At 54.1% G+C, this 53,338-nt stretch carries 74 protein-coding genes and 1 tRNA gene (2 of these 75 cut by a window edge); 21 read left to right on the plus strand and 54 right to left on the minus strand.

Annotated features, from left to right (window positions below; genetic code table 11):
• The 18 genes from fliP to csrA form a co-directional block, all read left to right on the plus strand.
• Positions 1 to 445, plus strand: the 3' portion of a protein-coding gene (fliP, locus tag QYE77_RS05200) for a flagellar type III secretion system pore protein FliP (RefSeq protein WP_315624318.1). 311 nt of this gene lie to the left of the window's left edge; 445 of the gene's 756 nt are visible here — the last part of the coding sequence; its start codon lies beyond the left edge, outside the window; its stop codon occupies positions 443 to 445.
• A 20-nt stretch (positions 446 to 465) separates the two neighbouring features.
• A complete protein-coding gene (gene fliQ, locus QYE77_RS05205) occupies positions 466 to 735 on the plus strand; it encodes a flagellar biosynthesis protein FliQ (protein WP_315624319.1) in 270 nt (89 codons plus the stop codon).
• 12 nt (positions 736 to 747) lie between these two features.
• Positions 748 to 1,590 (plus strand): HDOD domain-containing protein, encoded by an 843-nt coding sequence (locus QYE77_RS05210; RefSeq protein ID WP_315624320.1) that lies wholly within the window; start codon positions 748 to 750, stop codon positions 1,588 to 1,590.
• 5 nt (positions 1,591 to 1,595) lie between these two features.
• Positions 1,596 to 2,000, plus strand: a complete 405-nt coding sequence (locus QYE77_RS05215) for a response regulator (protein WP_315624321.1) — start codon at positions 1,596 to 1,598, stop codon at positions 1,998 to 2,000.
• A gap of 139 nt (positions 2,001 to 2,139) precedes the next feature.
• Positions 2,140 to 2,904 carry a flagellar biosynthetic protein FliR gene (locus tag QYE77_RS05220; protein WP_315624322.1) on the plus strand — a complete coding sequence of 255 codons (765 nt, stop codon included), beginning with the start codon at positions 2,140 to 2,142 and terminating at the stop codon, positions 2,902 to 2,904.
• A gap of 7 nt (positions 2,905 to 2,911) precedes the next feature.
• The gene (gene flhB, locus QYE77_RS05225) at positions 2,912 to 3,982 is read left to right on the plus strand and encodes a flagellar biosynthesis protein FlhB (protein WP_315624323.1); all 1,071 of its coding nucleotides are present in this window, start codon (positions 2,912 to 2,914) and stop codon (positions 3,980 to 3,982) included.
• 22 nt (positions 3,983 to 4,004) lie between these two features.
• Positions 4,005 to 6,077, plus strand: a complete 2,073-nt coding sequence (gene flhA / locus QYE77_RS05230) for a flagellar biosynthesis protein FlhA (RefSeq protein WP_315624324.1) — start codon at positions 4,005 to 4,007, stop codon at positions 6,075 to 6,077.
• Positions 6,078 to 6,095: 18 nt separating this feature from the next.
• The gene (locus tag QYE77_RS05235) at positions 6,096 to 7,259 is read left to right on the plus strand and encodes a flagellar biosynthesis protein FlhF (protein WP_315624325.1); all 1,164 of its coding nucleotides are present in this window, start codon (positions 6,096 to 6,098) and stop codon (positions 7,257 to 7,259) included.
• The gene (locus QYE77_RS05240) at positions 7,256 to 7,609 is read left to right on the plus strand and encodes a hypothetical protein (protein WP_315624326.1); all 354 of its coding nucleotides are present in this window, start codon (positions 7,256 to 7,258) and stop codon (positions 7,607 to 7,609) included. Before QYE77_RS05235 ends, QYE77_RS05240 begins: the two co-directional genes overlap by 4 nt.
• A gap of 10 nt (positions 7,610 to 7,619) precedes the next feature.
• Positions 7,620 to 8,438, plus strand: coding sequence for a sigma-70 family RNA polymerase sigma factor (locus tag QYE77_RS05245; RefSeq protein ID WP_315624327.1), 819 nt, complete (start codon positions 7,620 to 7,622; stop codon positions 8,436 to 8,438).
• Between the two features lie 21 nt (positions 8,439 to 8,459).
• Positions 8,460 to 8,858, plus strand: coding sequence for a hypothetical protein (locus QYE77_RS05250; protein ID WP_315624328.1), 399 nt, complete (start codon positions 8,460 to 8,462; stop codon positions 8,856 to 8,858).
• A 5-nt stretch (positions 8,859 to 8,863) separates the two neighbouring features.
• Positions 8,864 to 9,634 (plus strand): flagellar hook-basal body protein, encoded by a 771-nt coding sequence (locus QYE77_RS05255; RefSeq protein WP_315624329.1) that lies wholly within the window; start codon positions 8,864 to 8,866, stop codon positions 9,632 to 9,634.
• A gap of 16 nt (positions 9,635 to 9,650) precedes the next feature.
• The gene (locus QYE77_RS05260; RefSeq protein WP_315624330.1) at positions 9,651 to 10,388 is read left to right on the plus strand and encodes a flagellar hook-basal body protein; all 738 of its coding nucleotides are present in this window, start codon (positions 9,651 to 9,653) and stop codon (positions 10,386 to 10,388) included.
• Positions 10,389 to 10,457: 69 nt separating this feature from the next.
• The gene (gene flgM, locus QYE77_RS05265; protein WP_315624331.1) at positions 10,458 to 10,748 is read left to right on the plus strand and encodes a flagellar biosynthesis anti-sigma factor FlgM; all 291 of its coding nucleotides are present in this window, start codon (positions 10,458 to 10,460) and stop codon (positions 10,746 to 10,748) included.
• A gap of 42 nt (positions 10,749 to 10,790) precedes the next feature.
• A complete protein-coding gene (locus tag QYE77_RS05270; protein WP_315624332.1) occupies positions 10,791 to 11,315 on the plus strand; it encodes a flagellar protein FlgN in 525 nt (174 codons plus the stop codon).
• 9 nt (positions 11,316 to 11,324) lie between these two features.
• A complete protein-coding gene (gene flgK, locus QYE77_RS05275) occupies positions 11,325 to 12,713 on the plus strand; it encodes a flagellar hook-associated protein FlgK (RefSeq protein ID WP_315624333.1) in 1,389 nt (462 codons plus the stop codon).
• A gap of 21 nt (positions 12,714 to 12,734) precedes the next feature.
• Positions 12,735 to 13,619 carry a flagellin N-terminal helical domain-containing protein gene (locus tag QYE77_RS05280; protein ID WP_315624334.1) on the plus strand — a complete coding sequence of 295 codons (885 nt, stop codon included), beginning with the start codon at positions 12,735 to 12,737 and terminating at the stop codon, positions 13,617 to 13,619.
• 27 nt (positions 13,620 to 13,646) lie between these two features.
• Complete coding sequence (gene csrA, locus QYE77_RS05285) at positions 13,647 to 13,943, plus strand: carbon storage regulator CsrA (RefSeq protein WP_315624335.1); 297 nt, start codon at positions 13,647 to 13,649, stop codon at positions 13,941 to 13,943.
• Between the two features lie 27 nt (positions 13,944 to 13,970).
• Here the strand turns inward: csrA and QYE77_RS05290 are convergent, their stop codons facing one another.
• The 19 genes from QYE77_RS05290 to QYE77_RS05380 form a co-directional block, all read right to left on the minus strand.
• Positions 13,971 to 14,303 carry an EscU/YscU/HrcU family type III secretion system export apparatus switch protein gene (locus QYE77_RS05290; protein WP_315624336.1) on the minus strand — a complete coding sequence of 111 codons (333 nt, stop codon included), beginning with the start codon at positions 14,301 to 14,303 and terminating at the stop codon, positions 13,971 to 13,973.
• 4 nt (positions 14,304 to 14,307) lie between these two features.
• Positions 14,308 to 15,669, minus strand: coding sequence for a hypothetical protein (locus tag QYE77_RS05295; RefSeq protein WP_315624337.1), 1,362 nt, complete (start codon positions 15,667 to 15,669; stop codon positions 14,308 to 14,310).
• Between the two features lie 59 nt (positions 15,670 to 15,728).
• Positions 15,729 to 16,955, minus strand: coding sequence for a flagellar hook protein FlgE (locus QYE77_RS05300; RefSeq protein WP_315624338.1), 1,227 nt, complete (start codon positions 16,953 to 16,955; stop codon positions 15,729 to 15,731).
• A 76-nt stretch (positions 16,956 to 17,031) separates the two neighbouring features.
• Complete coding sequence (locus QYE77_RS05305) at positions 17,032 to 17,454, minus strand: TIGR02530 family flagellar biosynthesis protein (RefSeq protein ID WP_315624339.1); 423 nt, start codon at positions 17,452 to 17,454, stop codon at positions 17,032 to 17,034.
• On the minus strand, positions 17,426 to 17,872 hold the full coding sequence (locus QYE77_RS05310; protein WP_315624340.1) for a flagellar hook capping FlgD N-terminal domain-containing protein: 447 nt from the start codon (positions 17,870 to 17,872) through the stop codon (positions 17,426 to 17,428). The genes QYE77_RS05305 and QYE77_RS05310 overlap by 29 nt, the downstream gene beginning before the upstream one ends.
• A 10-nt stretch (positions 17,873 to 17,882) precedes the next feature.
• Complete coding sequence (locus QYE77_RS05315; protein ID WP_315624341.1) at positions 17,883 to 19,055, minus strand: flagellar hook-length control protein FliK; 1,173 nt, start codon at positions 19,053 to 19,055, stop codon at positions 17,883 to 17,885.
• Between the two features lie 3 nt (positions 19,056 to 19,058).
• Positions 19,059 to 19,466, minus strand: a complete 408-nt coding sequence (flgB, locus tag QYE77_RS05320) for a flagellar basal body rod protein FlgB (RefSeq protein WP_315624342.1) — start codon at positions 19,464 to 19,466, stop codon at positions 19,059 to 19,061.
• Position 19,467: 1 nt separating this feature from the next.
• On the minus strand, positions 19,468 to 20,004 hold the full coding sequence (locus QYE77_RS05325; protein ID WP_315624343.1) for a lytic transglycosylase domain-containing protein: 537 nt from the start codon (positions 20,002 to 20,004) through the stop codon (positions 19,468 to 19,470).
• 9 nt (positions 20,005 to 20,013) lie between these two features.
• Complete coding sequence (gene fliJ, locus QYE77_RS05330; RefSeq protein ID WP_315624344.1) at positions 20,014 to 20,463, minus strand: flagellar export protein FliJ; 450 nt, start codon at positions 20,461 to 20,463, stop codon at positions 20,014 to 20,016.
• Positions 20,453 to 21,793, minus strand: a complete 1,341-nt coding sequence (locus QYE77_RS05335) for a FliI/YscN family ATPase (protein ID WP_315624345.1) — start codon at positions 21,791 to 21,793, stop codon at positions 20,453 to 20,455. Before QYE77_RS05335 ends, fliJ begins: the two co-directional genes overlap by 11 nt.
• The gene (locus tag QYE77_RS05340; RefSeq protein ID WP_315624346.1) at positions 21,790 to 22,692 is read right to left on the minus strand and encodes a FliH/SctL family protein; all 903 of its coding nucleotides are present in this window, start codon (positions 22,690 to 22,692) and stop codon (positions 21,790 to 21,792) included. Before QYE77_RS05340 ends, QYE77_RS05335 begins: the two co-directional genes overlap by 4 nt.
• Entirely contained in the window at positions 22,676 to 23,698 is a 1,023-nt protein-coding gene (gene fliG / locus QYE77_RS05345) for a flagellar motor switch protein FliG (protein WP_315624347.1), read from the minus strand. The genes QYE77_RS05340 and fliG overlap by 17 nt, the downstream gene beginning before the upstream one ends.
• A 2-nt stretch (positions 23,699 to 23,700) precedes the next feature.
• Positions 23,701 to 25,368: a flagellar basal-body MS-ring/collar protein FliF gene (fliF, locus tag QYE77_RS05350; RefSeq protein WP_315624348.1), complete on the minus strand. Its 1,668-nt coding sequence runs from the start codon at positions 25,366 to 25,368 to the stop codon at positions 23,701 to 23,703.
• Between the two features lie 25 nt (positions 25,369 to 25,393).
• Positions 25,394 to 25,699 (minus strand): flagellar hook-basal body complex protein FliE, encoded by a 306-nt coding sequence (gene fliE, locus QYE77_RS05355; protein WP_315624349.1) that lies wholly within the window; start codon positions 25,697 to 25,699, stop codon positions 25,394 to 25,396.
• 16 nt (positions 25,700 to 25,715) lie between these two features.
• Entirely contained in the window at positions 25,716 to 26,168 is a 453-nt protein-coding gene (gene flgC, locus QYE77_RS05360; RefSeq protein WP_315624350.1) for a flagellar basal body rod protein FlgC, read from the minus strand.
• Positions 26,169 to 26,358: 190 nt separating this feature from the next.
• On the minus strand, positions 26,359 to 26,733 hold the full coding sequence (locus tag QYE77_RS05365; protein WP_315624351.1) for a flagellar export chaperone FliS: 375 nt from the start codon (positions 26,731 to 26,733) through the stop codon (positions 26,359 to 26,361).
• Between the two features lie 216 nt (positions 26,734 to 26,949).
• Positions 26,950 to 27,282, minus strand: a complete 333-nt coding sequence (locus tag QYE77_RS05370; protein ID WP_315624352.1) for a flagellar protein FlaG — start codon at positions 27,280 to 27,282, stop codon at positions 26,950 to 26,952.
• Between the two features lie 58 nt (positions 27,283 to 27,340).
• Complete coding sequence (fliD, locus tag QYE77_RS05375; protein WP_315624353.1) at positions 27,341 to 29,050, minus strand: flagellar filament capping protein FliD; 1,710 nt, start codon at positions 29,048 to 29,050, stop codon at positions 27,341 to 27,343.
• A gap of 89 nt (positions 29,051 to 29,139) precedes the next feature.
• Complete coding sequence (locus QYE77_RS05380) at positions 29,140 to 30,021, minus strand: flagellin (RefSeq protein ID WP_315624354.1); 882 nt, start codon at positions 30,019 to 30,021, stop codon at positions 29,140 to 29,142.
• 52 nt (positions 30,022 to 30,073) lie between these two features.
• Between QYE77_RS05380 and QYE77_RS05385 the strand changes: the two genes are divergently transcribed.
• Entirely contained in the window at positions 30,074 to 30,253 is a 180-nt protein-coding gene (locus QYE77_RS05385) for a hypothetical protein (protein ID WP_315624355.1), read from the plus strand.
• Positions 30,254 to 30,339: 86 nt separating this feature from the next.
• On the opposite strand, the gene QYE77_RS05390 is transcribed toward QYE77_RS05385, so the two are convergent.
• Genes QYE77_RS05390 through QYE77_RS05400 form a run of 3 tightly spaced genes read right to left on the minus strand, consistent with a single transcriptional unit; the run spans position 30,340 to position 35,404 of the window.
• Positions 30,340 to 32,775: a methyl-accepting chemotaxis protein gene (locus tag QYE77_RS05390; RefSeq protein ID WP_315624356.1), complete on the minus strand. Its 2,436-nt coding sequence runs from the start codon at positions 32,773 to 32,775 to the stop codon at positions 30,340 to 30,342.
• 43 nt (positions 32,776 to 32,818) lie between these two features.
• The gene (locus QYE77_RS05395; RefSeq protein ID WP_315624357.1) at positions 32,819 to 33,283 is read right to left on the minus strand and encodes a chemotaxis protein CheW; all 465 of its coding nucleotides are present in this window, start codon (positions 33,281 to 33,283) and stop codon (positions 32,819 to 32,821) included.
• 24 nt (positions 33,284 to 33,307) lie between these two features.
• Positions 33,308 to 35,404, minus strand: a complete 2,097-nt coding sequence (locus tag QYE77_RS05400; RefSeq protein WP_315624358.1) for a methyl-accepting chemotaxis protein — start codon at positions 35,402 to 35,404, stop codon at positions 33,308 to 33,310.
• Between the two features lie 277 nt (positions 35,405 to 35,681).
• On the opposite strand from QYE77_RS05400, the gene QYE77_RS05405 reads away from it, so the two are divergent.
• A tRNA-Phe gene (locus QYE77_RS05405) sits at positions 35,682 to 35,754 on the plus strand.
• An 81-nt stretch (positions 35,755 to 35,835) separates the two neighbouring features.
• On the plus strand, positions 35,836 to 36,282 hold the full coding sequence (locus tag QYE77_RS05410; protein WP_315624359.1) for a DUF3887 domain-containing protein: 447 nt from the start codon (positions 35,836 to 35,838) through the stop codon (positions 36,280 to 36,282).
• Between the two features lie 3 nt (positions 36,283 to 36,285).
• Here the strand turns inward: QYE77_RS05410 and yabN are convergent, their stop codons facing one another.
• The 32 genes from yabN to rplD form a co-directional block, all read right to left on the minus strand.
• Complete coding sequence (gene yabN, locus QYE77_RS05415) at positions 36,286 to 37,767, minus strand: bifunctional methyltransferase/pyrophosphohydrolase YabN (protein ID WP_315624360.1); 1,482 nt, start codon at positions 37,765 to 37,767, stop codon at positions 36,286 to 36,288.
• 119 nt (positions 37,768 to 37,886) lie between these two features.
• Positions 37,887 to 38,285 (minus strand): 30S ribosomal protein S9, encoded by a 399-nt coding sequence (gene rpsI / locus QYE77_RS05420; RefSeq protein ID WP_315624361.1) that lies wholly within the window; start codon positions 38,283 to 38,285, stop codon positions 37,887 to 37,889.
• 13 nt (positions 38,286 to 38,298) lie between these two features.
• Positions 38,299 to 38,724, minus strand: a complete 426-nt coding sequence (gene rplM, locus QYE77_RS05425; protein WP_315624362.1) for a 50S ribosomal protein L13 — start codon at positions 38,722 to 38,724, stop codon at positions 38,299 to 38,301.
• Positions 38,717 to 39,523, minus strand: a complete 807-nt coding sequence (gene truA / locus QYE77_RS05430; protein ID WP_315624363.1) for a tRNA pseudouridine(38-40) synthase TruA — start codon at positions 39,521 to 39,523, stop codon at positions 38,717 to 38,719. Before truA ends, rplM begins: the two co-directional genes overlap by 8 nt.
• Positions 39,524 to 39,549: 26 nt before the next feature.
• A complete protein-coding gene (rplQ, locus tag QYE77_RS05435; protein ID WP_315624364.1) occupies positions 39,550 to 39,927 on the minus strand; it encodes a 50S ribosomal protein L17 in 378 nt (125 codons plus the stop codon).
• 6 nt (positions 39,928 to 39,933) lie between these two features.
• Complete coding sequence (locus QYE77_RS05440) at positions 39,934 to 40,902, minus strand: DNA-directed RNA polymerase subunit alpha (RefSeq protein WP_315624365.1); 969 nt, start codon at positions 40,900 to 40,902, stop codon at positions 39,934 to 39,936.
• 40 nt (positions 40,903 to 40,942) lie between these two features.
• Complete coding sequence (gene rpsD, locus QYE77_RS05445; protein ID WP_315624366.1) at positions 40,943 to 41,587, minus strand: 30S ribosomal protein S4; 645 nt, start codon at positions 41,585 to 41,587, stop codon at positions 40,943 to 40,945.
• A 21-nt stretch (positions 41,588 to 41,608) separates the two neighbouring features.
• A complete protein-coding gene (rpsK, locus tag QYE77_RS05450) occupies positions 41,609 to 42,013 on the minus strand; it encodes a 30S ribosomal protein S11 (protein WP_315624367.1) in 405 nt (134 codons plus the stop codon).
• 117 nt (positions 42,014 to 42,130) lie between these two features.
• Positions 42,131 to 42,520: a 30S ribosomal protein S13 gene (gene rpsM, locus QYE77_RS05455; RefSeq protein WP_054520542.1), complete on the minus strand. Its 390-nt coding sequence runs from the start codon at positions 42,518 to 42,520 to the stop codon at positions 42,131 to 42,133.
• 6 nt (positions 42,521 to 42,526) lie between these two features.
• The gene (gene rpmJ, locus QYE77_RS05460) at positions 42,527 to 42,640 is read right to left on the minus strand and encodes a 50S ribosomal protein L36 (RefSeq protein WP_083461648.1); all 114 of its coding nucleotides are present in this window, start codon (positions 42,638 to 42,640) and stop codon (positions 42,527 to 42,529) included.
• Between the two features lie 52 nt (positions 42,641 to 42,692).
• Entirely contained in the window at positions 42,693 to 43,505 is an 813-nt protein-coding gene (gene map / locus QYE77_RS05465) for a type I methionyl aminopeptidase (protein WP_399389903.1), read from the minus strand.
• A complete protein-coding gene (locus QYE77_RS05470; protein WP_315624369.1) occupies positions 43,505 to 44,173 on the minus strand; it encodes an adenylate kinase in 669 nt (222 codons plus the stop codon). The genes map and QYE77_RS05470 overlap by 1 nt, the downstream gene beginning before the upstream one ends.
• Before the next feature lie 6 nt (positions 44,174 to 44,179).
• Positions 44,180 to 45,532: a preprotein translocase subunit SecY gene (gene secY, locus QYE77_RS05475; protein WP_315624370.1), complete on the minus strand. Its 1,353-nt coding sequence runs from the start codon at positions 45,530 to 45,532 to the stop codon at positions 44,180 to 44,182.
• 12 nt (positions 45,533 to 45,544) lie between these two features.
• Positions 45,545 to 46,018, minus strand: a complete 474-nt coding sequence (gene rplO, locus QYE77_RS05480; protein WP_315624371.1) for a 50S ribosomal protein L15 — start codon at positions 46,016 to 46,018, stop codon at positions 45,545 to 45,547.
• Positions 46,015 to 46,227 carry a 50S ribosomal protein L30 gene (gene rpmD / locus QYE77_RS05485; protein WP_315624372.1) on the minus strand — a complete coding sequence of 71 codons (213 nt, stop codon included), beginning with the start codon at positions 46,225 to 46,227 and terminating at the stop codon, positions 46,015 to 46,017. The genes rplO and rpmD overlap by 4 nt, the downstream gene beginning before the upstream one ends.
• A complete protein-coding gene (gene rpsE, locus QYE77_RS05490; RefSeq protein WP_399389906.1) occupies positions 46,211 to 46,741 on the minus strand; it encodes a 30S ribosomal protein S5 in 531 nt (176 codons plus the stop codon). Before rpsE ends, rpmD begins: the two co-directional genes overlap by 17 nt.
• A gap of 37 nt (positions 46,742 to 46,778) precedes the next feature.
• Complete coding sequence (gene rplR / locus QYE77_RS05495; protein WP_315624373.1) at positions 46,779 to 47,144, minus strand: 50S ribosomal protein L18; 366 nt, start codon at positions 47,142 to 47,144, stop codon at positions 46,779 to 46,781.
• Between the two features lie 11 nt (positions 47,145 to 47,155).
• Positions 47,156 to 47,716: a 50S ribosomal protein L6 gene (gene rplF, locus QYE77_RS05500; protein ID WP_315624374.1), complete on the minus strand. Its 561-nt coding sequence runs from the start codon at positions 47,714 to 47,716 to the stop codon at positions 47,156 to 47,158.
• 28 nt (positions 47,717 to 47,744) lie between these two features.
• Positions 47,745 to 48,158: a 30S ribosomal protein S8 gene (rpsH, locus tag QYE77_RS05505; protein WP_315624375.1), complete on the minus strand. Its 414-nt coding sequence runs from the start codon at positions 48,156 to 48,158 to the stop codon at positions 47,745 to 47,747.
• Positions 48,159 to 48,177: 19 nt separating this feature from the next.
• Positions 48,178 to 48,360 (minus strand): type Z 30S ribosomal protein S14, encoded by a 183-nt coding sequence (locus QYE77_RS05510; protein WP_315624376.1) that lies wholly within the window; start codon positions 48,358 to 48,360, stop codon positions 48,178 to 48,180.
• 1 nt (position 48,361) lies between these two features.
• On the minus strand, positions 48,362 to 48,904 hold the full coding sequence (gene rplE / locus QYE77_RS05515) for a 50S ribosomal protein L5 (protein WP_299026560.1): 543 nt from the start codon (positions 48,902 to 48,904) through the stop codon (positions 48,362 to 48,364).
• A 19-nt stretch (positions 48,905 to 48,923) separates the two neighbouring features.
• The gene (rplX, locus tag QYE77_RS05520; RefSeq protein WP_315624377.1) at positions 48,924 to 49,259 is read right to left on the minus strand and encodes a 50S ribosomal protein L24; all 336 of its coding nucleotides are present in this window, start codon (positions 49,257 to 49,259) and stop codon (positions 48,924 to 48,926) included.
• A gap of 23 nt (positions 49,260 to 49,282) precedes the next feature.
• On the minus strand, positions 49,283 to 49,654 hold the full coding sequence (rplN, locus tag QYE77_RS05525) for a 50S ribosomal protein L14 (protein ID WP_299026554.1): 372 nt from the start codon (positions 49,652 to 49,654) through the stop codon (positions 49,283 to 49,285).
• Positions 49,655 to 49,657: 3 nt separating this feature from the next.
• Positions 49,658 to 49,945, minus strand: a complete 288-nt coding sequence (gene rpsQ / locus QYE77_RS05530) for a 30S ribosomal protein S17 (protein WP_315624378.1) — start codon at positions 49,943 to 49,945, stop codon at positions 49,658 to 49,660.
• Positions 49,942 to 50,169 carry a 50S ribosomal protein L29 gene (rpmC, locus tag QYE77_RS05535; RefSeq protein WP_315624379.1) on the minus strand — a complete coding sequence of 76 codons (228 nt, stop codon included), beginning with the start codon at positions 50,167 to 50,169 and terminating at the stop codon, positions 49,942 to 49,944. Before rpmC ends, rpsQ begins: the two co-directional genes overlap by 4 nt.
• The gene (gene rplP, locus QYE77_RS05540) at positions 50,166 to 50,597 is read right to left on the minus strand and encodes a 50S ribosomal protein L16 (RefSeq protein ID WP_315624380.1); all 432 of its coding nucleotides are present in this window, start codon (positions 50,595 to 50,597) and stop codon (positions 50,166 to 50,168) included. Before rplP ends, rpmC begins: the two co-directional genes overlap by 4 nt.
• Before the next feature lie 47 nt (positions 50,598 to 50,644).
• Positions 50,645 to 51,322: a 30S ribosomal protein S3 gene (rpsC, locus tag QYE77_RS05545; protein WP_315624381.1), complete on the minus strand. Its 678-nt coding sequence runs from the start codon at positions 51,320 to 51,322 to the stop codon at positions 50,645 to 50,647.
• Between the two features lie 60 nt (positions 51,323 to 51,382).
• Positions 51,383 to 51,724, minus strand: a complete 342-nt coding sequence (gene rplV / locus QYE77_RS05550; protein WP_315624382.1) for a 50S ribosomal protein L22 — start codon at positions 51,722 to 51,724, stop codon at positions 51,383 to 51,385.
• Between the two features lie 5 nt (positions 51,725 to 51,729).
• Positions 51,730 to 52,008: a 30S ribosomal protein S19 gene (gene rpsS / locus QYE77_RS05555; protein WP_054520526.1), complete on the minus strand. Its 279-nt coding sequence runs from the start codon at positions 52,006 to 52,008 to the stop codon at positions 51,730 to 51,732.
• 41 nt (positions 52,009 to 52,049) lie between these two features.
• Complete coding sequence (gene rplB / locus QYE77_RS05560) at positions 52,050 to 52,874, minus strand: 50S ribosomal protein L2 (protein WP_054520525.1); 825 nt, start codon at positions 52,872 to 52,874, stop codon at positions 52,050 to 52,052.
• Complete coding sequence (gene rplW / locus QYE77_RS05565; protein ID WP_315624383.1) at positions 52,874 to 53,179, minus strand: 50S ribosomal protein L23; 306 nt, start codon at positions 53,177 to 53,179, stop codon at positions 52,874 to 52,876. The genes rplB and rplW overlap by 1 nt, the downstream gene beginning before the upstream one ends.
• A gap of 7 nt (positions 53,180 to 53,186) precedes the next feature.
• Positions 53,187 to 53,338 carry the final stretch of a 50S ribosomal protein L4 gene (gene rplD, locus QYE77_RS05570; protein WP_315624384.1) on the minus strand. It continues 478 nt past the right edge of the window, so only the last 152 of its 630 coding nucleotides appear in the window; its start codon lies off the right edge, out of view; it ends in the stop codon at positions 53,187 to 53,189.

A 53,338-nucleotide genomic window follows, 5' to 3' on the forward strand; every position in this document is an offset into this window, starting at 1 on the left:
CTTTTTCATTATGAACCCGGTCTATAACCAAATTGATCAACAGGCCATTCAACCCTATCTCAAACAAGAAATTGACCAAAAAACGGCCTTCCAACGCGGCATGGAGCCGCTTCGGGAGTTTATGTTCAAGCAAACTCGCGAAAAGGATCTCCAACTCTTCCTGGAAATCAACGGAAGCCCGCAACCCAATTCATTGGAAGAAATTCCTACCGCAGTACTTCTGCCCGCATTCGTCATTAGTGAATTGCGCACTGCGTTCACCATGGGGTTTGTGCTTTATATTCCCTTCTTGGTGATAGACATGGTGGTTTCCAGCATTCTGCTTTCCATGGGAATGATGATGCTTCCGCCTTCACTGGTTTCGCTGCCATTCAAACTGTTGCTTTTCGTGATGGTGGATGGATGGTATCTTATCACCCGTTCCCTAACCTTGAGTTTTATGTAAATCTGGGGAGGATGCCTTTCATGAGCGAAACTTACGTGCTCTCTTTGGCTCAAAATGCCCTGATGGTCGCGTTGATGGTAGCTGGACCAGTACTGATTATTAGTTTAGTTATCGGCAGTCTGGTGAGTTTAGTCCAGGCGGCCACACAGATCAACGAGGTGACCTTAACGTTTATCCCCAAAATAATTGGCATTGCCCTGGTATTCCTCCTCCTAGGCGCCTGGATGCTCCAGCAGTTAGTTCAATTTACCGTCAATCTCTTTCAAACCCTGCCTAATCTTGTCCATTAAGCGCCTTCGACTATGCGCGCAACTCGGCTCACCCAATTGCTTCAAGCCATTGACCGCCTTCGCCCTCTGCCGGGCAATGTGACTCGAATTCTGCGCGCATTGGAAGAACCCGACACCACAGCCTCCCTGTTAGCCGAATTGATCGGATTAGATCAAGCCCTGGCCTCGCAGGTACTGCATATGGCCAACGCCGCCTCGCTCGGTTATGCACCGGAGTGCACCACCCTGCACCAAGCTATTATGCGCCTGGGCTTTAAGCGCATTAAAACCCTGGTCATGGGCGCGGCGGTATCCAACCAACTTAACCGCGGCCTGCCGGGGTACCGCCTTGGACCGGGTCAGTTATGGAATCATGCAGTAGCCTCCGCCACAATCGCGCAATGGCTGGCCCAACGGTTCAATTATCCCAATCCCGAGGAAGCCTATATCGGGGGGTTGCTCCATGACATTGGCAAGTTGCTTTTAGATCAGTACTTGCTTTTGGATTACCAAGCCTTTCTCGAATTGATGCACACCAAGAAGACGTTACTCTGGCAGGCCGAGGAAACCGTGATTGGCCTCAATCACGCTCAGGTCGGTGGTATGATGGCCGAAAAGTGGTCGTTTCCCACGGTGCTGGTCGAGGCAATTCGTTATCATCACGCCCCCTCGCTCTCGTTCGAACATCCACACCTTGCTGCCATCGTCAACCTGGCCAGCGCAATTGCCACCCGTGACACCATCGGCATCACCGATCCGTATGGCGATATCCCACATCCCGAGGCTCTGGCAATTCTTCATGTGAATAGCGCTGATTATGAACGCCTGCGCGATCAAGCCTATCGTTATCTGGTCAACCAGCCTCAATCCTCATAGGTAAGATGAACGGTACAGGACTATCTTCTTCTTTGCCTGTGATTATCTTGGCTGAACGGGATGCCCTCGCCCGCGACATGTTGAGCACTGCGCTCCAGCGGCTTAACGTAACGGTGATCACTGTAGCCGACGGAGAGGATGCATATACGACATGCCTTCAGCATCCACCTCGCCTGTTGATTACCGATATCTGGCTTCCCCGTCTTAACGGTCTTGACCTGATTCGTCGCTTGAAAGAAAATCGGGTTTTACATCCCCGCCAAGTGATCATTATCTCAGCCCTGGGTTTTCCCGAGGTTGTGGCTGAAGCCGCCGCGCTGGGGGTGCAGGATTTTCTCGTCAAACCGGTGAATACTGACCAGTTTTTGGAACGCATCCGGCGGCATTTGGGGGAAGATAACATTCTATAGTTGCTTATTAACGCCCACCCACATCCGATTCTTTAGCCCCCTGCACCGATTTTACGGAAACTTTATCCCTGCTTCATCCTACCTTTACTGCATCTCAATTATGACCGGGGTATTCTCAACCTTAGAGGCAGACCTGGTTATGGTATTGATTTCAATCGCCCAAGCTCAGTTCTTCTTCCTGGCACTCACCCGCGTTTTAGCAGTGCTCTCGCGCCTACCTGTGCTGGGTGGACAGGTCATTCCAACCTCGGTGCGCATCAGCCTGGGTATCTTGCTCACCCTCTTACTCTCGCCTTGGCAGTCAATAACGCCGGAAACCCCTGCACTAACACTCTTACCCTTTGCCTTTGCCGTCTTGCGCGAACTGATTATCGGCCTCACCGCAGGGCTGGCACTGGATTTGACCTTCGGCGCGTTACAAACCGCAGGCGAATTGATCGGTTTAGGCAGCGGTTTCGCCGCGGGCCGTTATTTGAACCCCCTCATGGGTGACTCGGGGTCGGTTTTAGATCAATTCTTCGTAATGCTGACTATGCTCATTTTCCTGGTGATTAATGGACACCACAGGGTGTTAACTGCCCTTGCTCAGATGTTTGAGGTACTGCCTCTAAACGCCAGCCTGAACGCTTTACCGTTGGACGAAATCCTACACACCACGTCCTTGCTTATTCTGAACGGCATCCAAATCGCCTTGCCTGTCTTCGGCGCCCTTCTCCTGGCTGATCTTGGCCTAGGATTGCTGGCTCGCACCGCCCCTCAGATACAGGTCTTCTTCTTGGGGCTTCCGCTCAAAGTTGGTGCCGGCCTGCTGGTGCTGGCAATGAGCCTGGCTTACACTCTACCCGGCCTGATTGCTCTTCTGGAACAAATAGGGCCGCGCATGCTAAGCCTGCTTGGAGGGTAACCCAGGAATGAGTGAACGCACCGAGCAACCCACTCCCAAAAGAATCCGCGAAGCCCGTCTGGAGGGTAATGTTGCCCGCAGTCCTGAATTAAGTGCAGCCATCGTCTTGCTGGCCGGGCTTGTCCTCCTTCACGGACCGGCCCGTCAGTTAGCAAATGGCCTCGGGGAGTGGATCAAGGCCTTACTCGTTGAATTTCCTCAAAATACCCCCAACATGAACTCATTGGTCACTCTCTCTCTGGTCAGTCATGCGGGATTGTGGCTTCCCTGGTTGGGATTAACCTTGGGCGGCATCCTTGCGGCTGCGGTCACAGTGAACTTAGCCCAAACCGGTTTTCTGTGGTCCAGTAAACGCTTGGGTTTTCACCTGGATCGCCTGGATCCCATCAAAGGGTTTAAACGTCTTTTCTCGCTCCATAGCCTGCTCGAATTGGCCAAGGCTCTCATTAAGTTGCTCCTGATCGGGGGTGTAGGCTTTGCGTACATACGTCCGCGGCTTCCCATTCTCTTGGGTTTAAATCAAAACGATGCTGTCGGTGGTTTGTCGCTCTGGCTGGAAATTGCCTTCGGTCTTGCCTTTCAAATCGCTATTCTTTACCTCGTCTTGGCTGTCCTTGATTACAGTTACCAGCGCTGGAATTACCTACGGTCGCTGCGCATGACCCGTGAAGAACTAAAAGAGGAATTAAAACAAACCGAGGGTGATCCCCTGTTACGCAGTCGTATTCGCTCCTATCAGCAACGCTTGGCCCGCACGCGCATGATGGCCAATGTCCCTAAAGCCACCGTTGTGATTACCAACCCCACCCACGTCGCAGTTGCATTGGCTTATGAACCGGCGACCATGCGCGCCCCCAAAGTTATCGCCAAGGGGGTTAACCTCCTGGCTCAACGCATCAAAGAAATAGCACGTGCTAATCAAGTTGCAATCGTAGAGAATCCCCCCCTGGCACGGCTGATTTATCAGTCGGTGGATTTAGATCAAGAAATCCCCCCCGAACTCTATACCGCGGTTGCCGAGGTACTGGCGTATGTCTATCGCCTAAATGGAAGTTTCTCCCGAGCCGTAACGACCTGAATCTCATTTGGGGAACGACGATATGACGACCGACACCCGTCCACTTCCTGCCCTAAAAATCTCTAATCTCCTCGGTTCAAGCGACTATGCCTTAGCCGTGGGAGTCGTCATTATTGTCTTATTGCTGCTTCTCCCTTTGCCACCCGTAGTCGTAGATATCCTGTTGGCAGCAAATCTTGCCCTTTCGGTGGGAATCTTGCTTCTTACACTCTATATCGGTCAACCGATGGACTTTTCGGTGTTTCCAACCCTGTTATTGCTGGTTACGCTGTTTCGGTTAGGGATTAACATCGCCATCAGCCGCCTTATCCTTGTCCAGGGCAACGCCGGAAAGATGGTCGAAACCTTCGGTAATTTGATTTTGGGCAATAACTACGTTGTCGGGGTTGTCATATTCCTGATGCTCATGATCATCCAATTTGTGGTGATCAACAATGGCGCCGGGCGCGTTGCCGAGGTGGCGGCCCGCTTTACCCTGGACGCGATGCCGGGCAAACAACTCGCCATAGATGCCGATCTCAATGCTGGTTTGATTGACGAAGAGGAAGCCCGCCGTCGTCGCCACCTGATCGAACTCGAAGCCGATTTCTACGGTTCAATGGATGGCGCTAGCAAGTTTGTCAAGGGCGATTCCATCGCCGCATTGATCATTATGGTAGTCAACATCCTGGGCGGCTTTGCCATCGGTGTCCTCCAGCGCGGTCTTCCCCTCATGGATGCTCTTCAATCCTACACCTTGCTTACGATCGGGGCTGGCCTGGCGATTCAAGTGCCTGCGCTGCTCATTTCTGCTGCATCAGGTTTGGTGGTTACCCGCAATGCCTCAGAACGCTCCCTCGGGCATGAGATATTAGGGCAGTTTTCCAACCAAAATGCCCTGGTCGCTGGTGCGGCCATGATGGGGTTGATGGCACTCATTCCTGGATTTCCTAAGTTACCGTTCTTGTTCCTGGCTGCCGGGTTAGGGGCGGCAGCCTATTGGGTTCACCAAAGACAACAAAAGGCCGCAGTCACGGTTCTTGAAGAAACCACTGCAACGAAAACCGAAGCCGAAAGCCCTACGGATATGCTTGAAGTGGTTGTTGTAGATCCGGTGGAACTAGAAATCGGTTATGGGTTGATTCCTCTGATTGATGAAGCCGCTCCCGATAACCTGTTGCGCCGCATCACCACGCTACGTCGTCAATTGGCTACTGAACTTGGGCTTATCCTTCCTATCGTGCGCATTCGCGATAACCTGCGTCTCCCACCCCAAGCCTACCGCGTTAAAATCCGCGGGCAAGAGGTGGCGCGTGGCGAATTACTGCTAGATCACATGCTGGCCATTCCTACCTCTGCCAGTAGCGAGAATCTGAAAGGCATTCCAACAACCGAACCGGCTTTTGGGTTGCCCGCGGTTTGGATCAAAGAGGCTGAAAGCGGCCGAGCGGAATTATTGGGCTATACCGTAGTGACACCTCTCTCGGTGCTGAGTACTCACCTCGCCGAACTGTTCCGGCAGCACGCCCCAGAATTACTGGATCGCCAAATGGTACAAGAGATGATCAACCATCTCAAGGCCCGCTCACCGGCAGCGGTAGAGGGTGTCGTGCCAGAACTGATCAGTCTGGGTGAGTTACAGGCAGTGTTGCGCAACTTGCTCAGCGAGCGTGTGCCCATCCGCAATCTTGCCGGCATCCTGGAAGTGATTGCGACCCACATCAACACCACCCGCGATCCCGACATCCTGGCTGAGGCTATCCGCCAATCTATGGCTGGGGCCATCTCCAGTCCCTATCGTGATGAAAACAATTGCCTCCACGTGTTCACACTTTCACCTCAATTAGAGACAACACTACGAGAGGCTTTAGCCAATTCCGGTAATGGACTAAATCTTCAAATTGATGCCGCCCTTGCCCAGCGCATTTTGAAGGGTACTGCCGAGCAAATGGAAAAACTGGCTCAAGCCGGTCATTATCCCATCTTGCTCTGCCCGCGTGAGTTGCGGTTAGCCTTTCGCCGCTTGGTTCACCCGGTTTTACCGAATCTGATCGTTCTGGCTTTCTCTGAAGTCAGTCCCGGCACTCGTGTGCAATCTCATGGCATGGTGGAGTAAGGAACAATGAGCACACCGATGACCAAGACATTTCGGGGACACGATATGCTGAGCGCCTTGCGCCAGGTGCAACAAGAATTTGGCGCCGACGCCATCGTGGTCTCCTTACGGGAGGTCCCTGGTGGAGCACCCTGGAAGATTTGGCGCAAACCGATGTACGAGGTTATTGCCATGAGAAATCCCTCCGCCTCGAATGAAGCGGAAAGAACACATACCGCAAGCTTCCCCTCTCAAGAACGAAGCAGAAATCCCCTATCCGATATAAATAACACCCATCCCAATTCCTCCTCCCCTAAAAGCGAGCCCGCCAACCCTCTTGATATTTTGCTCCGCATCAGCCGGGAGTCCTCCGTTCAATCATCTGCGGGCACGCTTATAGAAGATGAAATATTACCTGGCGCTCTTTCCAAGATGCACCACCACTTGAAACAGCAAGGGGTTGACGAGACAATCATTCAGTGGACACTAAACGCAGCGCGCTTAGGTCTTCCTCCCGAGGCTCTGGAAGACGAAGCCAAAGTACGCTTTTTCATTCAGCGCCACCTCGAAGGTGGAATACGGACTTCACCTCCGCCCATAGAACAACTCCAGGGCGTGTTAATTATCACTGGGCTCAGCGGAAGTGGGAAGACCAGCCTGTGCGCGCGCCTGGGGGCTTATGCCGTGCGTGTCTTGCAGCGCCGTGTCGTCTGGCTCACACTGGATACTGTGCGCACCGCCGCTTTGAATGAAGCACGCACCTTTGCGGACTTACTCGGCATTCCACTTCTGGTTGCCTATACCCCAGATGAATTCCGCTATCATCTCCAAACGGTCTCAAGTGATTATGATCTGATTTTGGTGGATACACCGGCGCTTAACCCCCATAGCGAAGAAGCCTTACTTGGACTGGCCTCATTTTTGAGCGAGGCTCCAAAACGCAAACTCTATCTGACGCTACCGGCTACGGTGAAAGAGGACGACCTATCGCACTTGATCAATGCGCTAAGTCCGTTTCGCATTCAGGGGTTGGTGTTCACCAAGTTGGATGAAACACTCACGCTCGGCAGTCTCTATAACCTCGCCTGGAAAACTCAGATTCCTATCGCATTTTTCATGCAGGGGCGGCGGGTGCTGGATGATTTGCATCCCGCCGTTGCCAGCCGGCTCGTCAAGTCCATGCTCGGTGAGGTGCATCTATGAGCCCTAAGAAGACTGTACGCGAGGTCACACCTCCGAAGGCGCCCTTATCTCATGCTTCACAGCGTCCTACATCCCAGACGATTCCGCCGGTTTTAGAACTTTCGCTCAGTTTAGGGTGGCTCTGGGCCAGTCTTAGTGGGGTCGGTGTCTTGCTTATTTCACTGCTAAACCATGCTCCCTGGTGGCTGAGTCTGCTCCGGGCCATAGGGGTCATGCTCATTCTAGGTTTCCTGGTTTGGTATCTATCGGACACCCTCATTCGAGGCTTGTTGGAGAGCCGGGTAGCCGCTCACAATGGGGCTCTTGCTTCTCCCGAACCTCCCCAAAGCACGCACGATCTTAGCGCCTGAGTGATAGGCTATGGACACGTCAGAGAGCCAACACCTGCTCAATGAATTTTTGAGAACCCGTGATCCGTCTTTGCGTGAAACGTTGATCTTGCATCATGTTTCACTGGTCCATTTCACGCTGGGACGAATGGGTATCTTCGCCGATATGGGAGCGGACTATGAGGATCTGGTCAGTCAAGGACTACTGGGATTAATTGATGCAGTAGATCGTTACTCTCCCCAACACGGCGCACAATTTAGCACGTATGCCATTTTCCGTATTCGGGGGAAGATTTTGGATTACCTGCGTAGCCAAGATTGGCTGAGCCGCGTTGGACGACAGCGCGCACGGATGGTTCAGCAAGCCATTTCCGAATTATGGGGTAAACTACAGCGTCCTCCTACCGAAGAGGAATTGGCGGAACATCTCAACTTGACTATACCCCAAGTGCAGCAGGCTTTGGTAGACTCCAGCCGTCTCGTCCTCTCCCTGGATAGCCCGATCGAAGATGAGGGCGAAAACGATCTGCATTCCCTTTATGAGATTCTGACCGACGAAGAGCAACCCTCACCCATTGAAAAATTAGATGAAGAAGAACTGCACACATGCCTTGTCGAGGCTCTGAAGCAACTACCAACCCGGGAACAACAGATCCTCGCCTTGTACTACTACGAGGGTCTCACGTTAAAAGAAATTGGCCACATCCTCGGCATTTCCGAGTCACGTGTGTGTCAAATTCATGCCCGGGCTATTTTTAGCCTGCGCGCTGCCCTCTCTACAGCGGGATATCTTGCCACCTCTACCCTTCCTCAAGAGGCCAGAGTTTCCCCACCGCCCTCTCAAGCGTGAACCAAATGTGAGGGAAAAACCATGAAGGTTAGCGAGAACCTCCTGTTAGATACCTACCATCTCCTTCAACTCGCCCGTGAAACGGCTTTAGCCCAGGGCAATGCCGAGCGGGCAGAGCGACTCTCCCCGGTTGTCAACGAACTACGTAACCTGGTCATCCAGAACCGGGAGCCGCCTTCCGCACAACCAACCGGCATCATGAGCGGGCAGGATTTTCAGACCTTGCTTTCTATTACTTCCCGCTCGTCGTCGCTCCCCGTTCAGGGTAGCCCTAACCAGGAACGATATCAGGCCGTGCTAGCCATGGCAGCCGCAAACATGAATGAAACCGATATCGCGCGTCATTTAGGCATGACACTCGAAGAAGTGCGCACACTACTGCAAATCGCCCAACCGCGTTCCACTCATTCGATGGAGTAGACCCTATGATCAAAGGTTTTTACGCTGCAGTTTCCGCAATGGTCGTGGGTGCAACCCGCCAAGAGACACTCGCTCACAACCTTGCTAACCTGGATACCCCAGGGTTCAAGCAGATTCTCAACACCATGGATGAGTTTACCCACACCTCCGTCCTCTTTTCGCCCGGTAATGTCACCCACTCACCCGTTCTGCGCCCCGTGGGCAACCTGGGGTTAGGTGTAGAACTCAATCCCGAGGCGACCAACTTTTCTGCCGGTGCCCTCAAAATAACAGGCAACAAACTTGACTTCGCTATTCAGGGAGAAGGATTCTTTCGTCTGCTAACCCCGGATGGGGAACGTTATACCCGGGACGGTCGCTTTCTTGTAGATGCTCAAGGCAACTTGGTCAATATCAACGGCTTTAAGGTTCTTGATCAGAATGGACAGGCGATCATCCTACCTGAAGGCGCAACACCTGAGGTCAGCACCGATGGCACCCTCCGGGTAGAGGGGCAAGTCGTGGCCCAAATTGGGCTGGCGCTTTTCGATGATCCTGAGAACCAATTGGGACGGGATCAATTCAACACCTTTCGCGCCTTGGGGGCACCTTCCAATAACCCCGAAATCCCTCGCGGGCTCATCCATCAGGGCGCCTTAGAGATGTCAAATGTCAATCCCTCACAACTGATGGCCCAAATGGTCATGATTGCGCGGTCTTATGAGGCTGCACAGCAAATGGCACAACTACAGGATGAATTATTGGGTCAAGCCATTCGAACCTTGGGACGGATCTAATTGAAGGAGGAAAGACATGGCTTCACTATATCACGTGTTACATATTTCGCGTCAGGATATGCTGGCTCGTTTAGACGATTTGGATCTCACCAGCAATAACCTGGCCAACGTAAACACCATCGGTTACAAGCGGTCTCGGGCGAACTTCCAGGAACTATTTGAGGATGCCACCAAAAGTGGTACCTGGATTGCAGCAACGCAACTCTTTGTCACCCAGGGGGCCCTCAAGCAAACTGGGCGAGCCCTCGATCTAGCCATTCAGGGCGAAGGTTTCTTTGCCGTGCGCCTGCCCGATGGTCGGACCGGTTACACACGGGATGGGCAATTCAATTTGGACGCACAGGGACAATTGGTTACTGCTGCGGGCTATCCCTTGATATGGGAAGGACAAATCCCAACCGATGCCACAGACATCGAAATTGATCGCGACGGCATCGTGAGGGTTCAGCAAGGACAAACCTGGCGTGCGGTGGGTCGAATTGGATTAAGTCGTTTCTCAAACCCGAGCGCCTTACAGGAATTCGGCAACAATATCTGGTTGGAAACGCCCGCCTCTGGGCCAGCTCAAAACGGATCAGCCGGTAACGGGCGCTGGGGCCAAATCGTCGCACGTGCATTAGAACAATCTAATGTCAATCTTGCTGAAGAAATTGCCCATCTCATCTCGTTGCAACGCAATTTTCAAATGTCGGTGCGGGCATTCCAGCAGACTGACCAGATGATCAACCAGGCGATTCACTTACGCCGTGCCTAAAGATTTATCCCTTTCATCCGATACTAGTTGTAAGGTCAGAGTTTCCTAAGCGCATTAAGGAGAGGGCACATGAAAATCGAGAACGGTTCAATTCACTCGTTGGCATCCTCAAGACCCCAAGGCGCTTCTCCTGTTGATCGCACCTCACACAGCGGAGAAAACGCCCCCACTTCAAACACTAAGGATCGGGCTGAGCTCTCGGAACAAGCGCGCATACTGGCAAAAGCGCGCCATGCCTTGAACGAAAGCCCGGAGGTTCGGAACGAACGCATAGAGCAGTTACGCCAGCAGATTGAAGGAGGAACATACAATATCCCTCTTGAAGCCCTGGCTAACCATCTATTGAAACTGCTTAAATAAGCGCCAAAAACCACCTCGACTCTGGATGCTGCGAGTGAATTCATGGACACAAATCCCCAATTCCAGGCCACACTTGAATCGCTTGAGCAGGTCATGGTGCGTCAGTTTAACCTGCTTCAGGAATTGCTAAGCCTGACCCGTGCTGAACGCGATGCCCTCTATCGTAATGATACAACCCTCTTAATGCCCCTGGTTGAACGCAAAGAAGCCTTGCTGGATCAAATCGTGTTACTTGAAGACCAACGACGCATGGAAACCGAACGCTTAAGTCGGCATCTTCAGGCCGGGATTGGCGAAGCGCTTTCGTTACATCAACTCTTACCACATATCCCCTCACCGCGCTCCGAACGCATTCAGCGATTGAGCGAAGGAATCCTGTCACTTGCTAACCAGGTGCGTCAGACCAATGAACATAACGCCTTGCTGGTTACTAATGCCATCGAATGGGTAAGCGCCACCCAAGCCTTTATCCTGGGTCTGTACACCCAACCGGATGGTTATTCACCAACAGGCCAACGTTCAACTTCTGTCCCTCTTGTTAATAGTGATGTTGAACGAACTGTATAGAGGCTTCCCATGTCGACCCTTTTCTCGAATTTGAGCATTGCTCTCAGTGCCCTGCTCAGCCACCAGCGGGCCATTGAGGTTATTGAGCATAACGTAGCCAACGCCAACACCCCTGGCTACCGCCGCCAGGAAGCCGTGCTCAGCGCCGCCACGCCCACCAGCCCCAACCTCTTCAAATTCGGTGGCGGGAGTGGTCAGGTGGGTAGCGGTGTGCAAGTGGATATGATCCGTCGTTACAGTTTGGATTTTTTTGATCGGCGCTACCGTAGCGAAGTCGCACGATCCAAAACCTGGGAAACACGCAGTGAAATTCTCAAACAAGCCGAAATCGCCCTGGGAGAAACTTCAGAGAACAGCCTTTTGACCCAATTAGATGCTTTTTGGAGCGGATGGTTACGCCTAAGCAGTGATCCTACCAATACTGCCTTGCGCGCCGATTTGCTGGAATCCACCCGCAACCTGGCCGAAGCCTTCCAACGTCGCATTAACCGTTTAGAGACTCTTCGGGCTGACCAGGAAACCGCGCTCCAGCAAAAGGTGGATGAAATTAACACTTTAGCATCGCGCTTAGCCAAACTTAATCAAGAAATTACCCGCATCTATTCGGTGGGCGACCAACCCAACGACTTATTAGATGAGCGCGACCGCGTCTTAGATCGCTTGGCTGAATTAAGTGGTGCCATTTCCTATCGCCGTGAGAATGGCGAGGTGACCGTATCCATCGGTGGGCATGTACTCGTCTTTGGACCCACCCCTTACCGTCTCACCCTGGATCCAACGACAAAGACGCCCGTCTGGGAAGACGGTCAACCCTACAACGCCACAGATGGAGAAATCCAGGGCATCCTCTCAGCGCGCGATGGCGATATTCAGGCTTTGATCTCAGGTTTAAACGCCTTAGCCACAGATTTAATTGACTTTGTTAATACCATTCACGCCAATGCCTACGGCCTGGATAATCAAACCGGACGTCCTCTCTTTATCGGCCAGGACGCACGTACGATTGCGCTCAACCCTGCCATAAGCAGCCCGATCATGATTGCAGCTGCCAGTCGCCCAGATGCCCCGGGGGATAACTCCGCCGCCCTGGAAATTGCGCAAGGCTACGCCTTATTACGCATGAGTAACAACAGCGCCACTTACACCCAGTTCTACACCACACAAATCGCCAGTCTAGGCGCTGCGGTTCAAGCCGCGCAGTCACGTTCCAAGGATTATGCCACCGTAGCCAACGCACTAAATACCCAACGCGAATCCATTTCAGGGGTTTCGCTCGATGAGGAAGCAGCCAATTTAGTACGTTTCCAGCGCGCTTTTCAAGCCGCGGCCCGATTGATGAACGTTGCCGATGAGATGCTGGATCGGATCATTAACGGATTAGGACATGCAGGGCGCTGATTTGAATAAGGGAGGAGGTCTATGCGGATCACTCAAAACATGATGACCCAAAACGCTATTCGCCACCTTGAAATTAACCGTGAGCGCATAGCGGATTTTCAGATGCAAATCGCTTCTGGAAAACAATATCAGGTCGTTTCTGATAACCCCGGCCTAGCAACTCAAGCCATGTTGCTGCGCTCACAAACCGGTATGGTTCAGACCTACCTGGATATTGCGCAAGCCGCTGATGATTGGTTTTCGGCCAATGAACTCGCTCTATCTCAACTGGTCAACCTGGGTAGCCGCGCCCTAACCCTCGGCTACAATGGCGTTTCAGATACTCAAGGTGAACAAGAACGCCGCACATTTGCCGATGAGGTTGACTCACTGATTCGGCAAGCCATAGATTTGGGCAATTCCAGCCATAAAGACAACTATTTATTTAGTGGTCATCGCATTCTTACACGTCCCTTCACCTTGCTTGATCCCAATACGGTCATCTATAACGGTGATCAAGAACAAATTCAGGTCAAGACCTCCCCCGACACGAGCACCACGCTGAATATCAACGGCGACGTTTTAAAGCCGTTCTTCGAGGCTTTGATCGAACTCCGGAATGCTCTACAGAGCGAACCGTTTGATCGAGCTCGACTGATCAACGCTATTGGTGACCTTACAACCCAACTCGAAACCTTAAAAACGGCCCGCTCTGCCAACGGCGCCCGCCAGCGCCAGATTCGGGCGCAAATTGATTTCCTAGGCCAAGCCCAAGCTGAACTCAAAGCATTGCTTTCTCAGAAAGAAGATGTTAATATTGCAGAAGCGATCAGCATGCTGCGCAGTCAGGAAACCACCTACCAGGCTACTCTTGAGGTCACTCGGCGCGCCATCTCGGTAACCAGCCTGTTTGATCTGCTACGCTGATCGGAATTTCACTTTTCGAGAAAGCCAATGCTTGTCCTGACCCGTAAAACAGATGAGAGCGTGGTGATCGGCGAAAACATCGTGATCACCATTCTAAGTATTGAAGGGGACAAGGTCAAAATCGGCATTGAAGCCCCGCGCGAAATACCCATCCTGCGTAAGGAATTACACGACGCTATTCGCGAACAGGAGCAACTGGCCAGCGAATTGGCCAAATCGCCCTCACCCCAAACCATTGAGGCTTTGCGTCGTCTGTTGGTAGAGTTAGACGCTATTGAGGATACCTCTTCTTCCGATTCCGCCACGACTTCGGAAAAGACTTAAACGGCTTTCCCTTTTGAACCAAAACCACTAATCACCCGATTCAAGGCGTGGGGGCAAATAGCCTCGCAGCCGATAGACGTAAGCCAAAACCTCCGCCACAACGGCATATAGTTCCACCGGGATCATGGCGCCAATATCCACCGAAGCCAGGGCTTCTACTAAGGCTTGATCTTCAACCACTGGTATTTGATTTTCTTGGGCTACGGCGATAATTTTCTCCGCCACCACCCCCCTGCCGGCAGCCAGCACCCGCGGCGCCGCTTCTTGCTCAGGATCATAGCCCAGCGCAACAGCCGCAGTTTGGCCTGATGCTTTCCTCACCTGGCCTTTTTCATCTAGCCAAATCCGATAAACAGACATTCTGTTAAGCCTCCACTTCGAATGGTGCCCCTGAGTGAAACGGGAAAGCCATCAGAAAAGATGAAGAATCCATGGTATGGGGTAGAGAGAACAAACGCACTTCAGCCCGCTGCAGGGAATACCCCAAGGCTTCTAATTGCTTGTGCAAAGTCGGCAATTCCGCCTCCGCCCCTGCCACCAGATCCGATGATGAGACCTCAACCATTGCACCCACGGCTTGCCGCGCAATTGAAAGATCTACCCGTACCCCAACTGACGGGGTTAGCATAACCTCTAGAATCAAGCGGGTATAAGCCGGATCAACAACCCGCCCCTGATCCGTCTCGCGCATCGCCACCCGCAAATGCGCCATTTGCCATTCGGTTTGCCTTTCTCCCGATGGTAAGAAAACAAGCGGAAATGAAAACGCCACCCATCCACTTCCATCATGGGCGAGATGCGAGGAAGCATTAAGCAAATGTTCATAGCGTACCTGGGTGATCAGACGATCTAAAACGTCACGCAGATCGGAGGGTAATGCCTCACCGGCCACCCTTTGAAAGCGCATTAACCATCCAACCAGACTATCGTCTAAGGCTTGGTTTAACTCTGACAATGATCTTTGCACAACCTGACCGAGCACATGTTCTAACGAGCGACCAAACCAGCGCGCCCAGTCTGCCAGAAATTGCACCCGATTAAGCCTATCCTCTCCCCAACTCGTCACCTGGAAGCCATCCAATCGGCTCAGCAAATGGAGAGCCATGGAACGAGTTGCCTCATCCAGATCTCCTCGGCTCAGCCATTGCTGCAACCCTTGACGCAGGGCAGCCCATAAACCCATCGCTGGCGGCACCTCATCGCTCACAAAAGGCAAGACAGAAGCAGATAACGGGGCGCCCCAAACCAACAAATCCAAAATGCGCTCCAAGCGTTGTCCCGAGACCCCTTGAGAACGCAAATGGATCAAGAATTGAAGTACCTCCGGTGTTACCGAAATTCCGCGTGCCAGTAACAGACGCACAACCTCTTGGTTTATGGGCGTAGCCGGCAATCCGGCCCCCTCTAATAATGCAAAAACGGCATTAGGCTGCTGAGTTATTACCTCGGGCAGCCCATCCCCGCTCCCTAAATGCTGAATGAACACTGTATTCGGCGTAACATCACGCACGATAAACTGCGCCTGACGCTGATTCATCAGAGCCAGGCTCTGTTCCGGAGAGACCAAGCGTGCCACCACCCGCACCCCTTGCACCGCAAGCACAACCGTTTGCCCCGATACTTGGAGCACCTCAGCATTGAAACGCTGGTTCAAGCGCAACATTAAACCGGTATTTTCATCCGGACGGGGCAAAGGGGAAGTGGGAAAGGGACCGCTAACGTTCATCTGCAACTAACCGAAAAGGGGTAGCCTACGGGTTAAGGTAGGCTACCCCAATCAAAGGATTAGCGTTTCAGATTGACCAACTCCGCCAGAATTTCATCCGAAGCCGTAATGAGGCGGGAAGAGGCCTGAAAGCCGCGTTGGGCAATAATCAGGTTTGTGAACTCAGTCGCCATATCCACGTTCGAGGCCTCAAGGTAACCTGAAGCAATAACCCCACGTCCTCCGGAACCCGCTGTCCCGATATTGGGCTCGCCAGAATTCAAACCCGCGCGGTACAGGTTTTGGCCATCACGAATCAAACCGGAAGGGTTGGTAAACTTGGCAATGGCTAATTGGCCAATCAACTGCTTGAGGCCGTTCGAGAACAACACATGGATGCGCCCCGAATTGGGTTCAATGCTGACATCGGTGACATTTCCCGCGGCCAGACCATCCTGGCTGGTCACAGCAATGCTGCTATCAGTGGCTAGCATCGTCACCTGGGACATATCCAGATTGGTGATCACCACATCGGCAGCACCATTGGTACCCGGAATACGAATATTGGTCAGCACCTGGGAATTGATGACATTCCCATTGGTATCGAAGGTTAACGTCCCGTTGCCCTGGGCTGTGGCCGGACTGCTCACCTGCCAGGACCAGGTATTATCCCCCGTACGGGTGAATGTTAAAGTAAGGCTGTGCGACTGCCCTAACGAGTCATAGACTCCAAGCGTCACCGGATAACTATCGCCAATCGCCAAATCCGAACTTAGGTTACCGCCGATGATCATGCTCGAGGTCGCCTTGGCCAACGTCAAATCCAGCGGCACAGAGAGGTCACCAATCGGATTATTCGTGTTAATGGGGCCCTGGCTACCAATGGGATTCTGCCAACCCTGGATGCGTTGCCCGGTAGAACTGTTCACCAAATAGCCCTGGGCGTCAATATGCAAAGAGGCCTCGCGCGAGTAAAACAGTTCGCCGCCCTTGCGGTAAATAAAGAAACCATCTCCTTGCAAGGCTAAATCCGAGTTACGCCCGGTCGCCTGGAGCATTCCCTGTGAGAAAATCGGTGTAATGTAGCCGATCTTAATTCCCAGGCCGATTTGCGTCGGGTTAATCCCACCCAACTCATTCGTTGGCGCTGAGCCCGGCGACAGCAACTGCGAAAACTGGTCTTGGAAGAGCACCTTGCTTGCCTTGAAGCCAGGGGTATTGGCATTGGCCAAATTATCCGCAACCACATCCAGAAACGCCTGATTGGCGTTAAGGGCACTGATGGCTGTGAACATTGAGCGTAACATGATTAGGTTCTCCTTTCGGGTTGTAATAGGTTCAAAATCATGTTCACAGGCCTCCTCCGAGAGGGCCAGCCTGTTTCTAAACCTTTCTTTCCACTGTACTACTTACTTGTGAGGCATACGGAGCAGCAAAGACAACGCTATCCACCTGGGTAAAGACTCCCTCCCCACGGTGTTCAGGATCAATCGCGGTAATCACAACGCGGTCACGCACATTGACCAGGAAGGCCAGATCATCCACCAATACTAGCGATTCTCGCCCACCCCGTTGTGCGGCTTTTTCTACCGCTTGTGAGAGACGCGCCAGATCCTCCACACTTAGATCAATCTGACGGCTTTGCAACCGCTTTTGGGCATGATTCGAGAACCGCAGATTCTGGGTTTGGGCAAGCGCCAGATGGGCTGCAAAATCCTCCTGCGGCTTCAATACCCCGGTTGAAGTAGAAGATACGGATGTCGGCTGAGGGGACGATTCAGAGATTGGCCTGGTGGAGAGAGCCATCGCCACCTCCCTCAGATACCTGAGTGATCTCCCGCAGCGGTAACCATGCCTCGCCGACTTGGACGTAATACACACCACCGCGGATCTCATATCCCAGAACGGTGCCCCGGATGACCTGCCCATCAGTGTTGGTCGTGGTCACCTGCTTTCCAATCAGCGAAGAAGCAAAGTTGGACAAATTGACCTGAAGCAACGCTTCCATTTCCTCTTTGATTTGTTTGAGCGCCTCCAGTGAGTTCAATTGAGCAAACTGGGCCATCAAATCTTTATCTTGAAGAGGCTCTAGAGGATTCTGGTTCCGCAACTGAGCCATGAGCAGGGTGACAAAATCATCGGCTGAAAGACCACTCAGGGAGTTTATGGGGGCATTGCTGGGGTTAATCTGAGATAGGCTCATCACTGGACTGATGGTTGACATCTCCACCTCCTCAAATGCGGTAGTCCACATAGGAATCAGATGCGCCGATTCTGGAATACGCTTGTCCTTCGGCACTCGCCTCAGGAGAGATGGGATCCAACGGCACCTGTAACCGCACCGGACTGCCTTGCGGCTGACGGAAAAGGTTGGCGTGGGCATTTTGCCCTCCCACAGCGACATCGGCCAATTGGATTCCGGCGTGGGTCAGGGATTGGCGCAATTCATTCAAACCTGTTTGTAAGAGACGTTCGGTTTGTGGTTGATCAGCCATCAGCAACACATGGGTGCCTTCTGCTCCATGGGCAATCCGGATCTCAATCCGCCCTAACGATTCGGGATATAGTTGGAGGTGCAGATTCGATTGATCCAATCGCACCATCATATCCACTGCCCGAACGGTCTGGTGCAGTAGTTGATCTGCGGTAACAATGGGTCTGGTCTTTGCCGAACCCATCACATACTGTGCAATGGTGGCCGTGTCTCCAAGGCCCACCGCCCTACCATGGGTTGAAATCAGCACACTCTCCGGAATCTCAATCCCCTGTTGCAGTCGGTTGTTTCCCTCCGGGGCGCCCTCGATTCCGGGTTGAGGGTAAAACTGCACCTTAGAAGGGACTAATGTGAATTCCTTCAAGGCTTTGGGGGCGCTCCTTTCGTCCTGGGTCCCGGCTTGCACCACCGCGGTAGCGAAGTTATTGGCGGTTTCAGCAGAATCTGGCTGGGGCGTAGACGTGCCTTGAGGAACATTGAGTGCTTTTCCCCCACCGTCCTGCCCCAGGTCAACCATGGGCAGACTCTGAAGCCAACTCTCACCTTTGTCCTCAAGCAAAGGCGAGGCCGCCCCTTGGGAGAACACATTCAGCACCCCCCAGTCAATGAGCACAGGCAAAACCGGCATCTGCAAGGCAATGGCACTCCCCTCACTCCTACCCATCTCAGGTGGCACCGAGGAATCAGCCAATGCCGGAAGAGACGCGTCCTCTTCAGTCACTTGATCTGAGAGTGATTCATCCGAAGACGCATCGGCATGATGGCATCGCTCGGTAAGAAGGGATCGAAAGGAAGGCTTCGATTCTTTGGCTCCTTCTGCAAGCCTCCTTTCTGTGCCACTGGTAGTGAGAGTTTTTGGCGTCTCGTTGGGCGGGGCATTCATTTGGATTCCCAACAACACATCAGGATTCATAGATTACCTCCCGGAAGCAAGATTTTTTAGCAGCAGCAATTTTTTGCTGGCTGCCTGACTAAGCGCCTGAAAGCGCAAAGCCGTCTCGGTCATGTCCATCAATTCAACGTCAATGTCCACATTATTCTGATCCGCCCGCACACTCCCCCCAGGACGCTGAGCAATCGTAAAGGTAGCGTTTTGAGTCGGGGCCGCCAGGTGTCCCGGTTGGGTGCGTTGCAACCCAATTGCTTTATTTTGGGTTAGCGCCTTCTTTACCGCCGTTTCAAAATCTACCGTTTGCGCGTGAAAACCCGGCGTATCCACATTGGCGATGTTACGACCGATCATCTGCTGCCGCAGGGACAGCCCATCCAAAGCCATCCGCAGGATACTTAGGGTCGAATCGTTCAGCATCCCATTATCGGCCATCTTAAGCCCTCCACCCACTTTCTTGGCGATAGTAATCGAGAACGCGATCCACATAAATTTGGGTTTCGCGGTAAGGTGGAATACCTTGAAAACGATCCACCGCCCCCGGCCCGGCATTATAGGCCGCGAGGGCTAGAGCCACATTTCCATCATACCGATCCAATAAACGGCGCAAGAGGCGCACTCCACCATCAATGTTTTGCGTTGGATCAAAGGGATCTACCACGCCCAGACTTCGCGCGGTGCCTGGCATCAATTGCATCAATCCCATCGCACCTGCCCGCGAGACCGCCTGAGGATTAAAATTCGACTCGGCCCGAATCACCGAACGCACCAGAGCGGGATCCACGCTATACCGCTCAGCAGCCTGTTGAATCAAAGCCTCAAACGGGGATGAAGAACCCAATTGCCTCCCGTTAGCAGTGTTGGTAATGTCCTCTGTTTCGGTATCCGTGGATAATGTGCCCCCTTGCCGATTCAGGAGTTGAAAAAGTAAACGATAAAGCATGCTCTCAAAAGTCGCGTTTAAAAAACTCATGTCCATGGCTTACCACTCCCTCTGATGGCGAAACGCCCGACTGACATAGAGATCATCCAGTAAACGATTCTCCATGTGCGCTATTTCTTCTTGATACCGTGCTAATTCCTTCTCACGCAGCGTTTCCAACACCTCAACGTCCTGCCGGGCTTGGACAAGTTCCTGGCGTTTAGCATCCACACGTCGCCGCCACGTGTCCAAAGCTTGACGGGCTTGTTCAATTCGTTCCTGCACCAGGGTTAACTCATGATGAAGTTGTTCCAGTGCGAATAGATCTAACTCACCAATTTTTTGGCGCTCCAAACGCGCAAAAAGTGAGGCTTCCAACGCTTGCAAACGCACAAGGTACTCCTCGCCTTTGCGCTGTTCTTGGAGCAAATGCCCCAATTCGATTTCCAATGCTTCAACCCGTCTCTGACGCACGTCTAAAACCGTTTGTAACGAGAATTTAGGCGGCATGGTTCACCCCCTGAATCATGGCAGCCATTTGGTTGAGCGTGGATTCAAATGGCGTAAATTCTTCCACGTCTTGTTGTAAGAACCGTTCCAATGCCGGCATGACTGCAATGGCAGCGTCAATCTCCGGATCAGAACCGGCCACGTATGCCCCGATGTTAATCAAATCCCGTGCTTTCTCATAAACCGCAAGGTGCTTGCGCAGTTGAGCCGCAAAAGAACGGTGATCAGGGGTGGTGATCGAAGGCATCAAACGACTGATCGAGTTCAAGACATCAATCGCCGGATAATGATTGCGGGCGGCTAACACACGACTGAGGATAATATGACCATCCAGAATACCGCGTACTGCGTCGCAGATCGGTTCGTTGAAGTCATCCCCCTCCACCAAAACAGTAAAGAAACCGGTAATTGTTCCCCGCTCACCACAGCCAGCCCGTTCCAACAGCCGTGGCAAAAGCGCGAAGACCGAAGGAGTATATCCCTTACTGGCCGGTGGTTCACCAATCGCCAAACCTACCTCGCGCTGGGCCATAGCGAAGCGTGTGACCGAATCCATGAGGAAAATGACGTCCAAACCAAGATCGCGAAAATACTCTGCAATCGTCATGGCCACAAATGCCGCCTTGAGGCGCACCAGCGCGGGCTGATCCGAGGTTGAAACGACCACCACAGCACGCTGTAAACCTTCCGACCCCAAATCACGATCCAGAAACTCGCGCACTTCGCGCCCACGTTCACCCACCAACGCAATCACACTAACATCCGCCCGAGCGCGGCGCGCCAGTGTACCCAACAAGGTGCTCTTTCCCACTCCACTACCGGCAAAAATGCCCATACGTTGTCCTTTTCCCATGGTAAGCAGGCCATCAATGGCACGCACCCCAGTCACCAGAGGTTCGGTGATGGGCTTACGCTGCATTGGATTAGGTGCCAGGCGATTGGTTGCCACAGTCTCTGAGAGGGTTAATGCCGGGCCGCCATCCATCGGACGCCCTAATCCATCCAGGACACGCCCTAAAAGCGCCATTCCAACCGGCACGCGGAAGGATTTGGAAATCGGATAGACCTCACTCCCCGGCTGAATCCCATCCATGGCGCCCAGTGGCATGAGCAGAATGCGCTCATCCCGAAACCCAACCACTTCCGCCAGCACCGGCTCAGCTCCTTGTGCTCGCATCTCGCAGATTTCACCAATCTGGCAATCAATGCCCACGGCCTCAATCGTCAGTCCCACGACTTGAACGATACGCCCCGAAACCTGAAAGGGATTGGCGCGCTGCAACGCCGACAAATAACGTTCAGGATTGAGGGCCTTCAACGTGGAATTCATGCCCCCGTCCCCTCCGGCTGAGTTTCCTGGATCAGACTGGTCAACAAACGTTCCAGTCGCACCTCGATGCGCCCGTCTACTGCGCCATATTGCCCTTCAACAAAACATCCTCCTCGTCGAATGGACTCGCTGGGAATCAGTTTAATCCGTTGATCGCGCAGGGCTGCTTGCGCCTCTTTCCAATAGGGATCCAACAAGCGCGCATCTTCGGGATTAACATAAATGCGCAAATCCCCCAAGGCACGCGCGTGTTCGAGCACGCGGGTATACGTCTGCTGTAAGGTTTCAGCATCCAATGCGAACCCTTCGCTGAAAAGCGCGCGGGCAATTGCCGCCACCATCTCCAACACCAGGGGTTCACTCTGGGCCAGAAAGGTCTCATGCCAGGATCGCGTCTCTTGCACCATTGTGCTCACCGTACGAAGCAAGTCACGTAACTCAGCCTCGGCTTCTGCACGGCCTTGAGCATAAGCCTGTTGACGAAGTTGCTCGGCTTGGGCTTGGGCCTCCCGAAGCAGCGCTTCAGCCTGTGCCTGCGCTTCAGCCAATAACGCATTCGCTTCGGCTTGAGCAACCGTTAAATCAACTTGAGAGGAAACCAACGTATCAGGATCCGATTGTTCGTTATTGACTGTGGACTCAAAATTGGTATCCTCGTCAGTCATCGCCATCAAGTCAACCGGCGTCCAGATCTGCACCTTAGTCTGAGCACGCCGACCGTTAGCGCGCGAAAAACCAGCCGACGACACATCCAACGCATGGGGTGAGAAGATGGTCAGAATCTGCTCTACCAATGCCTCGGGGGGCTCCAGGGATGCCTCAGTCGTTAAGGCTGGTGGTTGCCAGGGACGGGCTTCGCTACGAACTCTGGGTTGGTATGGATCACTGAATAATTTCATACTCCGCTCCGCCACCTGCAATGACAATCTCTCCGGCCTCTTCTAGCGCCCGCACCGCTTCGACAATGCGCCGCTGAGCCGCATACACATTTTTGGCCAGTTGAGGGCCTAAAATTTCGATCTCTTCTTTCAGGTTCTCGCGCGCCCGCTCCGAAAGATTGCGGAAGACCGCTTCTTTGAGCCGTTCCGGAGCCGCCTTGAGCGCCAGCGCCAGATCCGACTTATTCACATCACGCAGAACGCGCTGCATCGTGCGGTCATCCAGTTTGATCAGGTCATCAAAGGTGAACATATTGGCGCGGATCTCTTCCACTAACTTCGGGTTAGTGGCTTCCAGGGCTTCCAAGATGGTCTTCTGTACCCCTCGATCCACCTGGTTCAACATTTTGACCAGGAAGGAGACTCCACCGGTAGCACGAAAATCCGCTTCACTCAGCACACCCGAGAGCTTGTTCTTTAAGTCGCGTTCAACAACCTGTACCACTTGAGGCGAAACACGATCCATCGTCGCCAAACGCAAAGTCACCTCAATTTGCAAATCCTTAGGGAAGTTCGTTAGAATATCTGCCGCCACTTTGGCTTCCAGGTAGGAGAGCACCAAAGCAATCGTCTGAGGCAGTTCATCCTGAAGCAGGTTAGCCACCTGCGCCGGGTCGGCATTTTTTAACATCTCAAACGAAGAAAGTTGCTGATGCGCTGAGATGCGTTCCAGAATCTCTGCACCCCGCCGTGGCCCTACCGCCCGCGAGAGCAGTTGACGGCTGTAATCAATCCCGTTTGCCACCACACCTACCCCCTCGCTGGTCAACTCATGGGCTTCTTCCAATACCACATGACGGACTTCAGGGGGCACAACCGTGGTACGGCTCAATGCCAGCAAAACGCGCTCAATTTCGCTCTCACTCAAATACTGCAAGACCTTGGACGAAACATCCACGCCCAAACACATCAAGAGCACCGATGCTTTTTCCAGTCCGCTGATCTTGGAGGCGAAATCATCCGACATGGCTACTTTCCACTCTCATTGAGCCAGATTTGGATTACTTCAGCCACCGTAGCCGGTGATTCTTCGGCCAAGCGTGCCAGAGCCTTTTGCAGTTGTTCATCCTCTTGTGAGGTGCGTGGCTTTGAACGTCCTGCCCCGCCTTCCGATTGGCTACCAGCCTGAAGAGCGGCCTGCTGACTCTGTTCCAGCATACCCATCACGCTGGCTAAGTTTTCGCTCAAGGTGGGCCGCGCATTAGGCACCGCGGCAGCGTTCCCTGCCGGCAAAGCCGCTTCAGAGACCGGCTTCATGATCGTGATCCACGCCTCACTCGAGGCCATGCGCAAATTCTTGAAAACCCGTTGCAGGTAGAACGCTAATCCAATCACCACCAAGACCGCCAGCGCAATCTCCCCAATCCGGAAATAGAGATCCATTTGCTGACTTTGCTGCATCTCCTTGGCCTGTTCTTCATAATAGGTACGGTCGAATGCCATGGATTCAACAGCCAGCATATCCCCGCGCGCTTCATCTATGCCGGCGGCGGCTGCTATGGCATTGCGCAACACATTAAGTTGCTCAGGAGAATCCAAGCCATCAACCAATACCGAAAGTGATATTCGTTTAATTTGCCCCGGAGCCTGGATTTCATGCGTCTGTACCTGAGTAATCTCATAATTGATAGTCTCTTCGGTGCGTTGATAGGTCACCGGCTGGCTTCCACCCTGGGCTACTGGTACCGGTGTAGGTAGATTGCTGGCCGCACCCGGCACGCCTCCCATGGCTTCGGCGCCACCGCTATAACTTTCGGTAATTTTCTGAGAGGATCGAATGGCCGCTGGGGTAGGATTGAAGGTTTGGGAAGTCAGCTCGCGTTGCGTCCAATCCATGACCACTTGGGCCTGGACCACCGAGCGATTTGGCCCCAGTACAGAATTCAACAGATTTTGTACATTGCGCTGTATCTCCGCCGCCGCAGCCTGCTCCGCATTGCGGAAGGTATCTACCTGTACTGCCGCCGTGGTCTCATCTTCACTCCCCGAGGCCAGCAAATTACCTTCAGAGTCCACAATAACCACGTTTTCCGGTGTCAGCCCTTCCACACTGCTTGCCACCAGATGGGTTATAGCACGCACCTGGGCTTTATCCAGGTATTTTCCTGGCTTTTCTTTGATCACCACCGATGCCGTTGGTGGAACCTGATCCCGCGCTAACAAGGATTTCTCAGGCAGCACCAGGTGAACGCGCACCATTTCAACCGCGTCTAAATTGCTGATGGTGCGCTCTAATTCGCCCTCTAAAGCGCGCTGATAATTTACGCGTTGGGTAAACTCAGTCATCCCCAGAGTATTGGTATTAAACAGTTCAAATCCCACCTGGCTGGTTTTCGGCAAGCCCTCCCGCGCCATCTTCAGCCGTACTTCATACACCTTATCACTGGGCACTAAAATGGTGCCGGTATCTTTGAGTTGATACGGGATTTTGGCCTCTTCCAGTTTCTGAACAATCTCCCCGGCATCGCTTTCGCTCAGCCCACGGTAAGCCACTGCATAAGTCGGCGTGCTCGCCCAAACCACAAAGACCACGGCGACCCCAATCAAAGCCAAAGTGATCACAACCAGGGAGATGCGACGTGACCGTGATTGTTGTTGCCAAAATTCGCTAAGTTGTTGTTGCAGGTTCGCTAGCATAATGTTCGCCCTAACAAATTTTTATTTACACCGACATACGCATAACTTCACGGTAAGCCTCAACCAGGCGATCACGGATTGCCATAGCAATTCGAAAGTTGATATCTGTCTCTTCAACCGCCATCATGACCTGATGGATTTCCACGTCTTCCCCCGCTGCCAGTTGCTGAATCAAAGCATTGCTCTGATTTTCAGATTGACTTAAAGCACCTAACACCTCAGTAAAAGTCTTACCAACGGCCTCTGCCCCTCCCTGACGCCCGACAGGGGAATTCGAAAGGGAAGGTTGATTGCCCAGGACACGATTAATCGAGGACGGTGTCACTTCCATTGCTGATTACCTCCCATTACTTCCCGATATCCAGAGCGCGCAAGGCCATTTGTTTGGCTGTATCAATCACGGCCAGGTTTGCCTCATAAGAACGGCTGGCCGAAAGCATGTTGGTCATCTCAATTACCGGATTGACATTTGGGTATTCAACATAGCCCTGTTCATCCGCATCGGGATGAGTGGGGTCATAGACCCGTGTGCCAGGTGTGGGGTCCGTAACAATCTGAGTGACCTGTACTCCTTTAAGTTGTCCCTGGAAACGATTCAGGTTCTGGCGCGCTGCCAAGAAAGGGGGCAAAAACGGCGCTTGTCCTTCGGGCATAAAAACAACGTCTTTGCGCTTGTAGGCGCCCCCTTCGGGGGTACGCGTAGTTTCGGCATTGGCAATGTTGTGGGCAATAACATCCAACCGCAATCGCTGGGCGGCCAGCCCCGAAGCACCAATTCGCAAGACGTTCCAAAATCCCATATCCAAGTCCCTCCGGCTGAGAATACGCGTGTACGTTTCATTTGCATCTTACTCGTCTCTATTTGACACGGCTATAAAGCCCAAATGAAGGAGGGATAAAAATCGCGTGAATTAACCCCAACCGGCGAGAGATTAATCCCTCGCCGGTGCGCCAGAGGAACAGGATATTGGCTTGAATATGGGTTCGAGACTAAGCGCTGGCGTACTGAGGCAACGTCGTGCGCACGGTAAAGACTTCACTTGCTGGTGTAGGCGTCACTTTCTTCTCGGCCTCAACCCAGGCTTCGCGCAGTTCAACCAGGACATTGAGCGCTGACTGAAAATCCCCGGCCCGCAAGCATTCCAGACACCACTGATAAAGACGGAATAGTCCCACCGCAACTTCAGCATAGTCGAAATTCAACGCATCTCGTAAAAGGGTAATCGCCCGTGTTGCTCGTTCAAAATCCTGCTGGTGGCAGGCACGAATCGCCACATCATACGCCATGACTACTAGGCGAATCGGGCTTGCACTCATCACGTCTTGCGTACGATATTCCTGGGAGAAATAATGGCTCTGGTACACAGTGTCCTCCTTCGGATCACGTTCCAATCTACGTTCAAGGTTCTGTTTTTATCTTCGGATAAAGCCGATAAAACTTTAGCCTTGAGGGGTAAAAAACCCATAAAACCACCTTTTGTCCTTGTTACGGTCATGACCTTTGCGGGATCTTTACTTAAAAAACAAAATGCCACCCTGTGGTGGATACCCAGGTTGAATGTACGCCTTATCAGAAAACGGCTATACGAAGAGATCTATAATCTCTCCCGCCCGTAACCGCGCCATTTCTTCCGGTGGGATGGTACGAATGACATGGCGGTGGGTTTTATCCAGTACGAACACCGTCACCTCGTGGGTTTGGGGATCAACTTGAAACCGTAACGCAATTTCAGCACCGCTTCGGGCGAGCATGGGTTTTGTGCTTTTCGAGGTAAGAGAATCTGGCGCATGCATCTCCTCTTGCCCCTCGCCGAGGAGTGCTTTAGGCGCAATCGTCCCGCCCTCAATTGGTATGTGACCGCTTAGTTCAACCCCAATCGGTATCACCCCTGGAAGTTTCGCGTCCTCTTGCATGGGTTCCATCCTTTCCGTTCCGCCAACATCCTTGTCGCGGAAAATCCCTCGCCCACAATTAGAACAAGCGATTTACGCTGCCATAAATGCTGGCCCAAGTTTGCTGAGCATAGGATAGGCTAATCAATTGGGCCTGAATTTGGGCGTATTGTTGGGTCAGCATGGCTTCGCGGTCGGACAAGTAAGATTGAAAACGGGCAATATCGCTACCCAAATCGGTCATTTGCCGATCCAACAATCCTACGCTTTGGGTCAAATAGCCACTTCCACCGATAAATCGCTCCAGTTCGTTGTCCACAACATTCATAACAGCATCGAAAATCGCCTCAACAGCCTGCGGATTTTCTCTTAGGGCCGACTCAAAGCGTGCCACATCCGTTAAAGATAAGCGCAGGCTCTCGTTTAAGGTTAACCCCACCTCGCTTAGGCTGTTATAAAGACCCGTACCCTCGTAACGTTGCATCACCGCAGAAAGCAAGCGGAAACGTAACTCGCTGAACACCGTGTCGTTGGCTAACGCCCCGCGCGTATATGTATCTCCCTGCTTGGTGATCGCCATTTTATCTTCCAGGTAGGCCATAACGGCATTAAATTTGCTGGCAAACGCCTCCACAGCACTGCGCGCTTGACCGAAATCTGCGGTTACCCTTAATGTAGCCGATTTGCCCTCGGCATCGGCAGCTAGTTGCAGCGAAACCCCATAAATGACATCCGTCAGATTTGTATTTCGGGCACGGGTGAAGGGTATTCCATTGACGGTGAATTGAGCATCTCGTGCCTGCCAAGCCTCGGGTTCCGGCGGAACAGTCTCGCCCCAGTCGCCTCCCACCTCAGCCACATACTGATAAAGCATGCGATGAACCACTCCGGTTTGACGCGCAGTGAGAACCAAGTGGGTTCCCACCATGGATGCCACCACATCTCGCCCCTCGGGTTGGATCACAGCATTGATTTTATTGACCACATCCTCAAGGGTATCACTTTCGACCACGTTCACCGTTACGCCGGCGGCCTGGTAATCAATGGCCGCCGTTCCGGCTTCTGGGGATTCACCAAATGTGATCACCAGTCCACGGTGGGTATCGTAAACCTCCCCCGGTGATAATACTTGCCAGTCGCTGGTCAGACTACCATCGGCTTTAGCCTTGTCGTAGATCGCAACCACGCCACCGTCTGCAGCCCGTAGACGGAACTCGAAACCCGAGTCGCCTTGACGCACTTCCAGTACATAAGCCGTCCCCTCGGCCTGGCTACCGCTTCCCAATTCACGCAGGCCACTGCCCACCCCCCCCACATTCACGCTTGCCACGATCGGGCTACTGCTCGGTAAGGATGCTGCCGCCACACCGGTCCCGCCCAGATAAAACACTCCACGCTTACCCAGCGGACGATCCGTGGCAGCCTGTTCCGCAGAAACCCATTGCTCGGCGCGTGCCAGTTGGCTCACCTGAATACGATAATCCCCTACCACGGCTGAAGCGCTGGCAGAGGCACTCAACACCGTTGCACCATTCACCGAAGGCTCGGTTACAGTTACCGACCGCCCACTCTTTAGCGTGAAAAACGGACTGCTGCTCCGCAACGCCTGCACTTGTTGCTTGAGATCGCTCAATTGCGAGCGGAGATCCAGGTAAACACCCCGTTGCACATTAAGTGCATCGCGTTGTTGGGTCATCCGTGTTAAGGGCTGCCGCTCAATGGCCATCAGGTTGCTGACCAGGTTGGTGAAATAACTGGAGAGAGTGGTCGTGCTAGAAACGTCAACCATAACAGCCTCACAAAACCTCCGTTGGGATGGCTGGGCGGGGAGCGCTCATGGCGCCCCCCGCTATCCCGATACCGATGAGGAGTTGACGATTAGCGGAAGAGGGTGAGCAGGAATTGCGGCGCCGTGTTCGCCTGAGCCAGCATCGCGGTCGCGGTCTGCTGCAGGATCAGGAGTTTGCTGGCATTCACCTGCTCTTCAGCCATGTTGGCGTTCATGATTCGGTTGTAGGCTGCCTCAGTGTTGGTGTATTGCACGGTGATGGCTTCTTCTTTGAAGGACAAGCGGGCACTGAACGCACCGACTTCGCTGATCCCCTTCTTGACCTTTTCAATTGCAGCATCAATGTCGGAAAGCGCGCTGCTCAGGTTGGAAGTGGTGTAGTTCGTATTCAAGCCCAAGCCGGCTGTCCCTGTGCCATATGCGCCAAAGCCCTGGTTGTCCGAGAATTTGAACTCTGAGGTCACGGCGGTCGGATCAGCTAGAGTCCCCAACGAGGTTAAGAAATTCTGAGTTGCCGAGGTACCACCTGCAGAACCACTTTGGCCGATCAGGAAGTTGCCGTTCCACTGGGTTTGTTCAACAATGGCATCAATTTCCGCCGCATAGGCATTCAACTGGGCGGCAATAGCCTCTTTCTCCTTATCGCCAATGGTACCGCTTTGGGCTTCCAACGCCTTGTTCTTCATCTTGACCAGGATGTCCTGGATCTTGCGCAAGCCACCTTCCGCCGTGGAGAGCAGGTTCTTGGCATCGCCGATACCGTTGAGCACCGTCTGTAACCCTTGGCGGCGGATATCAAAGGTGGTCGCCAGGCTCAATCCCGCCGGATCATCCGCGGCTTCATTAATGCGTTTACCGGTCGCCAGGCGGGTTTGATGAATAGCCAGTTGGTTGTTAATCAGTTGCAACGAGTTGAGCGCGTTGAGCGCACCGATGTTACCAGCAATACGAGTGTAATCTACTGTAGGCATCTCACACCTCCTTGTGAATTTTGGCGGGGATCCTTCCCCTTAGAATTTAGAAATGAACGACGAGAAATCGGTGGGGCTCCTTACCAGTGACCTCTCGGGTTTAAGCCCCTTTACCCAAGAGGCGGGACATCGAGTTACAGCAGTCTGTCGTTTCGTTACCTTGCGCTTCCAACCTCCTCATCGGTTAGTTTGGGATGCTGTTCTACCTTCCTTAACGACCATTTTGGGCTAAACCTTAGGGCTGAAGCGTAAATTCGGCATAAAAAAGGCGCCCTGACGTGTGCAGGGCGCCATCTTACAAAAAGAATGTTCCAAACCTCAGGAAACTTTCACCAGCACGCCCCGTCCGTTGCCTGAGGCGGAACCTGGCATAGATGCCCCTTTGCCAACCACGGTTGCCTCGCTCAAGCGGAACCGCGATACCGCATCTTTCAGGGCTTGCGCTGTGCCTTCCAGGAACTGTGCCGAAGCGGCTACCTCCTCCACCTGGGCCGACATCTCTTCGGCAGAAGCCGAGACCTCCTCAACGGCGGCACTGTTTTCCTCGCTCACACTGGCGATAGACTCCACCGCCTGGGCGATTTCTTGTGATCCGGCGCTCATCTCCTCAGTGGCGGCGGTGTTCTCTTCGGCAATTGCCGAAACCTCGTCTGCTGCGGCTACCAGTTGTTCAGCCAGCCCCGCCATGTGATGGGCGGCCTTGACGCTCTCCTCGGCCTTGGCTTGCATCGCTTTGATCCCGCTCAGAATGTCGGTCAGCGCTGCTCCGGCCAGATTCGCCTGCTGCACATCCTTCTCTACCTCGTTAGCGCTTTCCTGCATTGCCGACACCGCTTCTTCCACCGCTTGCCGAATTTCGCGGATCAACGCACCAATTTCACGGGTTGCCGTCGCCGAACGTTCGGCCAGTTTGCGCACTTCATCGGCGACAACTGCAAAGCCCTTACCGTGTTCACCGGCTCGGGCGGCTTCAATGGCTGCATTGAGCGCCAGCAAGTTGGTTTGCGAGGCAATGTCCTGAATCGTCTCCACGATCGCGCCAATTTGCGCCGAGCGCTGCCCCATGGCCTGTACCTTCTCGGCCGAGAGCACCACTTTTTCACGGATGGCCGCCATCCCTTTGAGGGTGGATTCAACCGTCATCGAACCCTGACCCGCAGTTTCTACTGCGGTATGGGCAACCTCAGCGGTGCTTTGCGCTCCAACCTGCACCTGCTGAATGGCTGCCGAGAGTTGGTTGATCAGCGCAGACATCTTATTGACCGCCACTGCCTGCTCTTGTGCGCCCTTGGCTACCCCTTGAATCGCCCGCGTCATCTGTTCCACGGAAGCCGCGGTACGACTGGCTGCTTCGGATTGCTGCGAGGCACCCTTGGCAACCTGTTGGATGGTCGTCGCGATTTGCCCGGTGACCTGACCAGCTTGATTGGCGGCTTCAGCCAGTTCAGTCGCTGCCGCTTCCAGGGCCTGGGCATTTTGCGCCACGCCCTGTACAATATCGCGTAAACCCCGAACCATACGGGCAAAGGCATGACCCAGGACATCCTGATCTGACCGCGGCGTCACCTCCACCGTCAAGTCACCAGCGGCGATCGCCTCGGCTGCGCTCGCCATGGTTGAGAAATATCCCACCACATTTTGGAGCGCTTCTCCCATTTGCCCAAATTCATCCCGCCGCTTGAGAATGGATTCGCGTTTTTGCACGTCTATGTCTTTCAACAAATCACCCTGCGCTAATTTGTTCATCGCCGCGGACACAATCTGGATCGGGCTAGCGATTTGCCCAGAGAAAGTATATGCCGCCAGAGCCGCCAACACTGCTATGACCAAAACACCGATGAACATAATTCGTGCTAACCCATTGGCGGTGGCGAATGCCTCGCTGGTTTCCTGTTCAACAATGAGCCCCCAATTTACCTCGGGTAAATAACGATAGGCCCCCACAACCGGCTTAAAGCGATAGCCTTGATACTCCCCCTCACCTTCCTGCCCCGAAAGCACAGCGCGTGAAGCCTCAGTATCAATGCGCAATTCCAAGGCACTGCGCTCTTTGATTCGATTTTCGGCTTTCAATTGTTCCTCAAACCGTGATGGCGTAATTAACACCCCTCGCTGATCAATCAAATAGGCATCACCGGTGGTTCCCAACTGCGCCTTGGCAAACACCTCTTCTATTGCTGTGGTTGGTACCACTCCAGCCATCACACCTACTACTTGCCCCATCGAGCGGATAGGCGCCGCAAATACCACCACAACATGCGAACTTCCTTTCGATACGACGGGATCCGAGATCACAGTCTTGCCAGCCATGGCTTGCTTGAAGTACTCTCGGTCGCTCATATTGTTGCGTTGCCCATCGGTTGAAGCCAACGCATACCCATCGGGTTGAATCACCACCAGTGTTTCGAAATAGTCCCCCCACTTTTCTTTATATAAGGTAAGCGCTCGCATGACCCGTGTTGGCTCCATAGATACAATTTCACTGGCATTTGCCATGACCTCCACTTCAGCCTGCCGAGCGGCAAGCCATTGCCTAACCTGAGCACTGGTGATATCCGCTAAATCACCCAGCGTCTCAAGGGCGCTTTGCCGTAAGGAACCCGTCGCCTGAAAATAACTCAAGGCGAACAAAACCAGTAATGGCACCAAGGCCAGCACTAACGAATAGAACAGAACTTGAACGCGGATAGACCCCCGTTTCGCCAGATGTTGTGAACCCTGATGATTTTGAAATCGTTCGAATACCTTCTGCATGGCTAGTTTTCTCCCTGAGGGAAATGGATGGTTTTTCTTCTCTTCATGCCGTAACCGCCTCTCGGAGTGCGGCCAGTTGTGTCTCTTCTTCTACCGAAAGCACCTTGGTCAGATCCAGGAGGATAATCAACCGCTCCCCCACTTTAGCAATCCCGGTAATAAAACGGGTGCGCTCATTGGTTACCATCGGTGGTGGGGGCTCAATGGTTTCCTCCGGGAGACGCAACACCTCCAAAACACTATCCACCACAATCCCAATGGGGTGAGTTTCATTCATCACCACCACAATGCGGGTTTCGCGGTCAACTTCGGCCGGTGGCAGGCCGAACCGCTTGCGGAGGGATAACACGGGTAACACCATCCCGCGCAGGTTGGTGATACCCTCAATAAAAGCCGGCGCTTGGGGCACCATGGTGATGGGCTGCATCTTGACGATGCTTTCCACCCGATCAATCGTGACCCCATACTGTTCACCAGCGACTTGAAAGACCACAAATTGTTTCTCCATATCTTTTTCTCTCCTGAAGGGAAATTAAGAACCGGGGGTAACGGGTTCCAGCACTTGAACGACCGGTGGTGCGACGGGCTCGTTTGCCATCATTGGCGTTTCGCCTTGATTCAGCCTGAAGTGTGCCACCAGGGCTTCCAGGGAGTGTGCCATTGCGGCCAATCCATCTACAGCATTTGCCACTTCGGCGACTTGAGCACTGACCTCTTCGGCTGAGGCACTGACTTCCTCAATAGCAGCGCTATTCTCCTCCGAGACACTGGCGATGGTCTCAATGGCCTGGTTGACCTCACCCACACTGGCCGTCATTTCTTCCGTTGAAGCGGTATTTTCTTCAACCACAGCGGAAACGCTATCTACCGCGCTGACGAGTTGATCCACGGCATCCCGCACCCGCACCGCCGCATTGGCCGTCAACTCGGCTTGCTGCTTTACCGCCTCGCTGACCTCGTGGATAAATGCCAGAGCCTGTCCAGCCTGATTCGCCAATTCCACCCCTCGTTGTACATCCTCATTACCTGCGCGCATCGCGTTCACTGCTTCATCTACGGTCTGCTGAATGCCGCGCACCAATTGCGCAATTTCCTTGGTGGCAGCAGCGGCACGTTCAGCCAATTTGCGCACCTCATCCGCCACCACCGCAAAGCCCTTGCCGTGTTCTCCCGCTCGTGCCGCTTCAATGGCGGCGTTGAGCGCCAGCAAGTTGGTCTGAGCGGCAATGTCCTGGATCGTCTCCAAAATGGTCCCTATCTCGCGGGAACGCACCCCCATCTCTTCCACCCGCTGGGCCGAAAAGCCAAAGCGGTTACGGATATTTTCAATACCTTCAATGGTTTGCTGCACAGCCTGAACCCCTTGCTGAGCCAGTTGGGCTGCACCGGTCGCATCGCGGAATACCGTTTCCACACTCTCTGCCATCTGTGAAACATCCCCGCTGATCAGGGCGGTCAAACTCGAGGCATTGGCAACCGCCTGAGATTGCTCCTGAGCCCCGCGCGCAATACCCTCAATGGCACGGGCAACTTCATTGACCGAGGCGGCAGTGCGATTGACACTCTCGGACTGCTCAGCAATGCCTCGCGCTACCTGCTGGAGCGTCTGCGCCATTTGTTGGCTGGCCTCGCCGCTTTGGAAGGCGGCGTTTCGAAGGTCCTGAGCAATGGCATTCAACCGTTCAACCGCCTGCATGATTTGCTGCACCTGGCGGCGCAATCCTTCTACCATCCGCACATAGGCATTTCCCAGTTCATCTTGCGGGCTGCGAGGAGTGATGGTAAGGCTGAGATCTCCCGCCGCAATCCGATCCGCCAGTTCAGCCATGGCAACGATATAATCCTCGGCCGCTTTTAAGGCCTTGCCCAACGCCCCGATTTCATCGCCCCGCTTGGCGATCGATTCTTTGACCGCAATAGGAATGTGACGGTTAAGATCCCCCTGAGATAAGTTGGAGAGCGCCCCTACCATGACCTGAATCGGCTGATTCAGATTGCGGGTGATTAGAACAGCCAACGCAATCGAAAGCCCTACCGCCAGGATTGCTATGACCATTAAAGTCCAGCGCACCCGTTCAAAAGTACGTTCGCTGTGGGCATGGGCTTCCTCGGCAGCGCGCTGTACCACCGTCAACAATCCTTCCATCGCTGCATCAGCGGTCTGGCGCGCCATTGCCAAATCACCCACCGTGGCCCGTGCTATCGCTGCGCTGCGGTTCCCGGCGTGAATTTGCTGCAGGGTATCATCCAATTTACTGATGTAATCCTGCCAGGCCGTTTCAAATGTTGCCAGTGCCGCTTCTGACCCCGGCAGATTTAGCGCGCGTAAATCTCGAATAATCGCCGTAACTCCGGCAATGTTTTGGTTAATTTGTGATTCAAGTTTGAGGGTATCGTCCGGGAGCAGAAAGATATTGAACAAATTGCCGCGAATCTGATACAACATCGTGCGTGCTCGCCCGACGTCTATAGCCGGGGTTAGATTCTGAGAATAGAGCATTGCTGACTGGGCATGTGCATCCGCGATCCCAAGGTAAGACTCCACAGCCAGAACGAGGGTCAGAAGGACAACCACCCCAAACGCCAGGCTCAACTTGACCAAGAGACGCAAACGGTTAAGCGGATTCATTGGCTCTCCTCGTGAATCGGGTTAAGATTTTGAGGGGACTCTGCCGGCCGTAGAGGTCGCGCTTTCGCGCCAAACCTTTTTCCATAGGCCAGGTCAGGAAAGCGCACCTATGCCGGTGACTTCTGTATCAATTTACGGAAGACCGGAGCAAAAGCGCATAAAATAAGGATAAAAACATAATAAAAATGGGATGAGTTCCTTATATTACCCGCTTGGCTTAGAAAATAGCGCACGTTGCTTGACAATCCCCCCGCCTGCCGTTAAAATTTGAATGGTTGCCGAGATAGCTCAGTTGGTAGAGCACGCGGCTGAAAACTGCGGTGTCGCCAGTTCGATTCTGGCTCTCGGCACACCGACGCCTCTCTTGAGTGAGAGGCGTCTTGCTTTAACCATATTTTTTATGGTATGATGCGCGCGGGAGGAATCTACCGATGAATAAATCCCAATGGCAAATTGTCCTTACTCTAGTGTTCGTGATAGGGATTATCCTGACCGCCTGCAGCGGGGGGGCACGCACACTTGAAGGGGATACTCGAGACGCTGTCTTAGCCTATGCCGAACCCATGGCCGATACCCTGTTGAATGGCCTATTCGCGGGCGATTACACCGCCTTTGCCACCGACTTTGACGAGGCTATGCGCAAAGGGCTAGACGAAAAAGCATTTACCGACTTGCGCCAGACGCTCGAATCGCGCCTGGGGGCATTTCAATCCCGTGAAGTGAGTTCCGTTCTCGAAAGCGGTAATTATTACATTGTGGTCTACCGCCTGCGTTTTGAGAAAGATGATGCTGTGACCATGCGCCTGGTGTTAACCAAAACCGAGCCACATTTGGTCAGCGGCCTGTGGTTCGACTCACCGGAATTGCGTAAACGCTAAAGGTCACTCCTCTGGTTCGACGCCTTTCTCATTGTGCTTGGCTTCCTCCCAAAGCGCGTCCATCTCGGCCAGGGTCATTTCGCCAAGCACCCGTCCCATCTCGCGCGCGCGTTGCTCGATATGCGCGAAGCGTTGGCGAAAGCGCTGATTGGTAGCCCGCAGCGCGCTTTCAGCATCTACTTTATACCAGCGAGCTAGGTTCACTACGGCAAAAAGCAAATCCCCTAATTCTTTTTCCCGGGCGCGCTCATCAGGGGCAGTAAGCACCTCCTGCAGTTCCTCGCGCACTTTTTCCCACACTGGCGCAATCTCAGGCCAGTCAAAACCCACCCGCGCGGCACGATCTTGTAATTCTTGCGCTTGCGTAAGCGCAGGGAGCGCTAAAGGTACCCCGGCCAACAAACTGCGTTCCTCCTGGCCATTTGCCTCACGTTCCGCTTGCTTTAGTCGTTCCCAGTTTCGTAGCACCCCCTCCACTCCTTCCACTTTTAATGTACCAAACACATGGGGATGACGGCGCACAATCTTATGATGAATGCCGCGCACAACATCTGTAAAATTAAACTCCCCTTCCTCGCTGGCAATCTGGGCATGCAAAGCCACTTGAAGCAACAGATCCCCTAGTTCTTCTTGCAGAGCCTGCGGATCGTCCGCGTCAATCGCCGCCAGCACTTCATAAGCCTCTTCTAAAAGATGACTGCGCAAGGACTTATGAGTCTGTTGGCGATCCCAGGGACAACCGTCCGGCGCGCGCAAATGCGCCACAATTTCCAGGAAGGCTTCCATCGAGGTAGCCTCTCCTAAGGGAGGCACGTATAATGCGCTCATTAGCCCTAAATGCGGACTACGGTCAATCTCATAAAGGCGAAGGTGCTCGATTTGCTGCTGTTTCGTGCCTGCAGCATGTACCAGGGTTACTGGATGCTCATCCGGATAGAAGGCATTCAACGTCAACTTGACCTCTGATGCGCTCATGCGGTCATAGATCTGAGCAATCAAAACCGGGGCATCCGGCGGGAAGGAAGGAACATGCCAGGTGCCCAATTCCAGAGCATCCAACAACACGAGGCGAGGGAAAGGATCTAGACCCAGCGCGGTAAAAGTGGGTTCAAGGAACGAAAGGCCCTCAATGACACGTATGGGCAATCCTTCAGCCTGGGCGCGGCGCAAAATCTCGGGGCCTGTGGCTTCCGCCACCAGGGGATGGCCCGGTACAGCATACGTCACCCCTTGCGGACGGTGGGCTAATTCGATAACTTTTTCAACAATGGCAGTGTAAACCGCGTCAAACGATTGCCCCTGACGATACAGCCAATCGAAACTATGCACTTGCACCCCAGCCGGTAGTTCTTGCACCACAGGATGCTGGTCGGTGCGCACATAAAGTTCTTGGATTGACCTCAACCATTCCCAGGCTTCATGCGTCAATAAGCGCGCCTCACCTGGACCCAGTCCTAGCAAAACCACACCGCCCGCGACTGTCATACGCTCACCTCTCAAAAATCTTCCCCTTTACTCTGATGTTAGCAAAAAGCCTGAGGGGAGGATAAAATACCCTCCCTCAGGCCCCATAACCAGGCCAGAAACCTGTCTCGTATGCTTTTTTAACGCTTGGTGTAGGTTGGCGCCTTGCGCGCACGCTTGAGACCGGGTTTCTTGCGTTCCTTCACCCGCGGGTCGCGCGTGAGCAGCCCCTCGCGACGCAGTGTCTGCACCAACTCAGGGTTCATCTTGGCTAACGCCCGAGCCAGCCCCAACCGCACCGCATCGGCCTGGCCGGTGACCCCACCGCCGACCACCTTGACGGTAATGTCAAAACTATTGCGATCATAACCGGCGGCCACAAGCGGGCGCAGGATCGAGTCCATGTCGCCCAAGCGCGGGAAGTAGGCTTCTAGAGGTTTCTCATTAACCACAAAGCGCCCTGAGCCACTCATGACACGCACCCGCGCGGTGGCTTCTTTGCGGCGTCCAACACCTTCATAATACTGTACTGCCATCATGCTCTAACTCCTCTTAGGCTACCGGTTGTGGATTCTGTGCCTGGTGCGGATGCTCTGGACCCGCATAGATCTTGAGCCGCTTAATCAGGCGCCGCCCAATCTTATTCTTGGGGAGCATCCCCCACACAGCCTGCCGGATCACCCGATCAGGATGCTTCTGCAGCATATCCCGCAAGGAAATGGCTTTCAAACCCCCGGGATACATCGAGTGACGGTAATAAATCTTGGTTTCAGGGCGGGATTCATGCACCTGAATGCGGCTGGCATTGATGACCACCACGTAATCCCCCATCGGGACACCCGGGGTGTAAGTGGGTTTGTGCTTTCCCAACAGGTAGTGCGCGATTTTGGTCGCCAGTCGTCCTAAATTTTGGTCTGTGGCATCAACCAGCAGCCATTGTGTTTCAGGTTTTCCTTTGATTACGTATGTCTTATCCACAGTCCTCATCTCCACTTGCAATTAAGGATTCTCCCAGAGGTTCAAATCCTTGCTCATCTTCCGGGTAATAAACCCGTTCAAGCACCAAGCCCCGCGCCGCCGCCAACCCCGGCGGAAGGATGCGCTCACCGCGGAGCGCCTCGCCGATGGCTTCGGGCGGCAGTTTTGCTTGCCCCACCAGCACCTGGATGTACACCAACCTGCGCACCATATGGTAGAGGAAAGCATTGGCAACAATGCGAAAGCGCAGTGAGGCATCTTCCAGGACTTCCCAGGAGGCACGATACACACGGCGCACCGTAGAGCGCCCGGGCTTCATCGGTGCACCAAAGGCAGCAAAATCATGCTGGCCTTCAATCCAACGCGCCGCCGCCTGCAGCCGAGCCAAATCCACATCTGGCCATACCCGCCAGGCATAGCGGTCACGCAACGGATCGCGATCCGGTGCTGCATAGAGGCGGTAGGAATATGCCCGTCCCACCGCGTGATAGCGAGGATGAAAATGCGGGCTGGCTTCGCGCACGACTTTGACGGCCACATCATCAGGCAGGTAAGCGTTTAACGCTCGTCTCAAGTCTTCGGAGGAGTGTGCCCAATCCAAATCGAACGCAATTACCTGACCTGCCGCGTGAACGCCTGCATCAGTGCGACCGGCATAAAGAATCGCCGGTCCCAACCACCCCAGGCGCTGTAACGCCGCCTCTATCTCCGCCTGCACCGTCCGTGCCCGACCTCCCTGCCTTTGAAACCCCTGGAAGCAGGTGCCGTCGTAGGCTATGGTAACCTGGTAACGTGCCATTCCAATCCGGCAAAAGTCCGGATGGCTTACGACTCAACCAATTCCAGCAAGACCATCTCGGCATTATCGCCTAGCCGAGGGCCCAGCTTGAAGACACGAGTATAACCGCCATTGCGGTTCGCATAACGAGGTGCGATCTCATCGAACAACTTCTTGACCAGTTTTGGATCACCCAGGCGCGCTGCCACCAACCGGCGAGCATTGACTTTTTCAATGTCACTCCCCTGTTGGCTATTGCGTGCGATGGTGATCATCCGCTCCGCCTCGCCGCGGATAGCCATGGCTTTAGCCCGGGTCGTGCGGATGCGCTCGTACGTGAAAAACTGGCGCAAGAGCGTTCGGCGCAACGCATTACGCTGGCCTGTGGATCGCCCCAATTTGTAACCTGCAACCTTGTGTCGCATCGGTCCTTACTCCGCCTCCTTTGTTTCGGGTGGCAAGAACCCTTTCTCGCGCATTTTCTGGCGCAATTCTTCCAGGCTCTTCTCGCCAAAATTCCGGATGGACATCACCGCATCATTGCCCTTTTCCAGCAGTTCCAGCACATCCCCAACCGTGGTAATCCCCGTGCGCTTGAGGGAGTTGAAAACGCGCACCGAGAGATCCAGATTTTCAATCGGGGTATCAGCAGCCTCACTGCTTAAGCGGATACCGCTCGGCTCTTTTTCAGCCGCTAGCGCCATCGCCTCCTCGCCCACGCCCGCTACCAAGCGGAAGTGGTCAATCAGGATCCGAGAAGCCTCAACCAGTGCTTTTTCTGGCGAAATGGTGCCATCCGTCCAAATTTCCAGCGTTAAACGCTCGTAATTCGTGCTTTGCCCCACGCGCGTGGCTTCCACGTTGTAATTCACCCGTTTGACCGGGCTGAAGATCGCATCCACCGGCAGGTCACCGATAGGAAGTCGTCCACTGCGGTCACTGGCCGGGGAATACCCACGACCGCGTTCCACCACCATCTCAATATCTAAACGGGTGTTGGGGTCATCTACCGTGAAAAGGTAGAGTTCGGGGTTCACAATTTCCACTTCCGCCGGGGTTTGAATATCCGCTGCGGTAACTGGCCCTTCACCCCGTACCTCCAATTGGAGGGTGGCGGTATCCACATCGTGTAAGATCAAGCGCAGTTGCTTGATCTGCAACATGACCTGGATAACATCCTCACGGACGCCGGGAATATCGCTGAATTCGTGCAGTACATCAGTGATGCGAATGGATGTAACCGCTGCACCTTCCAGCGACGAGAGCAGCACACGCCGTAGGGCATTGCCCAGGGTGACACCATAACCGCGTTCCAACGGGCTGATCACAAAGCGCCCATAGTTGCGCGCCTGGGCATCTTGCTCTATTCTGGGTTTAACCATGCTACTTACAGCACTCAAGGTCCACCTCTTTCTTTTGAACGAACCCGAATTTCACTCATTAGCGCGAGTAGTACTCGACAATCAACTGTTCGTTCAAAGCACCGTCAATCTCTGCCCGCTCAGGCAAGCGCAGCACGCGCCCCGAAAGTTGCTGCAGATCACGTTCCAGCCAAGGGCTGCACGGGCGCTTTTCAGCAATTTCGGGCAATTCACGGAAAAACGTACGCCGGCGCGAGCCTTCGCGCACCGCAACTACATCGCCGGGGCGCAACAGCATTGAAGGCACATCCGTCTTACGACCATTGACCGTGAAGTGACCATGGGTCACCAACTGACGAGCCTGAGCGCGGTTGACCGCAAACCCCAAACGATAAATCACGTTATCCAGACGCAATTCAAGGGTCTGCAATAGATTAAGGCCGGTCAAGCCACGCTTGCGTAACGCCACGTTGAAGTAGCGACGGAACTGACGTTCGAGCACGCCGTAAATGCGGCGGGCACGTTGCTTAGCACGCAACTGCTTAGCATAGTCCGAAAGGCGTTCCATGCCACCACGGGCACTGCCCATACGTCCATGCTCACCCGGCGCATAACCGCGCCGCTCAAAGGCGCATTTTGGAGAGAAGCAACGTTCCCCTTTGAGGAACAACTTCATCCCTTCGCGCCGACATAGTTTACAAACCGGTCCGGTATATCTCGCCATATCGTCCCTCACTCCATCCGATTAGACACGGCGCTTCTTGGGTGGCCGACACCCATTGTGCGGGATTGGGGTCGCGTCTGCAATGGAACGCACCGTCACGCCCATGGCCTGAATGGCCCGAATCGCCGACTCACGCCCTGGGCCAGGGCCCTTGACAATGAGATCCACTTCCTGAACACCCATAGCCTGAGCAGCCTTGATGGCCTGTTCGGCGGCCAACCGCGCGGCGAATGGTGTGCTCTTGCGCGATCCCTTAAATCCGGCCGACCCCGAACTCGCCCAGCACACCACATTGCCCTGCTGATCGGTGACCGTCACGATCGTATTGTTAAACGATGCGTTGATGTACACCTTGGCCGATGAAAGCGTGCGCTTGATTTTTCGTGTAGCGCCGGATCGGCGCGCAGATCGTACACTTTGAGCCATATTTCCTCGCTCTCACTCCATAAGAATGCAATTTCTGCTTAGATCCTGGTCTTCCGCTGCTCAGGCAGCCGCAGGGGAGGGAAGGCGCTCCCAACACTGAGCCAGCGACAACCAGGTCTATTTCTTCGCAGCACCTCGGCGGCGACCACGCCCAGCCACCGTCTTGCGCGGACCCTTGCGCGTGCGGGCATTGGTGCGTGTGCGCTGCCCTCGCACCGGAAGGCCACGGCGATGGCGTAAGCCGCGGTAGCAACCGATTTCGATCAACCGTTTAATATTCATTTGCACTTCGCGACGCAAATCACCCTCGACCTTATAGTGTTGGGCGATATAATCGCGCAGTGCGTTGACCTCGGCTTCGGTCAGGTCTTTGACTCGCGTATCCGGATTCACCTTCGTCGCGGCCAGTATTTCTTTTGCCCGACTTGGCCCGATTCCATAAATGTAAGTCAGGGCTACTTCAACCCGCTTATTGCGCGGTAGATCAACACCTTCAATTCTCGCCATGCTGTTTTACCCCTGTCGCTGTTTATGCTTCGGATTTTCACAAATCACGTACAGGCGTCCTCGCCGCCGCACGATCTTGCACTTCGCACATCGTTTACGAATAGAAGGTGATACTTTCATGATCGCGTTCTCCTGTCACAAGATAACTCCATCTTAGTAGCCGAATTCGAAATTATACTGGTTTCCGATGATTTCGTCCAGGCGTGCTGCCGTCTTCCAGTAAGGTCAAGATGAGGGGACCGTGCTCGGTCACCGCAACGGTGTGTTCGAAGTGCGCCGTAGGCAGTCCGTTTTGCGACGCGACCGTCCATTGATCTTCCAGCACCCGTGTGTAGGGTGACCCAATGAGCACCATGGGCTCCAGTGCAATCGTCATCCCTGGGCGTAGCACTATTCCACGGCCTGGAATGCCGTAATTCGGCACCTGTGGCCCTTCGTGCATTTGTCGCCCTACCCCGTGACCGGTGTATTCGCGGGTTACGTAAAAGCCGCGGCTTTCCACATAGTGCTGGATCGCAGCCGATACATCACCCACCCGATTTCCGGGCAACATCTTGGCAATCCCGGCATAGAGCGCTTGCTCGGTAACCTCAAGCAGCCGCTCCACCTCAGGCGTAACCTCGCCGATCGCAATTGTTACCGCTGAATCGGCCACAAAACCCTCATAAACGGTGCCACAATCTATGGAAACAATATCCCCTTCTTTTAGTTTTCGGTTGCCAGGGATGCCATGTACCAGTTCGTCATTCACGCTAACAGTTGTGCTAGCAGGATAAGGGTACGGGCCCGGGTAATTTTTGAACGGTGAATAAACGCCATACTTTTTGAGCACGTCCTCAGCCGCTGCATTTAAATCCGCTGTGGTCACGCCAGGCCGAGCAATATCACACGCCGCCTGAAGCGCCTCGGCGTTGATCCGCCCGGCAATGCGCATGATTTCAATTTCTTTTGGACTCTTGATCGTGATATGACGTTCCCAGGACATCATACGTGCTCTTTTCTGGCTTTCTCCACGGCTTCCATTAACTTTGCACTGACCTCTTCAATCGGCAAGGTGCCGTCAATCTCCACCAACAGCCCCTTTTGGCGATAATAATCCACCAGAGGTGCCGTTTGCTCCAAATAAACCCGAATGCGCCGGGCAACGGTTTCAGGCAAATCATCTTCACGCTGATAGAGTTCCGATCCATCCACATCACACACACCCGGCACCCGCGGTGGATTGTACTTCTCGTGATAGACATGCCCCTGAGCGCGACAGGTCCACCGCCCGCCCAAACGCTCGATCAACACCTCAGCAGGGACGTTGATCAATGGCACACAAACCACCCGACCGTTTAACTCGGCCAGCATCTCATCCAACGCCTGAGCCTGCACCGGCGTGCGGGGAAAACCGTCTAATATTGCCCCGCGCGCACAATCCGGACGGCTTACGCGTTCACGCACCATGGCAATGGTCACGTCATCCGGCACCAGTTCACCTCGGTTCATGTAAGACTGGGCTAACTGGCCCAATTCCGTCTGCGCTTTGAGGTGCTCACGGAATAGATCACCGGATGAGATGTGAGCCATGCCTAAGGCTTGGGCCAAGCGCTGGGCTTGCGTGCCCTTTCCGGCACCGGGAGGACCGAGGAGTACGATAAAGTCACCCATGTATACTTATCCCTTAATCAAGCGCTCTTCATAACCATGCAACTTGAGTTCGGTCTCGATGATAGTGAAGGTGTCCCGCACCACACCGACCACGATCAACAAGCCCGCCGAAGAGACCAGGAACAACCCCGCCTGGCGTGCTGAAGTCGGCAGGAAAACGTTCAAGATATAGGGGAGCACCGCCACCAGACCGAGGAAAAGCGCTCCCGGCAGGGTGATGCGTCGCTGTACCCTGGTCAGATATTTCTGAGTGGGTTCACCGCGCAACACACCAGGAATCTGGGCTCCTTGACGCTTCAAAGCATCCCCATAGTTTTGCTGGGTAAAGAGCACATCCGTGTAGAAGAAGGTGAATAACACCACCATCAGGAAGTAGAAAAACGCATACCAGCCGGAATTCCCGCTGAAAGTGTGATAAATCCCCGTGGCCAGGTTGCGCACCCATTCCGTCTGCACATTCAGGAACAGGCCTGCCACCAATGCCGGCAAGAGCAAGATGGACTGTGCAAAGATCAACGGGATCATCCCGGCCATGTTGACCATCAACGGTAGGTTGCTGCGCACCGGCATGGACATACGGTTGCCAACCCGCCGTCCTGGGAAGAGCACCGGTACGTTACGCCGTCCCTGCTGAACATAGACAATCGCGAAGATCACCAGCACCAGGATAACCAGGATGAGCAGCGTCATCCACCAGGCATTTTGGCGGTCACTCCATAACGAAATCAGGTTGGACGGGATGCGCGAAACGATACCCGCAAAGATAATCAGGGAAAGACCCTGATTGGGGATGCCGTATTCCGAGATTAGTTGCCCCAACCAGATGCCAAACATCGTCCCCGCCATCATGCTGAAGAGGGTGGTTAAGGTCGGTAAGAGATTCGCACCCGTAAAACCAAATTGATAGGTCAAAATAGAGGCCCCGATATTGCGGGCATACTGGTTGAAGATATTAATCTGACCAATGGCGGATAGAAAGGCCATCGGTACTGCCAGGATAATGGTCCATTTCTCCATCCAGCGCTGTCCCTCGCGCGGATTTTCCTTTAACTTTCGTTCCAGCGCTGGAATGATCGGCACCAAGAGTTGGAGCACAATCTGGGCGGTGATGTAGGGATAAACTCCCATTGCCAGGATGGAGAAATTGGTGATCGTACCACCGGAAAGCAAATCCAACAGACCAAAAAGCGTCCCGGCAGCACCTGGGGTTTGGACGATGTTGCGGATCACCTCGCGATCTACGCCCGGCACCGGTACATGCGCGGCCAGGCGGTAGATCGCCAGAATCAAAAAGGTGATCAAGAGTTTACGACGAATATCTTCCGATTTCCAAAGGTAACGCCAGGGTGACCGCTTCATACCCAGGTCTCCTTAGGATTCCGCGCTCTCGGCAGCGATCAGTTCAACCCGACCACCTGCCGCTTCAATTTTGGCTTTAGCGCCCGCGCTAACCCGATGCACCCGCACCACCAGCGGGAAATCAATCTCGCCCTTGCCCAGGATCACCACCGGGTTTTTGGGTTTATGGAGCAAATTCTTCTCCGCCAACGCCTCGGGGGTGACTTCACTATTAGGAGCGAACTTCTCAACCAGCTGGCGGATGTTTACCTCGTTATACTCCACCCGATTTGGCGGGGTAAAGCCCACACCGCGCATGAACGGCAGGCGGCGGTAGAACGGCAGGTTACCACCCTGGCGATAGAGATGTCCCTCTTCACCCGAGCGCGCACCCTGTCCTTTGGTACCGCGGCCAGCCGTCTTACCCTGACCCGCCGCAATACCGCGACCAACACGCTTGCGTTTCTTTTTTGCACCTTCATCCGGTACTAGATCATGCAACTTCATGGCTCTACCTGCACTTCCTCGATTTTGACCAGATGATTGACCTTCCGTAGCATCCCGCGAATAGCGGGTGTATCCTCATGGATCACCGTCTGGTTCAGGCGCCGCAACCCCAACGCGCGAATGGTTGCCTTCTGGCGTTCGGAATACCCAATGGCGCTCTTGACCCAGGTGATCCGTAACACCTTGGGTTTCTCAGGATTCGCGGCCATGTTTCCTCCGCTCCCAGAATGGTAAAACCTCTTGCACGGGCTTGCCGCGCCGCTTGGCTTCTTCTTCGGGGGATTTGAGTTGCTCCAATGCCTTGAAGGTGGCCTTGACCACATTCAACACATTGGAACTCCCCAGCGACTTGGTCAAAATATCGTGAATACCAGCCGCCTCTAACACCGCGCGCACACCACCCGCAGCGATTACGCCAGTTCCAGGCGAAGCGGGCTTGAGCAAAACCTCTGAGCCCCCCACCCGTGCTTTAACCTCATGGGGAATGGTCGTTCCCACCATTACAATCGGTCGCATATTCTTGTGGGCGCGATCGGAAGCCTTGCGCATGGCATCCGGGACGGCATTGGCTTTCCCTACGCCCAATCCCACATTGCCGCGGTTATCCCCAGCGACGACGGTGACGCGGAATTGGAAACGCCGACCGCCTTTGACTACTTTAGCAACGCGGCGAATCTCAATGACCCGTTCATCGTATTGCTGTTCAATCGGTTGATAATCCATCATATCCATAGGTCAGGCCCTCACTATGATGATTGGCCTAGAATTCCAGGCCGGCGGCTCGGGCACCATCGGCTAACGCTTTAACCCGGCCAATATATTTGAAGCCGCCGCGGTCGAACACGACCTGTCGAATGCCCTTTTCGATGGCCCGACGGCCCACCAATTCACCCACCAGGCGTGCCTTTTCCGTCTTGGTCAGACCCTGAAGTTTTTCCCGCAACTCCTGATCTATCGAGGACGCGGCTGCCAGGGTATGCCCAGCCTCGTCGTCAATCACCTGGGCATAAATCTCTTTCAGGCTGCGGAAAACGCACAGACGAGGCCGCTCAGGCGTGCCAAATACTTTTTTACGCACCCGACGGTGCCGACGAATTCGGGCTTCTGCTCGCGATAATCTGCTCATATGCGCTCCACCTACTTCTTGCCGCCTTTACCGGCCTTACCACCTTTACCGGCTTTGCGGCGGATTTTCTCACCCAGATAGTGTATGCCTTTGCCATGATAGGGCTCTGGCGGGCGCAGTTCGCGGATATTGGCCGCTACCTGCCCAACCAACGCCTTATCAAAGCCCATCACCTTAATCTGCCGGGTCCGGGTATCCACATCAAAGGTGATCCCCGCCGGCGGATTCACTACAATGGGGTGGGAGTAGCCCAGGAACAATTTCAAATTGCTGCCTTCCATCTCGGCGCGATAGCCTACGCCTTCGATTTCCAGCACTTTGGTAAAGCCCTGGCTCACCCCAGTGACCATATTTTGAATTAGTGCACGGGTTGTCCCATGCAGAGCGCGCACCTGAGGCTCATCCGAGGAACGAGTGACAATGATCTGCCCATTTTCGAATGAGACTGACAGGCGGGGCGAAAACTCCCAGGATAATTCGCCCTTTGGCCCCTTTACCTGCAGGCGCGTTCCCTGAATATTTACCTGCACCCCTGCCGGGACAACCACCGGTAAACGACCTATACGTGACACGCTCAACCTCCTTCAACCGATGATTCGCCTACCAGACTTTGCATAGAATCTCACCACCCACATTGAGTTGGCGAGCGCGTTGTCCGGTCATAATCCCCTTAGGGGTGGAAAGGATGGTGATCCCCATTCCAGAGAGCACCCACGGAATATCACGCTTACGCGTGTAGATACGGCGCCCCGGCCGACTGACACGCTCCAACCCGCTGATCACTGGGCGGCGCTGGCGTCGTTCTCCCACATACTTCAATTGAATGCGGAGAACGCGCTCATGGGGCTTGGCGCCCTCAACGATTTCATAGCCCTCAATGTAGCCCTCTTCCTTCAAGATGCGGGCAATCTCCGCTTTGATCTTCGAACTGGGCATACTCACACTCGCGTGCCCGGCCATGATGGCGTTGCGAATGCGGGTTAACATATCGGCAATCGGATCATTCACACTCATACTGACCTCCAACCTGGCCTTACCAGGAGGCTTTCTTAACGCCGGGGATCTTCCCTTCCAGCGCCAGTTCGCGGAAGCAGATACGGCACAGCCCAAAGCGACGGATATAACCGCGCGGGCGACCGCAAATACGGCAGCGATTGCGCACCTGGACCGGGTATTTTCGCCGGAGTTCTCGGTAAATTAAGCACTTTCTGGTCATATCAACCCTTCCTGAAAGGCATTCCCAAAAGTTCTAATAACTTTGCCGCCTTATCATCGCTCCCGGCATCGGTGACAATGGTGACTTCCATCCCACGCACCTTATCAATTTTGTCATATTCAATTTCCGGGAAGATGATCTGTTCGCGCAAACCCAAAGTGTAATTGCCACGACCATCGAAAGAATTGCGCGATACACCACGAAAATCACGCACCCGGGGCAGGGCAATATTGATTAAGCGGTCTAGGAAAGCCCACATGCGCTCGCCACGCAGCGTGACCATGACGCCGATCTGGCGACCCTCGCGCAATTTGAACGCGGCAATACTTTTGCGCGCTTTGGTAATCACCGGCTTTTGCCCAGTGATCTTGCTTAAGTCTGACGCCGCCGCTTCCAGCGCTTTGGGATTATCCAGAGCTTCACCCAGGCCGATATTGATAACCACCTTGCGAATGCGCGGCACCTGCAAGGGGTTCGTGAAATTGAACTCCTTCATCAGGGCAGGCACCACTTCTTTTTGATAGCGTTCTCTCAACACATTCATACTCTCGATCCTCCGCGGCCTATTCATCAATTAGGGCCTGGCACTTCTTGCAGACCCGGCGCGCCTTGCCGTCTTCACCGCGCGAGATACCCACCCGGGTGGCCTTGCCACATTTCGGGCAGACCAGCATAACATTCGAGATGTGGATGGGCGCCTCAAAGCGCACCCGCCCCGGGGTAATCGTGCGGCCCTGTGCTTGGACTTGCCGCTGATGTTTGGTGCGAATGTTGACACCCTGAACCACCACACGGGCTTCTTTGGGCAGGACGCGGATGACCTCACCGCGTTTACCTTTATCGTCGCGGCGACCGCTGATGACCTCAACCGTGTCCCCTTTGCGAATCTTGAACTTCATGGCATCACTCCTGCGCACCCGAATTAGATGACCTCAGGGGCCAGGGAAACGATCTTCATAAAGCCTTTTTCACGTAGCTCACGCGCCACTGGCCCAAAGATACGCGTCCCTTTCGGGTTGTGGCCATCGGTGTCCAGAATCACAGCCGCATTATCGTCAAAGCGAATAATTGAACCATCCTCGCGCCGCCATTCCTTAGCACAGCGGACGATAACGGCTTTGACGATCTCACTCTTCTTCACGGCTCCTTGCGGGCTGGCCGATTTCACCGTCGCCACCACCACATCACCCACATGGCCATACTTGCGGGTTGAGCCACCCATGACATGGATGACCAGCAACTCCTTGGCCCCTGTGTTATCGGCTACTTTTAATCGCGATTCGTGCTGGATCATGGCTTACACTCCTTCACCAGCGGATTCCTGAATCTCAACCACCGGCTTTCCTTCGCGCTTGAGGATGGCTTCCACCACCCATCGCTTTTCGCGAGAAAGCGGGCGACTTTCAACAATCACGACCTCGTCTCCTATCTGACATCCCAACGTATCATGCGCTTTAACGCGCTTGGATGAGTGCACCACCTTCTTATATAGAGGATGGCGATAGGTGCGCGAGATCTCGACCACCACGGTCTTCATCATCTTATTACTGGTGACCACACCGGTTAATCGTCGTCGCTTGTTCATCGGGCACCCTTCCCTGCATCTTTCTCTTTCGCTTCAGCTAGCTCACGCTCACGCAGGATGGTCAGATAACGCGCAATCAGACGACGGGTTTGCTTGATGCGGCTGGTATCCGTCAATTGCCCGGTGGTCATCTGAAAGCGCAAGTTCATCAGTTCCTGCCGTGCATCAGCCAGCTTGGCTTTAATTTCTTCGGTAGTCATCAGTCGAATCTGTTCTGGTTTCATGCCGATTCTCCTGCTACCACTTCTTCGTACGCCACAATCTTGGTCTTAATGGGTAGCTTGTACGCAGCCTGACGTAAGGCTTCCATTGCAACATCGGCAGGCAAACCACTTACCTCAAACATAATACGTCCCGGGCGTACAACGGCCACCCAATATTCCACATTCCCCTTTCCTTTACCCATACGGGTCTCGGGGGGTTTGCGCGTGTAGGGCTTATCCGGGAAAATACGAATCCACATTTTGCCGCGGCGGCGCATCGCCCGCACGATGGTGCGGCGCGCAGCTTCGATCTGGCGGGCAGTAATCCAGGCCGGCTCCAACGCCTGCAGCCCGAACTCGCCGTACACCAGTTCAGCGCCGCGAGTGGCTTTCCCCTTCATGCGCCCACGCTGTTGTTTGCGCCATTTAACACGTTTTGGCATCAACATAATTCACTACCTCTCTCTCTGCGGATGGTTTCAGCCCACCGCGAATATTATTCACTAACGTAAACACCCTCGGTAGCTTCCACCTTCTCTTCCGCGCCAGGCAGAACATCACCTTTATAAACCCAAACCTTGACCCCGATGACGCCATAGGTGGTTTGGGCGATAGCGCGGGCAAAATCTACATCGGCGCGGATAGTCTGCAACGGCACTCGGCCCTCGCGCAGCCAGACACTGCGGGCCATTTCAGCGCCGCTCAAACGCCCCGCAACCTCAATCTTGATGCCCTGCGCACCCTGGCGCATAGCCTGCTGGATAGCGCGTTTCATGGCCCGGCGGTAAGCCACACGGCGTTCAATCTGGCTGGCAATATTGGTCGCCACCAGATAGGCGTCCAGGTCGGGATTCTTGACCTCTTTGATCTCCAGGTCAATCTTCTTGCCGGTCAACGCTTCCAAATCCTGGCGGATCTTCTTGACCGACTCACCTTTGCGCCCGATCAAAATGCCCGGCTTGGCCGTATGGACGATCACTTTGAGTTTGCCCGGGAAGCGCTCCACTTCCACCTTGGCCACTCCCGCCTTCTCGGCTTCAGCCATGATCAAGCGGCGAATCTCAAAATCCTGGTGCAACTGCTCAGTGTATTCCTGCCCTTCGGCATACCAACGCGCCTGCCAGGGCTTGATGATACCTAAGCGAAATCCAATCGGATGAACTTTGCGACCCATATACGCTCCTGATTACCAATCTCTCGCCAGAAGGTTGGATTCAACCACCTGGATGCTCTCCTATTCTCGCTCCCGCAGGATGACCGTCACGTGCGATGAACGGCGCAGGATCGGTCGAAAACGCCCTCGTGCACCAAAGCGGCGCCACTTGCGCGTCGGCGCCTCATCGGCAGTGATGCGGTAAACGTAAAGGTTCTCGCGGCTAATACCAAAATTCTCTTCGGCATTCGCCACGGCTGAAGCCAACAGTTTGCGCACCGGCCGTGCCGCCCCTTTGGGAACGAACTTCAAGATATCCAGGGCCTCGACAGCCGGTTTACCGCGCACCAAGTCAATCACCAGGCGCACTTTCTGGGCAGAGATTGGACAATATCGTAATTGCGCGCGAACATCGGTAGCCATAGCGCTCACCTCTTCTTCGAGGATTTCTCGGCCACGTGGCCGCGGAAAGTGCGCGTTGGCGCAAACTCACCCAGACGGTGCCCCACCATGTTTTCGGTGATGTAAATCGGCACATGGCGACGGCCATCATGCACCGCAATCGTATGCCCAACCATCTGCGGGAAGATGACACTCGCGCGGCTCCAGGTTCGAATCACCTTCTTCTCGCCACGGAGATTCATCTCCTCGATGCGTTTGAGCAACTTCGGATCAACATAAGGTCCTTTTTTCAATGAACGTGACATACGCTCGTCCCTCTTCTACTCATCCATTGTGTCCACAACGCTTATTTACGTCGTTTCACAATGTATTTATCAGTCTGCTTGTTACGGCGGGTCTTATAGCCTCGTGTAGGCTTACCCCAGGGTGATTTCGGCCCAGGCATACCAATGGGCTGGCGGCCTTCACCACCACCATGCGGATGGTCGCGTGGCGACATTGCCGTACCGCGCACCGTAGGACGAATACCCAAGTAGCGCTTACGCCCGGCCTTACCCAATTTGATGTTGCTATGCTCAAGGTTGCCAACCTGCCCAATGGTGGCATAGCAGGTCTGGCGCACCAAACGCACCTCACCCGAAGGCAAACGGATTTGCGCGTAGTCGCCCTCTTTGGCCAGCAACTGCGCCGCCGCACCTGCTGAGCGCACTAATTGCCCACCCCGACCTTCGTAAAGTTCAATGTTGTGGATCATCGTACCCACAGGGATGTTGGCAATAGGAAGGGCGTTCCCGGGGCGGATATCCACGCTCGGTCCGGCCATCACCGTATCGCCAACCTTGAGACCCAATGGAGCAATGATGTAGCGCTTCTCACCATCCGCATAATGCAACAACGCCAGGCGCGCGGTGCGGTTGGGATCATATTCAATCGCCGCCACTTTGGCCGGGATGCCACGCTTATCGCGCTTGAAATCCACCAGGCGAATATAGCGGCGCACGCCACCGCCACGATGACGTACCGTAACCCGCCCGTACATGTTGCGGCCCGCATGGACTTTGCGCACCACAATGAGCGAGCGTTCTGGCTCGGTCTTCGTGATTTCCTCAAAGGTATATCCGGTCATACCGCGCAGACCGGGGGTTACCGGTTTATAGACCTTGATGCCCATCACTCAACCCCTTCCAACAGTGGTATGCGATCCTCGGGCGCCAGGGTAACAATCGCCTTTTTGTAGCCCGGATTGCGAACCACCCAACGGCGGCTGCGCGCCCGACGTGTTCGCTTGGCCGGCACGTTGACGATGTTCACGCGCAACACACGGACGTTGAACAATTCCTCAACGGCCTGCTTTACCAGATCTTTGTTCGCTTCCTCAGCGACCTCAAAGATATACTGGTGCAATTTCGCCATCTGATAGTGCGATTTCTCAGTAATAATGGGGCGGCGGAGAATATCATAAATCGTCAACATCATCGTCCTCCTACCCTCCCAGGTAACTCGTAATCACATCCAGCGCCGCCACCGGCATAATGACCTTATCAAAGGTGAGCAAATCGCGGATGTTCAAATAATTGGCCAACAATGTTTTCGTCTCCGGCAGATTGCGCGTTGAAAGGATGACGTTTTCATAAG

Source organism: Thermanaerothrix solaris, from assembly GCF_032334255.1.
Lineage (GTDB): Bacteria > Chloroflexota > Anaerolineae > Anaerolineales > Anaerolineaceae > Thermanaerothrix > Thermanaerothrix solaris.

Excerpts from the sequence above, each read along its gene's own strand:
- QYE77_RS05290 (WP_315624336.1), bottom strand. The coding sequence starts at position 14,303 with ATGTCTGTTTATCGGATTTGGCTAGATGAAAAAGGCCAGGTGAGGAAA.
- QYE77_RS05335 (WP_315624345.1), bottom strand. The coding sequence starts at position 21,793 with ATGAATTCCACGTTGAAGGCCCTCAATCCTGAACGTTATTTGTCGGCG.
- QYE77_RS05325 (WP_315624343.1), bottom strand. The coding sequence starts at position 20,004 with ATGAGTTTTTTAAACGCGACTTTTGAGAGCATGCTTTATCGTTTACTT.
- rpsD (WP_315624366.1), bottom strand. The coding sequence starts at position 41,587 with ATGGCGAGATATACCGGACCGGTTTGTAAACTATGTCGGCGCGAAGGG.
- QYE77_RS05240 (WP_315624326.1), top strand. The coding sequence starts at position 7,256 with ATGAGCCCTAAGAAGACTGTACGCGAGGTCACACCTCCGAAGGCGCCC.
- QYE77_RS05385 (WP_315624355.1), top strand. The coding sequence starts at position 30,074 with ATGAACGACGAGAAATCGGTGGGGCTCCTTACCAGTGACCTCTCGGGT.
- QYE77_RS05260 (WP_315624330.1), top strand. The coding sequence starts at position 9,651 with ATGGCTTCACTATATCACGTGTTACATATTTCGCGTCAGGATATGCTG.
- flgB (WP_315624342.1), bottom strand. The coding sequence starts at position 19,466 with ATGGCCGATAATGGGATGCTGAACGATTCGACCCTAAGTATCCTGCGG.
- QYE77_RS05255 (WP_315624329.1), top strand. The coding sequence starts at position 8,864 with ATGATCAAAGGTTTTTACGCTGCAGTTTCCGCAATGGTCGTGGGTGCA.
- QYE77_RS05395 (WP_315624357.1), bottom strand. The coding sequence starts at position 33,283 with ATGGAGAAACAATTTGTGGTCTTTCAAGTCGCTGGTGAACAGTATGGG.
- truA (WP_315624363.1), bottom strand. The coding sequence starts at position 39,523 with ATGGCACGTTACCAGGTTACCATAGCCTACGACGGCACCTGCTTCCAG.
- flhB (WP_315624323.1), top strand. The coding sequence starts at position 2,912 with ATGAGTGAACGCACCGAGCAACCCACTCCCAAAAGAATCCGCGAAGCC.
- yabN (WP_315624360.1), bottom strand. The coding sequence starts at position 37,767 with ATGACAGTCGCGGGCGGTGTGGTTTTGCTAGGACTGGGTCCAGGTGAG.
- flgM (WP_315624331.1), top strand. The coding sequence starts at position 10,458 with ATGAAAATCGAGAACGGTTCAATTCACTCGTTGGCATCCTCAAGACCC.
- rpsE (WP_399389906.1), bottom strand. The coding sequence starts at position 46,741 with ATGGATTATCAACCGATTGAACAGCAATACGATGAACGGGTCATTGAG.
- QYE77_RS05410 (WP_315624359.1), top strand. The coding sequence starts at position 35,836 with ATGAATAAATCCCAATGGCAAATTGTCCTTACTCTAGTGTTCGTGATA.
- flgC (WP_315624350.1), bottom strand. The coding sequence starts at position 26,168 with ATGGGATTTTGGAACGTCTTGCGAATTGGTGCTTCGGGGCTGGCCGCC.
- flhA (WP_315624324.1), top strand. The coding sequence starts at position 4,005 with ATGACGACCGACACCCGTCCACTTCCTGCCCTAAAAATCTCTAATCTC.
- QYE77_RS05340 (WP_315624346.1), bottom strand. The coding sequence starts at position 22,692 with ATGAAATTATTCAGTGATCCATACCAACCCAGAGTTCGTAGCGAAGCC.
- secY (WP_315624370.1), bottom strand. The coding sequence starts at position 45,532 with ATGAAGCGGTCACCCTGGCGTTACCTTTGGAAATCGGAAGATATTCGT.
- fliD (WP_315624353.1), bottom strand. The coding sequence starts at position 29,050 with ATGGTTGACGTTTCTAGCACGACCACTCTCTCCAGTTATTTCACCAAC.
- rplN (WP_299026554.1), bottom strand. The coding sequence starts at position 49,654 with ATGATCCAGCACGAATCGCGATTAAAAGTAGCCGATAACACAGGGGCC.
- flgK (WP_315624333.1), top strand. The coding sequence starts at position 11,325 with ATGTCGACCCTTTTCTCGAATTTGAGCATTGCTCTCAGTGCCCTGCTC.
- QYE77_RS05215 (WP_315624321.1), top strand. The coding sequence starts at position 1,596 with ATGAACGGTACAGGACTATCTTCTTCTTTGCCTGTGATTATCTTGGCT.
- rpsI (WP_315624361.1), bottom strand. The coding sequence starts at position 38,285 with ATGATGGCAGTACAGTATTATGAAGGTGTTGGACGCCGCAAAGAAGCC.
- rpsQ (WP_315624378.1), bottom strand. The coding sequence starts at position 49,945 with ATGAACAAGCGACGACGATTAACCGGTGTGGTCACCAGTAATAAGATG.
- rpsC (WP_315624381.1), bottom strand. The coding sequence starts at position 51,322 with ATGGGTCGCAAAGTTCATCCGATTGGATTTCGCTTAGGTATCATCAAG.
- rplQ (WP_315624364.1), bottom strand. The coding sequence starts at position 39,927 with ATGCGACACAAGGTTGCAGGTTACAAATTGGGGCGATCCACAGGCCAG.
- rpsH (WP_315624375.1), bottom strand. The coding sequence starts at position 48,158 with ATGAGTGTGAATGATCCGATTGCCGATATGTTAACCCGCATTCGCAAC.
- QYE77_RS05245 (WP_315624327.1), top strand. The coding sequence starts at position 7,620 with ATGGACACGTCAGAGAGCCAACACCTGCTCAATGAATTTTTGAGAACC.
- QYE77_RS05295 (WP_315624337.1), bottom strand. The coding sequence starts at position 15,669 with ATGAACGTTAGCGGTCCCTTTCCCACTTCCCCTTTGCCCCGTCCGGAT.
- QYE77_RS05310 (WP_315624340.1), bottom strand. The coding sequence starts at position 17,872 with ATGTCAACCATCAGTCCAGTGATGAGCCTATCTCAGATTAACCCCAGC.
- QYE77_RS05300 (WP_315624338.1), bottom strand. The coding sequence starts at position 16,955 with ATGTTACGCTCAATGTTCACAGCCATCAGTGCCCTTAACGCCAATCAG.
- rplE (WP_299026560.1), bottom strand. The coding sequence starts at position 48,904 with ATGAATGTGTTGAGAGAACGCTATCAAAAAGAAGTGGTGCCTGCCCTG.
- QYE77_RS05315 (WP_315624341.1), bottom strand. The coding sequence starts at position 19,055 with ATGAATCCTGATGTGTTGTTGGGAATCCAAATGAATGCCCCGCCCAAC.
- QYE77_RS05235 (WP_315624325.1), top strand. The coding sequence starts at position 6,096 with ATGACCAAGACATTTCGGGGACACGATATGCTGAGCGCCTTGCGCCAG.
- rpsM (WP_054520542.1), bottom strand. The coding sequence starts at position 42,520 with ATGGCGAGAATTGAAGGTGTTGATCTACCGCGCAATAAGCGGGTTGAA.
- rpsK (WP_315624367.1), bottom strand. The coding sequence starts at position 42,013 with ATGGCTCAAAGTGTACGATCTGCGCGCCGATCCGGCGCTACACGAAAA.
- QYE77_RS05510 (WP_315624376.1), bottom strand. The coding sequence starts at position 48,360 with ATGACCAGAAAGTGCTTAATTTACCGAGAACTCCGGCGAAAATACCCG.
- csrA (WP_315624335.1), top strand. The coding sequence starts at position 13,647 with ATGCTTGTCCTGACCCGTAAAACAGATGAGAGCGTGGTGATCGGCGAA.
- rplP (WP_315624380.1), bottom strand. The coding sequence starts at position 50,597 with ATGTTGATGCCAAAACGTGTTAAATGGCGCAAACAACAGCGTGGGCGC.
- QYE77_RS05380 (WP_315624354.1), bottom strand. The coding sequence starts at position 30,021 with ATGCCTACAGTAGATTACACTCGTATTGCTGGTAACATCGGTGCGCTC.
- rpsS (WP_054520526.1), bottom strand. The coding sequence starts at position 52,008 with ATGTCACGTTCATTGAAAAAAGGACCTTATGTTGATCCGAAGTTGCTC.
- fliF (WP_315624348.1), bottom strand. The coding sequence starts at position 25,368 with ATGCTAGCGAACCTGCAACAACAACTTAGCGAATTTTGGCAACAACAA.
- QYE77_RS05370 (WP_315624352.1), bottom strand. The coding sequence starts at position 27,282 with ATGCAAGAGGACGCGAAACTTCCAGGGGTGATACCGATTGGGGTTGAA.
- map (WP_399389903.1), bottom strand. The coding sequence starts at position 43,505 with ATGTCCTGGGAACGTCATATCACGATCAAGAGTCCAAAAGAAATTGAA.
- QYE77_RS05305 (WP_315624339.1), bottom strand. The coding sequence starts at position 17,454 with ATGGCTCTCTCCACCAGGCCAATCTCTGAATCGTCCCCTCAGCCGACA.
- QYE77_RS05210 (WP_315624320.1), top strand. The coding sequence starts at position 748 with ATGCGCGCAACTCGGCTCACCCAATTGCTTCAAGCCATTGACCGCCTT.
- fliE (WP_315624349.1), bottom strand. The coding sequence starts at position 25,699 with ATGGAAGTGACACCGTCCTCGATTAATCGTGTCCTGGGCAATCAACCT.
- QYE77_RS05250 (WP_315624328.1), top strand. The coding sequence starts at position 8,460 with ATGAAGGTTAGCGAGAACCTCCTGTTAGATACCTACCATCTCCTTCAA.
- fliQ (WP_315624319.1), top strand. The coding sequence starts at position 466 with ATGAGCGAAACTTACGTGCTCTCTTTGGCTCAAAATGCCCTGATGGTC.
- fliG (WP_315624347.1), bottom strand. The coding sequence starts at position 23,698 with ATGTCGGATGATTTCGCCTCCAAGATCAGCGGACTGGAAAAAGCATCG.
- rpmD (WP_315624372.1), bottom strand. The coding sequence starts at position 46,227 with ATGGCCGCGAATCCTGAGAAACCCAAGGTGTTACGGATCACCTGGGTC.
- rplW (WP_315624383.1), bottom strand. The coding sequence starts at position 53,179 with ATGATGTTGACGATTTATGATATTCTCCGCCGCCCCATTATTACTGAG.
- QYE77_RS05390 (WP_315624356.1), bottom strand. The coding sequence starts at position 32,775 with ATGCAGAAGGTATTCGAACGATTTCAAAATCATCAGGGTTCACAACAT.
- rplV (WP_315624382.1), bottom strand. The coding sequence starts at position 51,724 with ATGGCTACCGATGTTCGCGCGCAATTACGATATTGTCCAATCTCTGCC.
- QYE77_RS05400 (WP_315624358.1), bottom strand. The coding sequence starts at position 35,404 with ATGAATCCGCTTAACCGTTTGCGTCTCTTGGTCAAGTTGAGCCTGGCG.
- QYE77_RS05280 (WP_315624334.1), top strand. The coding sequence starts at position 12,735 with ATGCGGATCACTCAAAACATGATGACCCAAAACGCTATTCGCCACCTT.
- QYE77_RS05220 (WP_315624322.1), top strand. The coding sequence starts at position 2,140 with ATGGTATTGATTTCAATCGCCCAAGCTCAGTTCTTCTTCCTGGCACTC.
- rplX (WP_315624377.1), bottom strand. The coding sequence starts at position 49,259 with ATGAAGTTCAAGATTCGCAAAGGGGACACGGTTGAGGTCATCAGCGGT.
- rpmJ (WP_083461648.1), bottom strand. The coding sequence starts at position 42,640 with ATGAAAGTATCACCTTCTATTCGTAAACGATGTGCGAAGTGCAAGATC.
- QYE77_RS05470 (WP_315624369.1), bottom strand. The coding sequence starts at position 44,173 with ATGGGTGACTTTATCGTACTCCTCGGTCCTCCCGGTGCCGGAAAGGGC.
- rplO (WP_315624371.1), bottom strand. The coding sequence starts at position 46,018 with ATGAAGTTGCATGATCTAGTACCGGATGAAGGTGCAAAAAAGAAACGC.
- rplR (WP_315624373.1), bottom strand. The coding sequence starts at position 47,144 with ATGAGCAGATTATCGCGAGCAGAAGCCCGAATTCGTCGGCACCGTCGG.
- fliJ (WP_315624344.1), bottom strand. The coding sequence starts at position 20,463 with ATGCCGCCTAAATTCTCGTTACAAACGGTTTTAGACGTGCGTCAGAGA.
- QYE77_RS05270 (WP_315624332.1), top strand. The coding sequence starts at position 10,791 with ATGGACACAAATCCCCAATTCCAGGCCACACTTGAATCGCTTGAGCAG.
- rplB (WP_054520525.1), bottom strand. The coding sequence starts at position 52,874 with ATGGGCATCAAGGTCTATAAACCGGTAACCCCCGGTCTGCGCGGTATG.
- rpmC (WP_315624379.1), bottom strand. The coding sequence starts at position 50,169 with ATGAAACCAGAACAGATTCGACTGATGACTACCGAAGAAATTAAAGCC.